The 56,525-nt window shown below is 64.8% G+C and carries 52 protein-coding genes (2 of these 52 cut by a window edge); 13 read left to right on the forward strand and 39 right to left on the reverse strand.

Annotated elements, in window-relative coordinates; all coding sequences use genetic code 11:
• The 3 genes in view from pheT to pheS are tightly spaced (at most 2 nt apart) and all read right to left on the reverse strand, a layout consistent with a single transcriptional unit that may run on beyond the window.
• A protein-coding gene (gene pheT, locus ACN0YL_RS06280) for a phenylalanine--tRNA ligase subunit beta (RefSeq protein ID WP_417497377.1) crosses the window boundary here: on the reverse strand, positions 1–786 show its 5' end (the start). 1,614 nt of this gene lie to the left of the window's left edge; the window shows 786 of its 2,400 coding nt (coding positions 1–786); its start codon is at positions 784–786; its stop codon lies off the left edge, out of view.
• Positions 783–1,412, reverse strand: coding sequence for a hypothetical protein (locus ACN0YL_RS06285; protein ID WP_417490431.1), 630 nt, complete (start codon positions 1,410–1,412; stop codon positions 783–785). Before ACN0YL_RS06285 ends, pheT begins: the two co-directional genes overlap by 4 nt.
• Before the next feature lie 2 nt (positions 1,413–1,414).
• A complete protein-coding gene (gene pheS / locus ACN0YL_RS06290; RefSeq protein ID WP_417497378.1) occupies positions 1,415–2,497 on the reverse strand; it encodes a phenylalanine--tRNA ligase subunit alpha in 1,083 nt (360 codons plus the stop codon).
• Positions 2,498–2,719: 222 nt separating this feature from the next.
• Here pheS and ACN0YL_RS06295 point away from each other — a divergent pair, with 222 nt between their 5' ends.
• Positions 2,720–3,898 carry a Fic family protein gene (locus ACN0YL_RS06295; RefSeq protein ID WP_417490433.1) on the forward strand — a complete coding sequence of 393 codons (1,179 nt, stop codon included), beginning with the start codon at positions 2,720–2,722 and terminating at the stop codon, positions 3,896–3,898.
• A 199-nt stretch (positions 3,899–4,097) separates the two neighbouring features.
• Here the strand turns inward: ACN0YL_RS06295 and rplT are convergent, their stop codons facing one another.
• The 8 genes from rplT to ACN0YL_RS06335 all read right to left on the reverse strand — a co-directional run bounded on the left by rplT (position 4,098) and on the right by ACN0YL_RS06335 (position 10,706).
• A complete protein-coding gene (rplT, locus tag ACN0YL_RS06300; RefSeq protein WP_417467656.1) occupies positions 4,098–4,454 on the reverse strand; it encodes a 50S ribosomal protein L20 in 357 nt (118 codons plus the stop codon).
• Positions 4,455–4,481: 27 nt separating this feature from the next.
• Positions 4,482–4,682 (reverse strand): 50S ribosomal protein L35, encoded by a 201-nt coding sequence (gene rpmI / locus ACN0YL_RS06305; RefSeq protein ID WP_091769909.1) that lies wholly within the window; start codon positions 4,680–4,682, stop codon positions 4,482–4,484.
• Between the two features lie 145 nt (positions 4,683–4,827).
• Positions 4,828–5,283: a MerC domain-containing protein gene (locus ACN0YL_RS06310; RefSeq protein WP_417497379.1), complete on the reverse strand. Its 456-nt coding sequence runs from the start codon at positions 5,281–5,283 to the stop codon at positions 4,828–4,830.
• Positions 5,284–5,473: 190 nt separating this feature from the next.
• A complete protein-coding gene (locus ACN0YL_RS06315) occupies positions 5,474–7,225 on the reverse strand; it encodes a hypothetical protein (protein WP_417497380.1) in 1,752 nt (583 codons plus the stop codon).
• 25 nt (positions 7,226–7,250) lie between these two features.
• Complete coding sequence (locus ACN0YL_RS06320; protein WP_417467650.1) at positions 7,251–7,715, reverse strand: peptidase S1; 465 nt, start codon at positions 7,713–7,715, stop codon at positions 7,251–7,253.
• Between the two features lie 172 nt (positions 7,716–7,887).
• A complete protein-coding gene (gene infC / locus ACN0YL_RS06325) occupies positions 7,888–8,376 on the reverse strand; it encodes a translation initiation factor IF-3 (protein ID WP_417497381.1) in 489 nt (162 codons plus the stop codon).
• Positions 8,377–8,580: 204 nt separating this feature from the next.
• Positions 8,581–9,564, reverse strand: coding sequence for a glycosyltransferase family 9 protein (locus ACN0YL_RS06330; RefSeq protein ID WP_417490438.1), 984 nt, complete (start codon positions 9,562–9,564; stop codon positions 8,581–8,583).
• Positions 9,561–10,706, reverse strand: coding sequence for a glycosyltransferase family 4 protein (locus tag ACN0YL_RS06335; protein ID WP_417497382.1), 1,146 nt, complete (start codon positions 10,704–10,706; stop codon positions 9,561–9,563). The genes ACN0YL_RS06330 and ACN0YL_RS06335 overlap by 4 nt, the downstream gene beginning before the upstream one ends.
• A 189-nt stretch (positions 10,707–10,895) precedes the next feature.
• Here ACN0YL_RS06335 and ACN0YL_RS06340 point away from each other — a divergent pair, with 189 nt between their 5' ends.
• Entirely contained in the window at positions 10,896–11,396 is a 501-nt protein-coding gene (locus ACN0YL_RS06340) for a GNAT family N-acetyltransferase (protein WP_417490440.1), read from the forward strand.
• 41 nt (positions 11,397–11,437) lie between these two features.
• The gene (locus tag ACN0YL_RS06345) at positions 11,438–12,118 is read left to right on the forward strand and encodes a hypothetical protein (protein WP_417497383.1); all 681 of its coding nucleotides are present in this window, start codon (positions 11,438–11,440) and stop codon (positions 12,116–12,118) included.
• On the opposite strand, the gene ACN0YL_RS06350 is transcribed toward ACN0YL_RS06345, so the two are convergent.
• The 7 genes from ACN0YL_RS06350 to ACN0YL_RS06380 all read right to left on the reverse strand — a co-directional run bounded on the left by ACN0YL_RS06350 (position 12,115) and on the right by ACN0YL_RS06380 (position 17,715).
• The gene (locus tag ACN0YL_RS06350) at positions 12,115–13,086 is read right to left on the reverse strand and encodes a GGDEF domain-containing protein (RefSeq protein ID WP_417497384.1); all 972 of its coding nucleotides are present in this window, start codon (positions 13,084–13,086) and stop codon (positions 12,115–12,117) included. The genes ACN0YL_RS06345 and ACN0YL_RS06350 overlap by 4 nt on opposite strands.
• Before the next feature lie 110 nt (positions 13,087–13,196).
• Positions 13,197–14,321: a tRNA epoxyqueuosine(34) reductase QueG gene (gene queG / locus ACN0YL_RS06355; protein ID WP_417497385.1), complete on the reverse strand. Its 1,125-nt coding sequence runs from the start codon at positions 14,319–14,321 to the stop codon at positions 13,197–13,199.
• Between the two features lie 70 nt (positions 14,322–14,391).
• Positions 14,392–14,712: a type II toxin-antitoxin system RelE/ParE family toxin gene (locus tag ACN0YL_RS06360; protein WP_417497386.1), complete on the reverse strand. Its 321-nt coding sequence runs from the start codon at positions 14,710–14,712 to the stop codon at positions 14,392–14,394.
• The gene (locus ACN0YL_RS06365) at positions 14,709–14,963 is read right to left on the reverse strand and encodes an antitoxin (protein WP_417497387.1); all 255 of its coding nucleotides are present in this window, start codon (positions 14,961–14,963) and stop codon (positions 14,709–14,711) included. The genes ACN0YL_RS06360 and ACN0YL_RS06365 overlap by 4 nt, the downstream gene beginning before the upstream one ends.
• A gap of 74 nt (positions 14,964–15,037) precedes the next feature.
• Positions 15,038–15,715 (reverse strand): glutathione S-transferase family protein, encoded by a 678-nt coding sequence (locus ACN0YL_RS06370; protein ID WP_417490446.1) that lies wholly within the window; start codon positions 15,713–15,715, stop codon positions 15,038–15,040.
• 31 nt (positions 15,716–15,746) lie between these two features.
• Positions 15,747–16,724 carry a cation diffusion facilitator family transporter gene (locus tag ACN0YL_RS06375; protein WP_417497388.1) on the reverse strand — a complete coding sequence of 326 codons (978 nt, stop codon included), beginning with the start codon at positions 16,722–16,724 and terminating at the stop codon, positions 15,747–15,749.
• A gap of 46 nt (positions 16,725–16,770) precedes the next feature.
• Positions 16,771–17,715 (reverse strand): nucleoside hydrolase, encoded by a 945-nt coding sequence (locus ACN0YL_RS06380; protein ID WP_417497389.1) that lies wholly within the window; start codon positions 17,713–17,715, stop codon positions 16,771–16,773.
• A gap of 98 nt (positions 17,716–17,813) precedes the next feature.
• Between ACN0YL_RS06380 and ACN0YL_RS06385 the strand changes: the two genes are divergently transcribed.
• Positions 17,814–18,617, forward strand: a complete 804-nt coding sequence (locus ACN0YL_RS06385; protein WP_417497390.1) for an undecaprenyl-diphosphate phosphatase — start codon at positions 17,814–17,816, stop codon at positions 18,615–18,617.
• A 10-nt stretch (positions 18,618–18,627) separates the two neighbouring features.
• Here ACN0YL_RS06385 and leuB read toward each other — a convergent pair whose 3' ends face one another.
• The 10 genes from leuB to ACN0YL_RS06435 form a co-directional block, all read right to left on the reverse strand.
• Positions 18,628–19,698 (reverse strand): 3-isopropylmalate dehydrogenase, encoded by a 1,071-nt coding sequence (leuB, locus tag ACN0YL_RS06390; protein WP_417497391.1) that lies wholly within the window; start codon positions 19,696–19,698, stop codon positions 18,628–18,630.
• Positions 19,695–20,282, reverse strand: coding sequence for a 3-isopropylmalate dehydratase small subunit (leuD, locus tag ACN0YL_RS06395; protein WP_417497392.1), 588 nt, complete (start codon positions 20,280–20,282; stop codon positions 19,695–19,697). Before leuD ends, leuB begins: the two co-directional genes overlap by 4 nt.
• On the reverse strand, positions 20,275–21,702 hold the full coding sequence (gene leuC / locus ACN0YL_RS06400) for a 3-isopropylmalate dehydratase large subunit (protein ID WP_417497393.1): 1,428 nt from the start codon (positions 21,700–21,702) through the stop codon (positions 20,275–20,277). The genes leuD and leuC overlap by 8 nt, the downstream gene beginning before the upstream one ends.
• Positions 21,692–22,648, reverse strand: coding sequence for a branched-chain amino acid transaminase (locus ACN0YL_RS06405; protein ID WP_417497394.1), 957 nt, complete (start codon positions 22,646–22,648; stop codon positions 21,692–21,694). Before ACN0YL_RS06405 ends, leuC begins: the two co-directional genes overlap by 11 nt.
• A 14-nt stretch (positions 22,649–22,662) precedes the next feature.
• Positions 22,663–24,249, reverse strand: a complete 1,587-nt coding sequence (locus ACN0YL_RS06410; protein ID WP_417497395.1) for a 2-isopropylmalate synthase — start codon at positions 24,247–24,249, stop codon at positions 22,663–22,665.
• Complete coding sequence (locus tag ACN0YL_RS06415) at positions 24,231–24,548, reverse strand: ACT domain-containing protein (RefSeq protein ID WP_417497396.1); 318 nt, start codon at positions 24,546–24,548, stop codon at positions 24,231–24,233. The genes ACN0YL_RS06410 and ACN0YL_RS06415 overlap by 19 nt, the downstream gene beginning before the upstream one ends.
• A 2-nt stretch (positions 24,549–24,550) precedes the next feature.
• Positions 24,551–26,257 (reverse strand): acetolactate synthase 2 catalytic subunit, encoded by a 1,707-nt coding sequence (gene ilvG / locus ACN0YL_RS06420; RefSeq protein WP_417490456.1) that lies wholly within the window; start codon positions 26,255–26,257, stop codon positions 24,551–24,553.
• Positions 26,258–26,279: 22 nt separating this feature from the next.
• A complete protein-coding gene (gene ilvC, locus ACN0YL_RS06425) occupies positions 26,280–27,305 on the reverse strand; it encodes a ketol-acid reductoisomerase (RefSeq protein WP_417467615.1) in 1,026 nt (341 codons plus the stop codon).
• The gene (locus tag ACN0YL_RS06430) at positions 27,302–29,020 is read right to left on the reverse strand and encodes a dihydroxy-acid dehydratase (RefSeq protein WP_417497397.1); all 1,719 of its coding nucleotides are present in this window, start codon (positions 29,018–29,020) and stop codon (positions 27,302–27,304) included. The genes ilvC and ACN0YL_RS06430 overlap by 4 nt, the downstream gene beginning before the upstream one ends.
• A gap of 83 nt (positions 29,021–29,103) precedes the next feature.
• Positions 29,104–29,241 carry a hypothetical protein gene (locus ACN0YL_RS06435; RefSeq protein ID WP_417497398.1) on the reverse strand — a complete coding sequence of 46 codons (138 nt, stop codon included), beginning with the start codon at positions 29,239–29,241 and terminating at the stop codon, positions 29,104–29,106.
• Positions 29,242–29,945: 704 nt separating this feature from the next.
• Here ACN0YL_RS06435 and ACN0YL_RS06440 point away from each other — a divergent pair.
• Entirely contained in the window at positions 29,946–31,295 is a 1,350-nt protein-coding gene (locus ACN0YL_RS06440; RefSeq protein WP_417467612.1) for an ammonium transporter, read from the forward strand.
• Between the two features lie 236 nt (positions 31,296–31,531).
• Positions 31,532–32,224, forward strand: a complete 693-nt coding sequence (locus ACN0YL_RS06445) for a TorF family putative porin (protein ID WP_417467611.1) — start codon at positions 31,532–31,534, stop codon at positions 32,222–32,224.
• 49 nt (positions 32,225–32,273) lie between these two features.
• Here the strand turns inward: ACN0YL_RS06445 and ACN0YL_RS06450 are convergent, their stop codons facing one another.
• From ACN0YL_RS06450 to ACN0YL_RS06460, 3 genes are read right to left on the reverse strand one after another with little or no spacing between them, the layout of a single operon-like run.
• Positions 32,274–33,335, reverse strand: a complete 1,062-nt coding sequence (locus ACN0YL_RS06450) for a WD40/YVTN/BNR-like repeat-containing protein (RefSeq protein ID WP_417497399.1) — start codon at positions 33,333–33,335, stop codon at positions 32,274–32,276.
• Positions 33,332–35,842, reverse strand: a complete 2,511-nt coding sequence (locus ACN0YL_RS06455; RefSeq protein ID WP_417497400.1) for a zinc-dependent metalloprotease — start codon at positions 35,840–35,842, stop codon at positions 33,332–33,334. The genes ACN0YL_RS06450 and ACN0YL_RS06455 overlap by 4 nt, the downstream gene beginning before the upstream one ends.
• A gap of 55 nt (positions 35,843–35,897) precedes the next feature.
• On the reverse strand, positions 35,898–36,146 hold the full coding sequence (locus tag ACN0YL_RS06460; protein ID WP_417497401.1) for a GntR family transcriptional regulator: 249 nt from the start codon (positions 36,144–36,146) through the stop codon (positions 35,898–35,900).
• 25 nt (positions 36,147–36,171) lie between these two features.
• On the opposite strand from ACN0YL_RS06460, the gene ACN0YL_RS06465 reads away from it, so the two are divergent.
• From ACN0YL_RS06465 to ppa, 4 genes are all read left to right on the forward strand, one after another.
• Positions 36,172–36,378: a hypothetical protein gene (locus ACN0YL_RS06465; RefSeq protein ID WP_417497402.1), complete on the forward strand. Its 207-nt coding sequence runs from the start codon at positions 36,172–36,174 to the stop codon at positions 36,376–36,378.
• 56 nt (positions 36,379–36,434) lie between these two features.
• The gene (locus tag ACN0YL_RS06470; protein ID WP_417497403.1) at positions 36,435–37,874 is read left to right on the forward strand and encodes an NAD(P)-dependent oxidoreductase; all 1,440 of its coding nucleotides are present in this window, start codon (positions 36,435–36,437) and stop codon (positions 37,872–37,874) included.
• Complete coding sequence (gene gltB / locus ACN0YL_RS06475) at positions 37,871–42,400, forward strand: glutamate synthase large subunit (protein WP_417497404.1); 4,530 nt, start codon at positions 37,871–37,873, stop codon at positions 42,398–42,400. The genes ACN0YL_RS06470 and gltB overlap by 4 nt, the downstream gene beginning before the upstream one ends.
• 93 nt (positions 42,401–42,493) lie before the next feature.
• Positions 42,494–43,030, forward strand: a complete 537-nt coding sequence (ppa, locus tag ACN0YL_RS06480) for an inorganic diphosphatase (protein ID WP_417490463.1) — start codon at positions 42,494–42,496, stop codon at positions 43,028–43,030.
• Positions 43,031–43,037: 7 nt separating this feature from the next.
• On the opposite strand, the gene ACN0YL_RS06485 is transcribed toward ppa, so the two are convergent.
• Genes ACN0YL_RS06485 through ACN0YL_RS06510 form a run of 6 tightly spaced genes read right to left on the reverse strand, consistent with a single transcriptional unit; the run spans position 43,038 to position 48,385 of the window.
• On the reverse strand, positions 43,038–44,663 hold the full coding sequence (locus ACN0YL_RS06485) for a phytoene desaturase family protein (protein WP_417497405.1): 1,626 nt from the start codon (positions 44,661–44,663) through the stop codon (positions 43,038–43,040).
• Positions 44,664–44,720: 57 nt separating this feature from the next.
• Complete coding sequence (locus ACN0YL_RS06490; protein ID WP_417497406.1) at positions 44,721–45,113, reverse strand: phosphate acetyltransferase; 393 nt, start codon at positions 45,111–45,113, stop codon at positions 44,721–44,723.
• Entirely contained in the window at positions 45,110–45,481 is a 372-nt protein-coding gene (locus ACN0YL_RS06495) for a MaoC/PaaZ C-terminal domain-containing protein (protein ID WP_417497407.1), read from the reverse strand. The genes ACN0YL_RS06490 and ACN0YL_RS06495 overlap by 4 nt, the downstream gene beginning before the upstream one ends.
• On the reverse strand, positions 45,478–46,980 hold the full coding sequence (locus ACN0YL_RS06500; RefSeq protein ID WP_417497408.1) for an AMP-binding protein: 1,503 nt from the start codon (positions 46,978–46,980) through the stop codon (positions 45,478–45,480). Before ACN0YL_RS06500 ends, ACN0YL_RS06495 begins: the two co-directional genes overlap by 4 nt.
• Complete coding sequence (locus ACN0YL_RS06505; RefSeq protein ID WP_417497409.1) at positions 46,977–47,780, reverse strand: enoyl-CoA hydratase/isomerase family protein; 804 nt, start codon at positions 47,778–47,780, stop codon at positions 46,977–46,979. Before ACN0YL_RS06505 ends, ACN0YL_RS06500 begins: the two co-directional genes overlap by 4 nt.
• Positions 47,777–48,385 carry a TetR/AcrR family transcriptional regulator gene (locus tag ACN0YL_RS06510; protein ID WP_417497410.1) on the reverse strand — a complete coding sequence of 203 codons (609 nt, stop codon included), beginning with the start codon at positions 48,383–48,385 and terminating at the stop codon, positions 47,777–47,779. The genes ACN0YL_RS06505 and ACN0YL_RS06510 overlap by 4 nt, the downstream gene beginning before the upstream one ends.
• A gap of 144 nt (positions 48,386–48,529) precedes the next feature.
• On the opposite strand from ACN0YL_RS06510, the gene ACN0YL_RS06515 reads away from it, so the two are divergent.
• The 3 genes from ACN0YL_RS06515 (at position 48,530) to ACN0YL_RS06525 (ending at position 52,747) form a co-directional block, all read left to right on the forward strand.
• Positions 48,530–49,381 carry an alpha/beta fold hydrolase gene (locus tag ACN0YL_RS06515; RefSeq protein ID WP_417497411.1) on the forward strand — a complete coding sequence of 284 codons (852 nt, stop codon included), beginning with the start codon at positions 48,530–48,532 and terminating at the stop codon, positions 49,379–49,381.
• A complete protein-coding gene (locus ACN0YL_RS06520; protein ID WP_417497412.1) occupies positions 49,378–51,684 on the forward strand; it encodes a TonB-dependent receptor in 2,307 nt (768 codons plus the stop codon). The genes ACN0YL_RS06515 and ACN0YL_RS06520 overlap by 4 nt, the downstream gene beginning before the upstream one ends.
• A gap of 118 nt (positions 51,685–51,802) precedes the next feature.
• On the forward strand, positions 51,803–52,747 hold the full coding sequence (locus ACN0YL_RS06525; protein WP_417497413.1) for an alpha/beta fold hydrolase: 945 nt from the start codon (positions 51,803–51,805) through the stop codon (positions 52,745–52,747).
• A 6-nt stretch (positions 52,748–52,753) separates the two neighbouring features.
• Here the strand turns inward: ACN0YL_RS06525 and ACN0YL_RS06530 are convergent, their stop codons facing one another.
• Positions 52,754–53,131: a BlaI/MecI/CopY family transcriptional regulator gene (locus ACN0YL_RS06530; RefSeq protein ID WP_417497414.1), complete on the reverse strand. Its 378-nt coding sequence runs from the start codon at positions 53,129–53,131 to the stop codon at positions 52,754–52,756.
• Between the two features lie 299 nt (positions 53,132–53,430).
• Positions 53,431–56,525, reverse strand: partial view of an error-prone DNA polymerase gene (locus ACN0YL_RS06535; protein ID WP_417497415.1) — the 3' portion only. Its footprint extends 133 nt past the window's final position; only the last 3,095 of its 3,228 coding nucleotides appear in the window; its start codon lies off the right edge, out of view; the stop codon is at positions 53,431–53,433.

Raw genomic sequence — 56,525 nt, forward strand, 5'->3', positions numbered from 1 at the left:
GCAGCGATCATAGGAGATCAGATTGGTGATGTCGGCGAGCGCATTGATCGGGCGCAGGCCGATCGATTTGAGCAGGGTCTGGATCCAGTCCGGCGAGGCGACATTCCTGACGCCGCGGATCAGCCGGCCGGCAAACACCGGACAGGCTTCCGGCCAGTCGAGCTCGACCTTGATGGGACAAGGGAATGTGCCCGGAACCGGCTCGATCGGGACATCCTTGAGCGTGCCGATGCCGGTGGCGGCGAGATCGCGGGCGATGCCGCGCACGCCGAGCCAGTCGGGCCGGTTGGGGGTGACCTCGAAATCGATGACGATATCGTCCTGGCCGAGCGCCACGACAGCCGGCGTACCGACCGCCCAGTCGCCGTCGAGATCGATAATCCCGTCATGATCCTCGCCGAGTTCCAGCTCCTTGGCCGAACACATCATGCCCGAGCTTTCGACGCCGCGGATCTTGCGCGGCTTCTTGTCGAGGGCGAAATCCAGGCCCGGAATATAGGCACCAAGCGGTGCATAGACAGCGCGCATGCCGGTCCGGGCATTGGGGGCGCCGCAGACGATCTGTTTGATGCCGTCAATCGTCTCGACGGTGCAGACGCGCAGCTTGTCGGCATCGGGGTGGGCGACGGCCTCCTGGACATAGGCGACCGTGAAGGCGCCGAATTTCTCGGCCGGATTGTCGATCTCTTCGATCTCGAGCCCGGCCATGGTCATGGCTTCGGCAATCTCGTCGAGCGAGGCGTCGGTCTCGAGATGGTATTTCAGCCAGGAAAGCGGGAATTTCATTGCTCGTCCTCCGGCCGGGATAGGGCCGTTTCAGGTGATGTCGGGGCCGGGTTGGCGGCGCCCAATTGTTCAAACGCGTCGTCGGCGCCGACTTCGCACTGGTTCACGCGCCGGGCGAGCGCACCGCCGGCGGGCACAGTCTCCCAGCAGCGGTCGAACACAGAGCAATAGCAAACGCGCACTTCCCAGGCGTTCCAGCTCGACGCGGCAGCGTTGAGCTCGGACGGGGTGATATCCGCGCGCGACCACCGGATATTGATCGGGGTCACGCTTTCATTGGGGGCCAGGGCACGGCCGGTCAGCCCGGCCCATGACAGGTTATAGCCATCGGGCAACTGGGCGCGATAGCCCTCAAGCCCGGACTGCAACTCGCCATCGCGATACAGCGAAACGCGGCGGATCAGCGCCGGTCCGACGCCATTATTCGCGACGGTAATTCCCATACTGGCTTCGGTCGGCATGGTCGAGACAAAGCCATCGACCTGGAGCACGGGATAGACCGCGCCATGCTGCTGCGCCCGCATCACCCGGCCCTGGTCCCAGGCGACAAACAGCGCCGCGATGCCCACAAGCATGGCGCCGATCCCGGTCAGGGTCTGGTGGTTATGGGTGAACCAGCGCCACATGACTAGCTCAGCCCTGTCGCCATATTCGCCTGCAGCAGCGGCGAGAAGCCGTAATGGCCGAGCCAGCGCTGGTCGGAATTGAAGAAATCGCGCAGATCCGGGGCGCCGTATTTGAGCATGGCGAGGCGATCAACGCCCATGCCGAAGGCGAAGCCCTGGTATTCGTCCGGATCGAGGCCGCAATTGCGGATCACATTCGGATGCACCATGCCGCAGCCGAGGATCTCCATCCATTGCTCGCCGGAGCCCACCTTCACCGCTTGGCCGACACGCTCATAGCGCACATCCATCTCCGCCGACGGCTCGGTGAAGGGGAAGTGATGCGGGCGGAAACGGGTTTCCACCTGGTCGGTCTCGAAGAAGGCGGCGAGGAAATCCTCCAGCACGCCCTTGAGGTGACCCATATGGGTCTCCCTGTCGATCACCAGGCCTTCGACCTGGTGGAACATCGGCGTATGGGTCTGGTCCCAGTCACAGCGATAGACCCGGCCCGGCGCAATGATGCGGATCGGCGGCGTCTGGCTCATCATGGTGCGGATCTGGACCGGCGAGGTATGGGTGCGCAAGACCTTGCGCTGGCCTTCCGCGTCCGGCTGCATGAAGAAGGTGTCCTGGGTATCGCGCGCAGGATGACCCTCGGGGAAATTGAGGGCGGTGAAATTGTGGAAGTCATCCTCCACGTCCGAGCCTTCGGCGACGGCAAAACCCATATCGGCGAAGATCACGGCGAGCTCTTCCATCACCTGGGTGATCGGATGGATCGAGCCTTGCGGTTCCGGCCGCACCGGCAGGGTGACATCGATGGTTTCCGAGGCCAGCGCCGCATCGAGGGCGGCTGCTTCCAGCATCGCCTTGCGTGCATCGACCGCCGCGCCGAGCCGGTCCTTGAGACCATTCAGCGCCGGGCCCATCACCTGGCGCTCTTCCGGGGTCATTTTGCCAAGGCCCCGCATCATCAGCGAGACAGACCCCTTCTTGCCCAACGCCCCGACGCGCACGGCATCAAGGGCCGCCGCATCGGTCGCGGCGGCGATCTGTGCGAGCACATCGGCTTCGAGTGCGTCGAGAGCAGCGGTATCGGTCATGTCTTCGTCCCTGGCCAGTCGTGCACGGGTTTAGCGCCTGGCATTTCAGGTGTCGACAGGGCTTGTCGGTGGAGGGGGATGCCGGGTGGGGGATGGGCGTATGATACGCGGCCCCGGCGGAGCGTCTTGGTGTCGCCTGATTAAGGGGACTTACATTAGCACTCCTCTTATTTAAGCAAAACGCCTATTGCTTAAATAAGGGTGCCGCTCCATATTCGGCGCATGGGCGATTTCGACGTCAATCTGCGGCTGGGCCGCTTCATCGAAACCTCCGTCGCGGGCGAGCCGGTGCGCGCCTTCGTGCCGCCATCGCTACCACCCGTGCCGCCGATCGACGTGCTGACGCTGCTGGAGTCACTGAGCCGGGCGGAGCGGGCCCTCGGGCGGCTGGACGGTATCACCATGTTGCTCCCCCGTCAGGAACTCTTCCTCTACATGTATGTGCGGAAGGAAGCCGTTCTTTCCTCGCAGATCGAAGGCACGCAATCGACGCTTTCCGACCTGCTGCGCTTCGAAGCGGAAGCGCAAGCCGGTCAACCTATCGACGACGTCCGCGAAGTCTCGAACTATGTCGATGCCATGATGTACGGTCTAGAACGTCTGGAAGATCTGCCACTTTCCTTGCGTCTGATCCGCGAAATGCATGCCCGACTGCTACAGAGCGGACGAGGGGGCAAAAAAAATCCTGGCGAGTTCCGGCGTTCGCAAAACTGGATTGGTGGTACACGCCCTGGCGACGCGCTCTTCGTGCCGCCCCCAGTCGAGGAACTGGACGGTTGCCTTGATGCCCTGGAGCGATTCATACACGAGGACGAGTCGCGGCTACCTGCCTTGATCAAAGCCGGCCTGCTCCACGTTCAGTTCGAGACCATCCACCCGTTTCTCGATGGCAATGGCCGGATCGGCCGCTTGCTGGTGACACTCTATCTTTGTGCCAATGGAGTATTGCGCAATCCGCTGCTCTATCTGAGCCTCTACCTCAAAACGCATCGCTCCGAATATTACCGGCTGCTTCAGGACGTGCGTGAACATGGCGCGTGGGAAGCCTGGCTTGAGTTCTTCCTGATTGGTGTCGCGGACACCGCCAATCAGGCTTTCGATGCCGGCAGCCGGATCGTCGAATTGTTCAAGGAAGATCGGGACCGTATCACGGTGGAAAGCGATCGCGCAGGCTCGGCGCTTCGGGTCCATGACTTGTTTCAGCAGAACCCATATCTGACGGCCAAGTTGCTCGTGGAGAAAACCGGCCTTACGGCACCAACGGTGAATGCGGCGTTGGCCGATCTGGTGCGTCTCGGCGTGGCTGAAGAAGTCACAGGTCGCAAGCGTGGTCGCGTATTCAGCTACTCGCGCTATCTCGCTATCCTCAGCGAAGGCGCTGACCCCCTCTCCGACAAGTGAAGCCGGCAGCGGTCTCGCCAGCAAATGATTCGCAATCCGTCGAAGTCTCGGCATGAGGTTTGTGGTGGGCCTGGCGCCGAGGCGTCTGGCACTCACACAACAGCAGGATATGATCCCCGACTTGGATGGCACCCCCAAAAACGAAAAAAGCCCGCCGGCATCGCGCCAGCGGGCTTTTCCGTAACTTCAGTCGTCCAGCCTAGGCCAGCGCAGCTTGCGCCTGGTCAACCAGGGCCTTGAAGGCGTCCGGCTCATGGATGGCGATGTCGGAGAGGACCTTGCGGTCGACTTCGATGCCGGCCTTGTTCAGGCCGTTCATCATCGTCGAATAGGTCATGCCGTGCAGTCGGGCGCCGGCATTGATGCGCTGGATCCAGAGGGCGCGGAAGGTGCGCTTCTTGGCACGGCGGTCGCGATAGGCGTACTGGCCGGCCTTCTCCACAGCCTGGACGGCAGCGCGGAAGGTGTTCTTGCGACGGCCGTAATAGCCTTTCGCTTTCTTGATAACTTTTTTGTGGCGGATGGCCGTAGCCGGGCCGGATGTCACTCGTGACATGGTATGCTCCTACTCAATGCCGGGGGCTTAAAGGCCGTACGGGAGATATTTCTTGATGATCTTCGTATCCTGAGCGGACAGGACGACCTGTCCCCGCTTGTCGCGGATCTGCTTGGGGGTACGCTTGATCATGCCGTGACGCTTGCCGGTCTGACCGGCTTTGATCTTGCCCGTGGCAGTGAGCTTGAAGCGCTTTTTGGCGCCGCTCTTGGTCTTCATCTTCGACATTTCCATCTCCTTTGCTGGACCGGCGAACCGGTCCGAGGGTGTGAACAGTCAGCGGGCATGTCGATTTGGCCCGGTAGACTGGTGATAAGAGAGCGGGGTTTATACGCGTCTGGCAGGGGATTGCAACAGCGCGAGGGAGTCTGAATCAGGCCGCGTGCTCATGCTCACACAGGCCGCAATCCTTGATGTGGTCATGGCCGGCGCGGGCCTGGCTGCGCCAGTTGACCAGATGGGCGGCGGCCAGGACGCTGACGCCGGTCAGCGTCAGGGCGGTTTCGACCAGCGGGCTGGACAGGTGCAGGGCGCCGACGGTCATCAGGGCGAGGCCCAGCAGGCCGATGGCCAGAACCGGCCAGCGCGCATGGCTGGCGCGAACGCTCCAGCCCAGGGCCAGCAGCGAGATTGGCGCGGCGATGGCCAGCAGGCCCAGATGCCAGGCATGGCTGGCACCGAACACTTCGCCAAGACCCGGAGCCAGCATCGGTGCGGCGGCGGCCGCGACCGGAAACAGCAGGCAGTGGGCGACACAGACAGCCGACAGGCTGACGCCTGTGAGGTCGAGCGTTCCGTTGTGCAGATTGATCCGGGGCATCCAGCGCATGGTTGTTTCGTCCGTCTTCGTCCAAATGATATAGTATAACATTCGGCGCGATGGAAGGGCCGTGACGGTCTATTCGCAGTCCTGCCTCGATCCTGAAGACGGACACATGAAAACGGGCACATGAAAACGGGTGGCCCCCTGGAGAGCCGCCCGCCTGCATGTGTCAGACTGGGGGCCGCAGCCCCGCCCGTCAGTCGGCAAAGCCAAGTTCGGAGATTTCCAGTCGTGCCGGCGCGTCCATGCCCTCACGATAGGTGCCGACCCAGATATCATAGGTGCCGCTCTGCGGCCCCTCGAAATGGATGCCGGGGTTCAGGCCGTTATTGTCATCATTGCAGACCCAGTTGCCGTCCGGATCATTGATGATGAGGGTCGTGTCCGCGTCCGACATCACCGAGATGAACAGATCGAGCGCGCCGGGCGTGAAGGTCAGCTCGAAATCCGGTGCTGCGGTCGCATAACCGCGGCACATGGAGCCGGCTGCCGATTCCGCGGCGATCGGGCCGCCGGCCATCACCTCGACCACATAGGGATCGGGTGAGAAACCGCCGGTGAGGGAGGCCGAGCCGGAATTGGCGTCCAGCATGTAGTCGAATTCGCCGCTGCCCTGATACTCATCGCCGAAGGCCAGTTCGGAAATGTGCAGGACCGCGTCTTCCGGCTGGAAGTCGGAATAGGTGCCGACCCAGATATCATAGCGGCCCGACTGGGGCTCGTCGAAGCGGATGCCCGGATTGAGGCTGCCCGCGCTGTCATCATCGCAGACCCAGCTGCCATCCGGTGCGTTCACGACCAGGGTCGTATCGCCCGACGAGGTCGCCGAAAGGTAGAGGTCGAGGCTGCCGGCCGTGTAGTTGAGGTTGAAGTCAGGCGCGGTGGTCGCGAAGCCGCGGCAATTCTGCCCGACCGCTTCGAAGACGTCGACATCGCCGCCGGCCTGCAGCGAGACATTGTACGGATCCGGGATGAAGCCGGCGTTCAGGGACACCGAGCCGTAATTCGATGGCAGGGCGTAATCGAGCACCGCCGGCACGTCAATTTCGCCACGGAAGCCGGTTTCGGACACAAACAGCGTTGCGTCGGCAATGGCTCCCCCGGAGTAACGGCCAGCCCAGATCGCATAGCGGCCAGCGGCCGGGTCGGTGAGGCGGATGCCCGGATTGAGCTCCTCGGCGGAATCATCATCGCAAATCCAGTTTCCGTCCGGGCCCTGGACGATCAGGGTGGTGTCGGCATCGGACTCCATCGACAGATAGAGATCGTGCTGGTCATTGGCGGAATAGTTCAGCCAGACATCGGGTGCCTCGCTGATCTGGCCCCAGCAATAATCGCCGGTGCCGCGGCTGCCATCGAGATCGCCGCCGGCGCGCACGGCAACACGGCGCGGGTCATCGGAGAAGCCGGCACGCAGGTTGAGCGTGCCCGAATTGGGCTGCAGCGCCGGATTGGGTGCTCGCGAATAGGCATTGTCGCTGGAAAAACCGACCTCGGAGATATGCAGCATGGATGGCTCATAGCCATTGCCGGCCGAGAGCGTGCCGACCCAGATATTATAGACGCCCGATTGCGGCGTGTCGAAGGAGATGCCGGGGTTGAGGCCCTGGCCCGGCGCATCATCATTGCAGTGCCAGCTGCCGTCCGGTGCATTGACCATCAGCGTCGTGTCGGCATCCGAGGCGGCGGAGATGTAGAGAGGATAACCGCCTGCATTGTACTGCAGATTATAGGATGGCTGGTAGGAAATATAACCATAGCAGCGGTCGTCGACATTGCCGCCAAAAATGGCGCCGCCAGCCTGGATACCGACCGAAACCGGATCCGGCGCGAAGCCGGCATTCAGCGAACTCGATCCATAGGCCGGGGCCGCATTCGCGTCCTGTGCCTGTGCCGAGGCTGCCAGCAGTACCACTGCCGCTGCGCTCGTCGCCAATCTGTAGATCATGGTCATTCTCCCCTGGTGCGCGATGTTACTCGCTGAAAAGTTCCGAAATCGACACGGTCGCCTCCTCGCGGGAGGCGTCCGCATAGGTGCCGATCCAGATGTCGTAGAGGCCCGATTGCGGGCCGGTGAAGCGGATCGACGGATTGAGACCCTCGCCGCTGTCATCATCGCAGTGCCACCCCCCATCGGGCGCCTGGATGACGAGCGTGGTATCGACGGCCGCGTCCACCGAGATAATCAGTGGCGAGGCGCCGGCATTGTAGAAAAGCGCCAGGTCAGGCGCATCGGCGATAAAGCCGCTGCACTCCGCCCCGCGTGACTGGCTGGCATCGATCGAGCCGCCGGTCGCAAGGCGCAGGCGATAGGGATCGGGTGTGAAACCGGCCGAGAGCGAGACATCGCCGGAGCTCGGCAGGGCCGAGGCGTTCTGGGCCGCAGCCGTGCCGCAGCCGGTGATGAGCGCGATGGTGAAAGCGGTCAGCCTGAGCATTCAATTCCCCGAAACCCCAGCCAGCCGGATCAAGACCCGGCCAGGCGCCCACAATTGAGCATGCTTTGCAGAGAATTTCATCTGAAAACAAACGGGCTGAACCGCGACTGAACGCCGCCGCCTTCAATGCGGCCGCATTCAGTCACAATCCGGAAATCGCGGGCAGGCGCGTCTAGCGCGGCGCCATCACCATCACCATCAGCCGGCCTTCGAGCTTGGGCTCGAACTCGACCTTGGCGATCTCGCCGAAGTCTTCCTTGACGCGGCGCATGATGTCCATGCCGCGGTCCTGGTGAGCCATTTCACGGCCACGGAAACGCAGGGTGATCTTCACCTTGTCGCCGGCTTCAAAGAAGCGCGTCATGGCCTTGGTTTTCACCTGGTAGTCATGGATGTCGATGTTCGGACGCATCTTGATCTCTTTGATCTCGACCGTCTTCTGCTTCTTGCGAGCTTCGGCTTTTTTCTTCTGTTCCTGGTATTTCAGCTTGCCATAATCAATGATTTTGCAAACGGGCGGATCGGCGTTGGGGGAGACTTCGACAAGGTCGAGTCCGGCTTGAGCGGCAGCCTCGAGAGCGGCCTCGGTCGGCACAATCCCCTGCTTCTCTCCATTTTCGTCGATAAGAAGCACCCGCGGTACGCGGATGTCTAAATTCATACGCGGTCCGTCTTTTTTCGGCGGTTGCGCAGATTGTGGTCTACGGGCTATGGCCGCTTCTCCCTTGTGGCCTGCGAGCAATACTTAGTAATCGTCCGGCGGCGCAGCTGGATCAAGCCCAAATTGGCCTGAATAGGCCGCAACCCTGCCGGAGAGCCGCGCACTATGGTGAAATGATCACATTAAGCAAGCCTGCCGCGCGGTTCACGCCGCAGCCGTGCTGTCGGAGAAGCCGCCGGCAAAGCGCATCGCGGCCATGGCTTCGGACGGTGCGACCTGCGCCAGGACGGGTGCGTGCATCAAAATCACCGGCGCATCGCCGCGCGGCGCATTGAGTGCCGGGTCCTCGACGCCGGCATAGAGCGCCAGCGCCGGAGCGCCGGCCGCGACCAGCAGGTGCAGCAGCGGAGTGTCCTCGCCGAACACGAAGCGGGTTCGCCGTGCCAGTCCGGCAAGTTGCGGCAGTTTCGCCTTGCCGGTGATGTCACGCGCGCCCGGGGCGACCTGCGAGACATAGCGGCCGATCTCGCGGGTATCCGGTCCGCCGACCAGGGCCGGTGTGATTCCGGCCTGCAATAATTCGTGCGCCAGATTGGCCCATTTTTCCTTGGGCCAGCGCAGGGCCGGTTTGACGTCATCGCCGGCCGGGGCGAGCAGGGCGAAGGGCCCGTTGAGCCCGAAATATTCCGGATCGAGCATGCGCGACTTGCGGGCGAGGAAATCGACCCAGCTCGCGTCCGGCGAGGGTGCGCCGCCGAGCGGAAAGTGCGCGGGGCCCAGGCCGATGGTGGCATTGAGCCGGCCGGCGATTTCGTCAACCGGGTGCTCGCCGGATTTGCGCGAGGGCAGGATTTCCAGCCAGTCGCATTTGGAAAAGCGGAACAGGCCCTTGAGTTTGCGTGAGGCATTGTCCCCGACCAGATCATAGACCCGGGTCGGATGTGCTGCCTTCAGGCGCTTGTCGCGCGCCACCGTTTGTGGCCGGCCGTCGGGCCGCGCATCGATCTCGATCGCGTTGAAAAACGGGCTGTGCTTGAGGAAGGACTCAAACTCCGGCGTCGTCAGCAATACGATCCGGTCACGCTTGTGCACCTGGCGCAGCGTTTTCGCCGAGGCGAGCATGCGTACGGTCGATGTCAGATCCCCCCAATGCAGGACGTAGACGGTATCGCGTTCCGGTTCGATCATGGCTGCGAGCTTAAAACCTCTTCGTAGACGCGCAAAGTCGCAGCTTGCAGGGCGCGTGTCGAGAACTGTGTCCTGACATGCTGCGCCGCGCGCTCGCCCATTTCGCTGCGCCGGGCCGGTGTCATTGTCATCGCCTCGCGGATCGCGGCGGCGAGGGCGGCGGGGTTGCCCGGCTCGACCCGCCAGCCGGTTTCGCCCGGCACCACAACCTCGCGCGCGCCGCCATGATCGGCCGCGATCACCGGGATGTGCATGGCGCCGGCCTCGGCCGCCGTGCGGCCAAACGCCTCCGGCTCCACCGAGGGGGTGAGGGCGAGATCGGCCATGGCGAAGGCGGCCGGCATGTCGCTGCAATGGCCGACAATGCGCACATCGGCATCCAGCCCGTGCCGGGCAATCAGCGCGTTGAGCTCGGCCAGATAGGTCTCACGGCCTTGGGCATCGCCGGCCATCAGGGTCAGCGGCACTTCCAGCCCCTCTGCCTTGAGCTGTCCGAGCGCGGTCAGGGTCTCGCGCTGCCCCTTCCAGCCGGTCAGCCGGGCCGGGTAGAGCGCGATCATGCGATCCGTTGGCCAGTCCAGCCCCCAGCCGGCCGCCAGTGCGGCGACGCGTTGCGGTTCGACCTGCTGCGGGTCGAAGCTGTCGAGATCGACACCGCGGGGGATCACCCGGATCCGCCCGGCGGCGAACGGGTGCCGGGTGCGGATATGGTCGGCGATGAATTGCGAATTGGCGATCACCAGCTCACCGCGTGCCATGACGGCATTATACCAGCGTTTCAGCCCGGTCTTGCCATTATAGGTGCCGTGATAGGTGGTGATGAAATGCGCGCCACTCTGGCCGGCAGCCCATCTGGCGCTCCAGGCGGGTGCGCGCGAGCGGGCATGGATGATCTCGATTGCATCGGCCTTGCCGATCGCCGCGATGCGCCGGGCATTGCGCCAGACAGTCCAGGGGTTCTTGCTCGCGACCGGCAGGCGCACCAGTTCGCCGCCCACCGCTTCCAGCTCCGCCTCGAGCCGTCCGCCCTCGCTCACGACCAGCGCCCGGCCGCCCGCCGCCACGACCGCCTCGGCGACTTCGAGCGTGGTGCGTTCGGCACCGCCAGCATCAAGCTGGGGAATGACCTGGAGAACATTCATGGCGTGACAGCGCACCGGGTTGGCAAAGCAGGGTTCAGGCGCGGTTTTTTCACAAGCGGCGCCCTGTGACAAACGAATCCGCAGTATCGCCCCCGCCGCAGCGGGTCACACTGTGACGGAAAACTTGAATGGACGCTGCGCCCCCTGATGCTACCGCTTTGCCTTCGAATGCCGGCAGGAGGTGCGGATATGCAGGAGAATGAATTCGAGCGGAATGGCTATCGCCTCACCGACCGGCGCGAGGCCTTTGACCCCGTCCAGGCCCATCGCCTGCTCAGCACGTCCTACTGGTCGCCGGGAATCCCGGCGGAGACGGTTATCCGGGCGGCTGCCAATTCCTGGACCTTCTGCCTGTTGGCGCCCGATGGCCAATTCGCCGGCATGGCGCGCTTCATCACCGATCGGGCCACTTTCGCCTATCTTGCCGATGTCATCATCGATCCGGCCCATCGCGGCCACGGTCTCGGCAAATGGATGGTCGCATGTCTGCATGACCTGCCGGAAATCCGGGCCTGCCGGCGTTTGATGCTGATGACCGCCGATGCCCAGCCCCTCTATGCCGGGGTCGGCTATACGCCGCTGAAATCCCCCGAGCGGGCGATGGAGGTGGCGCGTCCCGATATCTATCGCCAGTCCGCATCCAGCGCCCCGGCTGATGCGGCGATGGACCGAGCTGCGGCCGCTGACTAACCTGACCGCCAGCCCTTCAACGTCTTGTCCCGGATGCCCTGATGCGTTTTCTCCCCCTTGCCCATCTCCTTCCGGCCGGTTTGCTGGCCATTGCGGGCGCCACCGCCCATGCCCAGGGCTCGGCGATCTTGGCCGAAACTGACCGCTATTTTGCCTGTCTGGAGCGGGTCGAGAGCGATCAGGATGCCGCGTTCGAGGATGCCCTGGCCTGGCGGATGGAAGGCGGCGGCTGGCCGGCGGCGCATTGCGAGGCCCGGGCGATTATCGCGCTGGGTGATCGCGCCCGCGGCGCGGCCCTGCTCGACGAGCTGGCGATGTCCGAGGTGTCCGACCAGGACCAGCCGGCCCGCATCACCATGCTGGTGGAAGCCGGTCAGACCTGGCTGGGCCTGGAGGAGGCGGACGCGGCGCAGGCCAGTTTCGCCGCCGCACTGGAACTTGACGCGCTCGACGGCGCCGCGCTGTTGGGCCGGGCCGGGGCGAGTGTGGCGCTGGGCGATTGGGATGCGGCGGAGGCTGCGGCGACGGCTGTCATTGATCAGACGCCCGGTCTCGTGGACGGCTGGCGCCTGCGTGCGCAGGCGCGGCTGGAAAATGGCGCGCTCGATGCGGCCTGGCAGGATATGGAAACCGGGCGGGAGATCGAGCCGGCCAATATCGATTTGCTGGTGCTGCGTGGCCGGATCAATGAGGCCCGTCGTCTGGCGGCGCTGGAGAACTAGCCTGCCGCGCGGCGTGCTGCGGGCATGATGGTGCCAGCGAAAATCACGCGATTCCGGCCGGTTTCCTTGGCTTCGTACAGCGCATCATCGGCTGCGAGCAGCAGGGAATCCGGGCTGTCGTGATGGCCTTCGGGCGCCGAGATGGACACACCGATACTGGCGGTGATCGGGATCAACTCACCCGGATCGTTGACGATCTGCAGCGCTTCGACAGCCTGGCGGACGCGCTCGGCCATCAGCGCCGCGTATTCCGGTGCCACATCGGGCAGCACAATGATGAATTCCTCACCCCCCAGCCGGCCCAGCCGCTCGCGTCCTGACAGGCAGGCCTGTACGGCCTTCACCGTCTCCACCAGGACCCGGTCGCCGATGGCATGGCCATGGGTGTCATTGACGCGTTTGAAGTGATCGAGATCGAGCATCACGACCGCGACCCGAGTGCCAAGGCTGCGGGCCTGTGCGGTTTCCGCTTCCAGGCACTGCATCAGGGCCCGGCGATTGGCGACGCCGGTGAGGGAATCGGTTTCGGCCAGCTGGCGGAATTGTTTCTGCATCCGGACCAGGCGCGAGGCGGCGCGCAGGCGCGCGCGCAGCTCGGTCATATTGACCGGCTTGCGGATGAAATCATAGGCACCGGCATCAAGGGATTCCTCCAGCCGGCTTTCCTGGCCCGAGGCCGTGATGACGATGGTGTGCACGGATTCAGTCCGGGGATTGGCCTTCAGGGCCCAGCAGGCTTCCAGCCCGGTCATTGCCCCGACTTCAATTCCGGTCAGAAGGATATCGGCCGGCATGGCCTGCATCTGCTCGAGCACGGCCTCGGCGCTGCGCGCGGTCTGGACGCGGTAGCCCGCCTCCTCGACGGCCTTGCTCAGGATTCGAAGCTGCACCTGGCTGCTCTCACAGATCATCACGGAGATCTGGTCTCCGGGGCCGGGCGCTTCGATCATGATGTCGACTTCCCTCATCAGACGTCGCCACCCATCATTTCTGTCAACATTGACCGCCCTCCCCAGCGTGGTCTGCCATGATTTTTATTCCGGCGCGCCCCGTATAGGGGAGAAAGGATAACAGCGTCTCAACCTGTCCGTGCCGAATCGAAAATTCGCTGCCATTCGATCATCACTTCAGGATCTGTTTCCGCTTCCAGACCCGCGCGGGCGTGCGCCTTGGCCTCATCCGGGGACAGCTGTGACAGGGCCCAGATTGCGGCGCCACGCACCAGGGCATCGGAATCGCGGATGCGACCAAAGACCACAGGTAGCAGCGACAAATCCCGTGAATTTCCGATGGCGATCATCACGTTGCGGACGAACTTGCCGCGCCCGATTCGCTTCACGGGCGAGGCGGTGAAGACCTGGCGGAAGCTTGCGTCATCGAGCGCCGCCAGTTCGCTGAGCAGCGGTCCCTTGAGCTCCGGACGCGGGTGGAAGGCCATTTCCGCGGTCACCGCGGCGAACTTGTTCCAGGGGCACACCGCCAGACAGTCATCACAGCCATAGATGCGATTGCCCATCGCGGCGCGGAATTCGACCGGGATCGGGCCCTTGTGCTCAATGGTGAGGTAGGAAATGCAACGCCGGGCATCGAGCTTATAGGGACCGGGAAAGGCCTTGGTCGGGCAGATATCGAGACAGGATGTGCACGAGCCGCAATGATCGGTTTCCGGCGCATCGGGCTCCAGTTCGGCCGCCGTCAGCATCACGCCGAGAAACAGCCAGGAGCCGTGTTCGCGGCTGACCAGATTGGTGTGCTTGCCCTGCCAGCCCATCCCGGACTTTGCCGCCAGCGGTTTTTCCATCAGCGGCGCGGTATCGACAAACACCTTCACCTCGGCGCCGGTCCTGTCGACAAAGGCGCGGGCGAAATGCTTCAGCCGCTTCTTCATCAGGTCGTGATAATCGGTGTTCTGCGCATAGACCGAGATCACGCCCTCGGACGTGCGTTCCAGCGCTGCGAGCGGATCGATATCCGGCCCGTAATTGAGCCCGACCACCACGGCCGATTTCGCGTCGGGCCACATCGCCGTGGGATGCTGGCGCCGCGCCAGCGTATCCGCCATCCAGGCCATCGAGCCGTGCTGACCGCCAGCCACAAATTCCGCCAGACGCTCGCCGGCCTCCCACGCCTCATCGGCCCGGCAGATGCGGACGGTGGTGAAGCCGGCGGCGAGGGCTTCGGCTTTCAGCGCGGCGGTGTGCATGGGGTGAATATTAGCGGGAAGAGGCCGGGGGTGATAGCTGGCAGGGCATGGGGTGGGACTGAATGCAGGGCTATCGCGGCGCCAGCCGGTCGGCCAGGCGCGTCATCAGGTCCATGCGTTCGTGGAAGATCGCGACGATCAGCGCAGGAGCAGTCTCCCGCGGTAGGCAGAAGACGAAATGATGCTCGCAGCGCGCCATGCGCAGCGCCGGGTAGAGCGCGCTCATGTCCTTGAAACTCCCCTGGCCCGCCGCCAGTCGGGCAATGCCGCTCTCCAGCCCGGCCATATATCGGCGCAGCTGCGCGTCGCCCCATTGCTGGCGTGTGTAGTGGATGATTCCGCGTATATCGGCTTCCGCCGCATCCGTCAGAACATAATTGTGCCGGGTCATGCGCGGCGGTCTGCCGCCAGTTCTTCATCGAGAATCTCGCCGATGCTCCGGGCGGACACCTTCCCCGCCTGAGCCTCTTCGATGCGCGTTTCCAGCAGGGTCTTCAGCTCCTGCCATGCCCGCTCGGCATCCGTATCGCCGGGGAATAGCCGTTCGAGCGCATACTGCTTGATCGTCTTGCCCTGCAGGGCAGCCAGCGCCTTCAGGCTCTGGTGCTGCTGGTCGGTCATGTCGATGGTCAGGCGGCTCATGTGACAAACTCCGTCATTTCCCACAAACCCACATTAGCACATCTGCCGGGACACCGTTAGCCGCCCCTTCCCCCTCAGAAATCCAGGTCCGCATAATGCGCTGAAGGCTGGGTTCCGGGAAGCTTGTCGGCGAGGAGGCCGCGGAAGGCGGGGCGGCATTTGACCCGCAGATACCATTGCTTGACCGGTTCGAACTCGTCCCAGGGGACATCGCCGAGATAGTCGACGCAGGACAGATGCGCCGCCGCCGCGATATCGGCCAGCGTGTATCGAGGGCCGGCGAGGCCATCGCGGCTCTCCAGCAGCCAGGCCATATGATCGAGATGCCAGCGCAGATGCTCGCGCCCCTGGCGGATCGCGGCCGGGTCGGGCGAGCCGAGGCCCTGGACCCGTTTCTCCAGCTTTTCGTGCAGGAGGTAGGCATTGACCTCGCCGTCGAACTTGCGGTCGAACCAGTCCATCAGCCGCCGGGCCTCGGCGCGGTCGGCGGGTCCGCCGGGCAGGAGGCAGGGGCTGGGCGAGGTCTCCTCAAGATATTCCAGGATGGCGCGGCACTCGATGATAACGCGGCGGCCGCCACCGGATTCGTCCACCAGCACAGGCGTCGTGCCGGCCGGATTGAGCGATTGCAGATGGTCGGCCTGCTCCCACGGCGTCTCGAGCTGAAGCTGGTGCTTCAGGGATTTCTCGTCGAGGGCCACACGGACCTGGCGCGAGAAGGGATCGAGGGGCCAGAAATGGAGAACGCGCATGGCGTCAGATTAATCCGGTTTCGCTTAACGACTAATGTTCATGATTGGGCGCAACGCCAGCGCGGAAGAAGGCCGTGCCGTGCGCCTCCGCAGCGCCGTGCGGGTCGGCATGGATCATGATGTCGGCGGCCGGGTAGACCGCCATCAGGCGCCGCTCGCAACCGACTTCGATCTCGTGCGCCTCGCGCAGGCTGAGATCGGCCGGCAGGCCCAGATGGAACTGGATATGCACCAGCGGGCCGGAGGCGCGGGTGCGCAATTGATGCACGTCGACAATGCGCGGGTCATCGCCGAGGGCGAGATGCCGGATGCGCTCGCGCTCCTCATCGGGCAGTTCGCGGTCCATCAGCTGGTCCAGCGCCCCCTTGGCGACACCCCAGGCGGTGATGCCCAGCCAGACCGCGACGGCGAGCGCAACGGCGGCGTCCAGCCAGAGCCAGCCGAGCCAGACCGAACCGGCAATGCCCGCCATCACGGCCAGGTTGGCACCAAGATCGGAGAAATAATGCGCCCGGTCGCCCTCAACCGCGATCGAGCCGGTCTGGTCGACGGCGCGGGTCTGGATGATGACCAGGCCGATGGTCAGCACCAGCGACAACACCATCACCGCCAGCGCCCAGCCGGAAGCGCGGATCGCGACCGGTTCGATCAGGTGCTGCACACCTTCGCGCAGCAGCAGGGCCGCCGAGGCGGCGACGAAAATCGCCTGCATCACCCCGGCAAAGGCCTCCGCCTTGCCATGTCCGAAACGGTGTTCGGCATCGGCCGGTTCAGCCGCATAGCGCACGGCGAACAGGACGGTCAGCGAGGCGGTCAGATCGAGCGCGCTGTCGGCCAGTGAGGCCAGCAGGGCGACCGAGCCCGACAGATACCAGACGATCGCCTTGGTCACGACCAGGATCACCGCGACGGCAACCGAGGCGGATGTCGCGATCCCGGTGACGCGGCGCGCCTCGGCCGGTGCGAGACGGCCCGGGCCGCCGGCGTCATGATGATGGTCGTGGGGCATGGTCGAAAACCTCTCTGCCAGCTTTATGGCGCACTCGCGAGGCGCGTCAATGCGGGGCGGGGCGGCAAATGCACGCCTCGATCCAGTTGAGGGCGGCGCGCTGGTCGATATCCACCGCCACCCGCACCGGACGCCCGTCATCACTGCGGCGCAGCAGCCCGGCAAATCCGCCGGAAGGATCGTGCTCGAGCTGCCGGGTCTCGAAGCGGAATATTTCCGGCCGGGACAGCGCCGCGATTGCCAGGGCGTCATGGGGAAAACAGCCATCAATGCCGTCGCTGGCCCGGTAGGCATCCATATAATGATTGTGGGCCCGTTGCAGGAAGCGCGCGAGCGGTGTTTCGCTCGCCTCGGCGATGCGCGCCAGCCGGGCCCGGCGCAGCACGACCTTGCGGCAGGTATCGAGCGGCACGATGGTGAGGTTGGGGGCCACCGTCAGCAGGCCGCGCAAGGCCGCCAGGTCGGAGCCAAAATTGAACTCGCCTGCCGTGTGGCGCCGCGACACCGGGATGGAGAAGGCGCCGCCCATGCAGATCACCTGTCCCAGCGCGACGAAGGCCCCGGGATGGTCGCGAAGGGCGATCGCCAGATTGGTCACAGGGCCGATACAGATAATCGTGCCGCCGGCGCCTGCCTCGCGGGCAAAACCGGCCAGGCGTGCGGCACTGCGTTCCGGACCGTCCTCCTGCACAAGACCGGCCTCATAGCCCAGCACATGATCCGAACTCGCGCCGCCCAGCCCGTCCTCGCCATGGATGATGCGCGCATCGCGCCAATTGCCGATCAGCGGTGCGACCGCGCCGACGCTTATGCTGACATGCGGCGGCTCGAAGAAGGATTGGACCAGCGCTGCATTGCGTGCCGCCTTGCGCGGCGCGACATTGCCGAACACGGTCGTGATGCCAGCCAGCTCGATCGCGGGATCGGCACAGGCGCAAGCGAGCGCCAGCGCATCGTCGACGCCGCCATCCGTATCGATCCAGGCTTTCATGGCGTCTCCGTCACGCGGCCGCGGCTACAGCTGACAAGGTGCTGGCCAAGCGAATGCAACTGTTCGAAGATGCCGCCAAACCAAACAAAACGGCAATCATGACCCTGATCCACCTCGTCGTCCTGGCCCTGATTCAGGGTATCACCGAATTTCTCCCGATCAGCTCTTCTGCGCACCTGATCCTGACCCCGACCTTTCTCGGTGAGGCCGATCAGGGCCCGTTGATCGACGTCATGGCCCATGCCGGCACGCTGATGGCGGTGCTGGTGTATTTCTGGCGCGATATCCGCGATGTCGTGATCGGAAAATTTGCCCTGCTCGGTGGCCGTATCACGCCGGGTGGACGCCTGGCGCTGCTGGTTGCTGCCTCGCTGCCACCGGTGCTGATCTTCGGCGGTGCCCTGTTCGCGCTCGATCTGGTCGAGCAATTGCGCTCGCCGCTGGTGATCGCGATCTCAACCCTGGTGTTTGCGGTCCCGCTCTGGCTGGCCGACAAATACGCACCCAGCGTCAAGTCGATCGAGACCATGACCTTCAAGGACGCGGTCCTGATCGGCATCGCCCAGGCCCTGGCCCTGATCCCCGGCGCCTCGCGCTCGGGCACGACCATGACCGCCGGCCGCGCACTCGGTCTCGGCCGCAGCGAGAGCGCGCGCTTCTCGATGCTGATGTCGATCCCGGTGATCGTCGCCTTCGCCATCATCTCGGTCATTCGACTGATGAGCGAGACCGAAGCCACCACCCAGCTTCATGACGGCCTCATCGTCGCCGGCCTGTCCTTCATCTCGGCCCTCGCCGCGATCGCCGTGCTGATGCGCCTGGTCGACCGCGTCGGCTTCCTGCCCTTCGTGATCTACCGCGTGGCGCTGGGGGTCGGGCTGCTGGTCTGGCTGGCGCTGTAGGGGGCTGCCCCTAACCTGCCGCCATCGCCGGCTGGCGTTCGAGATGTTTGATCAGGCGGATGCCGGCTTTCGAGCAGGTCAGCGTGCCGCCGAGATCGCCGGTCCATTCGCCGGCCTCGTGCATGGCGCTGACAGCGCTGCGCAGGCGCGCCGCGGCCTTGACCTCGCCGAGACCGGCCTCCAGCAATTGCGCCACGCTCTCAATGGCGCCGAACGGGTTGGCCTTGTCCTGGCCGGCAATGTCGGGCGCCGAGCCGTGGATCGGTTCGAACACGCCGGGGCGCTTGTCGCCGAGCGAGGCCGAGCCGAGCAGGCCGATCGAGCCGGGCAGCATCGAGGCCTCGTCGGAGAGGATGTCGCCGAACATGTTCTCGGTCAGCACGACGTCGAATGAGGCCGGATCGCGCAGCATGTGCATGGCGGCGGCGTCGACATACATGTGGTCGAGCTCGATATCGGGATAGGTATTGGCGCCCATCTCGCTGACCACCTGGCGCCAAAGCCGGCTGGTCTCGAGCACATTGGCCTTGTCGACCGACATCAGCTTGCCGCGGCGCAGGCGCGCCTGTTTGAAGGCGATATCGGCGACGCGCTCGATCTCGGCGCGGCTATAGGCGCACTCGTCGCTGGCATAGTCCTGGCGCTTCTGGCGGGCGCCGAAATAGATGCCGCCGGTCAGTTCGCGCACGATCAGCATGTCGACACCGGCGACCAGCTCGGCGCGCAGGGGCGACTTGCCGGCCAGCGCCGGATGCACGCTGACAGGGCGAAGATTGGCATAGACCTGCAGTGCCTTGCGCAGGCCGAGCAGGCCGGCTTCCGGCCGCGACGGCGCCTGGTCCCATTTCGGCCCGCCGACAGCACCGAGGAAGATGGCATCGCTGGCCTGGCAGGCTTTCAGCGTTTCCGCCGTCAGCGGCTCGCCATACCGGTCGATCGAGGCGCCGCCAAAGGCGTGTTCGGAGAATTTGACGCCAAAGCCCGACAGGGCCGCAACGCTTTCGATCGCGGCGCGGGCGACGGCGGTGACTTCCGGGCCGATCCCGTCACCGGGCAGGAGGACGATTGAATAGGTTTTCATGCGCTGCGGGCCTCGTAAGCTGTGATGTCATCGCCGTGCGAGAGCAGGAAACCGAGCGGGTCGGTGCCCTCGATCAGGCAGTGTTTGGCGAAGGATTCGATCTCGAAATGAAAGCCGGGGCCATTACCGAGATCAACATATTGCCGCTCCAGATCGATTTTCACTTCCACCCCCTCATGCGCCAGTAGCCAGGCGTGGGAGTCCGGCGGCGCGACGATGGGCAGGATATTGTTCTTCGCCGCATTGGAGCGGAAAATGTCGGCGATCTCGCTGGAGATCACGGCCCGGACGCCGAACTCATGCAGCGCCCAGGGCGCATGCTCGCGCGAGGAGCCGCAGCCGAAATTGCGCCCGGCGACCAGCACCGCGAATTCGCCGGTATCGAGCGTGTTGAGGGCGCAATCCTCGCGCTCCTGGCCATCCTTGTCATAGCGCCAGTCATGGAAGGCGAGCTTGCCGAGACCGTCCTGCGTCGTTGTGGTCAGGAAGCGGGCGGGGATGATCTGGTCGGTATCGATGTCTTCCTGCGGCAGCGAGAAGGTGCGGCTGTGCAGATGCGCCAGACCGTCGGGATTATCAGACATGGGCGCTCTCCATCAGGCTGCGTGGATCGGTGATGCGTCCGGTCACGGCGGCCGCGGCGGCCGTCGCCGGGCTGGCGAGCACGGTGCGGGCCCCGGGGCCCTGGCGGCCTTCGAAATTGCGGTTGGAGGTGGAGACCACCAGCTCGCCGGCCTCGCCGCGATCACCATTCATGGCGATACACATCGAACAGCCCGGCTGGCGCCATTGCGCGCCGGCGGCGATGAAGACCTGGTCCAGCCCCTCGGCCTCGGCCTGGCGGCGTACCTGTACCGAGCCGGGCACGATCAGCGCCCGCACACCCGGCGCGACCTGGCGGCCGCGCATGATTTCGGCGGCGTCGCGCAGATCGGTGATGCGCGAATTGGTGCACGAGCCGATGAAGACCTGGTTGACCGCAGTGCCGGCAATCGGCTGGCCGGCCTTGAGCTGCATATAGTCGAGCGATTTCTGGTGCGAGGCCGAGCGCGCCTCGGGCACGGCGGCGCCGACGGCGATGCCGGTATCCGGAGCGGTACCCCAGGTGACCATCGGGGTGATGTCGGCGGCGTCGAGCTCGATCTCGCGATCGAAGTGGGCGCCCGGATCGCTGGCGAGCTGCGACCAGCGCTCAACGGCTTCGTCCCAGGCGGCGCCTTGGGGCACCAGCTTGCGGCCTTTCAGCCAGGCAAAGGTCGTGGCGTCTGGCGCGATCATGCCGGCGCGGGCACCGGCCTCGATCGACATGTTGCAGACCGTCATCCGGCCTTCCATGTCGAGCGCCTCGATCGCCTCGCCGGCGTATTCGATGACGCTGCCGGTGCCGCCATCAATCCCGAGCCGGGCGATGATCGCCAGCACGATGTCCTTGGCCGACACGCCCGGGCCGGTGCGGCCATTGACGGTAACGCGCAGGGATTTCGGCTTGCGTTGCAACAGGCACTGGCTGGCGAGCACATGGCCCACTTCCGTGGTGCCGATGCCGAAGGCGAGGGCGCCGAACGCGCCATGGGTGGCGGTGTGGCTGTCACCGCACACCACCGTCATGCCCGGCTGGGTCGCGCCCAGTTCCGGGCCCATCACATGTACGACGCCGCGATGATCACTACCCCAGCCATGCAGCGGAATGGCATGGGCGGCGGCATTGGCCTCGAGCATCTCGACCTGCAGCTGCGCCGCCTTGGTGGCATAGGGCGGTTGATCGCCGGGCTTGAAGTCCAGCGTCGGCGTTGAATGGTCGATCGTCGCAAGGGTGCGGTCGGGACGGCGCACCTTGAGGCCCCGCGCCGCCAGGGCCGAGAAGGCCTGGGGCGAGGTGACTTCATGGATCAGATGCAGATCGATATAGAGCACGCCCGGTGTCTCGGCGGTTTCGGCCGTGACCTGGTGGCTGTCCCAGACCTTGTCGAACAGGGAACGCGGCGCGCCGTCGTCAGGCGACATGCTGTACCTCCATGCCATTGCCATGGGCCGGGTGCAGCCAGCCATGACGATCAGGCGTTTCCCCGCTGAACAGGCCGAAGAAGCGTTTCTGCATCAGCTCGGCAACCGGACCGCGGCCTTCGCAGCGCACGACATGGCCGTCGACGGAACGCACCGGGGTGATCTCCGCAGCGGTGCCGGTGAAGAAGATCTCGTCGGCGACATAGAGGCTTTCGCGCGACAGGGTCTGTTCGCGCACATCATAGCCTTCGGCCTCGGCCAGCTTGATCACCGCATCGCGGGTCAGGCCGGACAGGATCGAGGCCGAGGTCGGCGGTGTGCGGATGACGCCGTCGGAAACGACGAAGATATTCTCGCCGGCGCCTTCGGAGACCAGTCCATTGACGTCGAGGCCAATGCCTTCATCGAAGCCGCGTGAATGCGCTTCATGGCTGATCAGCACCGAGGAGAGATAATTGCCGCCGGCCTTGGCGCCGGTCGGAATCGTGTTCGGCGCCGGTCGGTTCCAGCTCGAGATGCAGCAATTGACGCCCTGGCTCAGCGCGTCCTCGCCGAGATAGGCGCCCCAGGGGAAGGCGGCGATGCAGACTTCGATCCTGGTGTCCTTGCCGGGCAGCACGCCGATGCCGCCATAGCCGAAGAAGGCGATCGGGCGGATATAGGCGTCCTTGAGCCGGTTGGAGCGGATGACCTGTTTGCAGGCCTCCTCGAGCTCGGCCTCGGTATAGGGCAGCGGCATGTGATAGACGCGCGCCGAATCGAACAGGCGGCGGACATGTTCCTTGAGCCGGAAGATCTGCGGGCCATTGGGCGTGTCATAGCAGCGAATGCCTTCGAACACCGAGGTGCCGTAATGCAGGGCGTGGCTGAGAACATGCGTCTGGGCGTCCTGCCAGTCGATCAGTTCGCCATTGCGCCAGATGAAGTCGGTTTCCTGAATTGCCATTGTCGTGTTCCTGATTAGACGGCGATCGCCGTTGGAGGATGGGCGGCACCGGTCTGGTCAAAGGCCTGACCGCGGTCGAGGGTAAACAAGAAGGCGTCGATCGCTGCGGTTACCACATCCGGGCCGCGCGCGCGGCCACTGACCTGGTTTCCATCGAGATTGAGCCGGATCTCGGCCACGAAATCCCGGCCTGCCGGTGAATTCACCAGCCGGGTTTCCAGGCCGATCACTTCGGCGGTGGTTCCGGTGATCCGTTGCACCGCGGCGAAGGCCGAGGCCATGGGACCGTCACCCGAGGCGATATCGGAGATGCGCCCGCGTTCGGGATGTTCCAGCTCGACGCGCGCGAATTGTTGCGGTTTCGGGCCGGTCGTGGTGCGCAATTCGGTGCGCAACACCGTCCATTTCGACCCGCTTTGCGAGCGATGCTCCATCAGCGCGACCAGATCGGCATCGGTGGCTTCGCCGTATTCATCGGCATAGGCCTTGAACGCCTTGAAGGCGGCACTGAGCGTGTCGGCATCGGGCTGATATCCCAGCTGCGCCAGGCGCTGGGTCAGGGCGTGTTTGCCCGAATGCTTGCCCAGCACCAGGGCGCTGCCCGGCGAGCCGACGCTCTCCGGTGTCATGATCTCATAGGTGCGCCGGTCCGACAGCATGCCGTGCTGGTGAATGCCGGCCTCATGCGAGAAGGCATTCTTGCCGACAATCGCCTTGTTCGGCGACAGCGCCGCACCGGTGACGCGTGTCAGTTTCTGGCTCGCCGGCCACAGGCCGGTAGTGTCGAGATGGGTGGCCACACCGAAAATGTCGGCGCGGACCCGCAGGGCCATCACCACTTCCTCGAGCGAGCAATTGCCGGCGCGTTCGCCGATCCCGTTGATCGAGCACTCGATCTGGCGCGCACCGCCCTGGACGGCGGCGAGGCTGTTGGCGACGGCCAGGCCGAGATCATTATGGCAATGGGTCGAGAAGATCACATGTTCGGGCCGCTCGACCTTTGCCGACAGCATGGCGAACAGCTCGCGGATCTCGCCGGGCTCACTGACACCGACCGTGTCGGGCACATTGAGGACATCGGCGCCGAAGCTGGCGGCGCAACTCATTGCCTCGACCAGGAAATCCGGCTCGGTGCGCAGGGCATCCTCGGCGGAAAACTCGATCTCGTCGAAGCGGCCGCGCGCATGCAGCAGGGCTTTCTCGATCGCCCGCAGGACTTCCAGCCGTGACATTTTCAGCTTGGCTTCGCGGTGGATCGGGCTGGTGGCGAGGAAAACGTGCAGGCGTTTGCGCTGCGCCGGCTCCAGCGCCCGGGCGGCGGCATCGACATCGGCCTCATTGGCGCGGGCCAGCGAGCAGATGGTCGGACCGGCGATCTCCGAGGCGATCAGGCTGATCGCATCGGCATCACCCTGGGAGGCGGCGGCAAAACCGGCCTCGATCGTGTCGACCTTCACCTGTTCGAGCATCCGGGCCACGGCCAGCTTGTCGGCCGGCGACATCGAGAAGCCGGGCGCCTGCTCGCCATCGCGCAGCGTGGTGTCGAAAATATACAGCCGGTCATCGCCGGCCGGCGTGTTGTCTACTGTGGGTGTGGACATCCGTCCCTCCATTCGCCGGTGGTTGCCGGTGCAATCGCGGCGGTATCGGGCATCGCCGCGGCCGTGCCGGGACGAGTGACCGCGTGGACGTCGAACAGGCGCTCGATCTGACGGGCCAGGATATCGATCTGGCGGCCGCCATTGCGGGCGGTCAGGTCGAGCGTGACGCGGGCGCTGCCATTGCTGGGCGCCGACATCGCCATGCTGGCAATGGTGAAGCCGCGGCGCTCGATCAGACCGACGAGCCGCACAAGTGCACCTTCAGTCTCGAATATTTCGACGTGCAGGGTGTTGCTCATGGTCAATTCTCCATCATGTCAGCATTGGATGCGCCGGGCGGCACGAGCGGCCAGACGTTTTCGCGCGGATCGATCAGCACATGCGCCAGGATCGGTCCGCGTGACCGCAACAGGCGGTCAATGGCACCGGGAACCTCGTCGCGCGCATGCACGGTGAAGGACTCGATGCCGAAGGCTCGGGCGACTTCGGCGAAATCGGGATTGTCGTAGAGGTCGATCTCGGAGAAGTTCTGCTCGAAGAAATATTCCTGCCACTGGCGCACCAGGCCCAGCGTGCCATTGTCGAGCAGCAGGATTTTGATCGGCACGCCATAGCGGCGCGCCGTCGCCAGTTCCTGGATATTCATCATGATCGAGCCATCGCCGGTGATGGTGATCACCTTGGCGTCGGGCCGTTCCATCGCCGCACCGATACCGGCCGGCAGGCCATAGCCCATCGCGCCCAGACCGGCGCTGGTCAGGTGCGAGGACGGGCGGGCGAAGCGGCAGTGCTGCGCCACCCACATCTGGTGCTGGCCGACATCGCAGGCGGCGATGAAATCATCGCCGGCAGCCTCGGACAATTGCTTCAGCAGCGCCGGGGCAAAAATGCCCGAACCGGGTGCGTTGTAGTCGAAAGCGAAGGCTTTCAGCCGTTCGGCACAGGTCTGGCGCCAGTCTTCGATATCCAGATAACCGGGATCGAAGCGGGTCAGCGCATCGGCGATGTCGCAACTGATCGCGACGTCGGCCCAGCGCAGCTTGCCGAGTTCCGCCGGATCGCCATCGATGTGAATGATGCGGGCGTCCGGCGCGAATGTGTCGGGCTTGCCGGTCGCACGATCATCGAATCGCGCCCCGACGCACAGCAGCAGATCGCTTTCCTGGACCGCCAGATTGGCCGTTCGGGTGCCGTGCATGCCCAGCATGCCGAGGAAGTTCAGGGCGTCGGGATGCGGCGTGCCCAGGCCTTTCAGGGTCGCAACAGCGGGAATGCCGGTGCGGGCCATGAAGTCGCGCAGATGCTCGACCGCATTCCCCAGCCCGACGCCGCCGCCGATATACAGCACGGGGCGTTTGGCCCTGGATAGCAGGGCCGTTGCTGCCTCTAAAAGGGGGGGAGAGGCGAGCAACGGCGCTGCCGCAGGACGAGGCGCGCCTGGGGGGGGCGGTGATGCCTCGGCCTGTAACACGTCCTTGGGCAGATCGATCAGAACCGGGCCGGGACGGCCCTCTTCCGCGATCCGGAAGGCTTCGGCAATCATCTCCGGGATCCGGTCGGGGTCCCGAATGATGATCGAATGCTTCACGACCGGCATGGTCATACCGAAAACATCGACTTCCTGAAAGGCATCTGTACCCATCAGACCGGACGGGACCTGTCCCGTCAGGATGATCATCGGCACGGAGTCCATGTAGGCATTGGCGATTCCGGTCAGCAGATTGGTGGCACCCGGTCCCGAGGTGGCCAGGCAGACACCGGCCTTGCCGGTGACGCGCGCCTGGGCGTCGGCGGCAAAGGCGGCCGCCTGTTCATGACGCACCAGGACGTGTTGCAGGCTTGACCCGGTCAGGGCGTCATAAACCGGCATGATCGCACCGCCCGGATAGCCGAATATCCGGGTGACGCCGAGATCTTCCAGTGTGCGCACCACCATGTGCGCGCCCGTATTGCGGGCGCGTGTTTCGGGCGGGGCTTGGGTCTCGGGCTGGGTCGACAACAGGGTCATGATCAGGTCCAAGTCAGCGCGTTCAGGTGTTGGAACCGGCTTGCAGCCACGGCATTTCAGCCCGCAGCGCAGCACCGGTCTTTTCGATCGGGTGTTCGAGATCCTGGCGCAGCAGGGCACTGTATTGCGGCTTGCCGGCCTTGTTCTCGAGGATCCAGTCACGGGCGAATGTGCCGTCCTGGATATCGGTCAGGACTTCTTTCATCCGCGCCTTGGTCTCCGAATTGATGACGCGCGGACCCGAGCGCAGATCGCCATAGATCGCGGTCTCGGAGATGAATTCATGCATTTTGGCGAGCCCGCCCTCATAGAGCAGGTCAACGATCAGCTTGAGCTCATGCATGCATTCGAAATAGGCGACCTCCGGCTGGTAGCCCGCCTCGGTCAGGGTCTCGTAGCCGGCCAGGACCAGCTCGGTCGCGCCGCCACACAGAACGGCCTGTTCACCGAACAGATCGGTCTCGGTTTCTTCGGCGAAAGTGGTCTCGATGACGCCGGCTGTGGAGCCGCCAATGCAGGCCGTATAGCTCAGCGCCCGGTCGCGCGCGGTGCCGGTGGCGTCCTGGTGGACGGCAAACAGGCAGGGCACGCCGCGGCCACGCTCGAATTCACGCCGCACCAGATCGCCCGGACCTTTCGGGGCAACGAGGATGATGTCGACATCATCGGGCGCGACGATGCGGCCGTAATGGACGGTGAAGCCATGGGCGAACAGCACCGCATCACCCGGGTTCAGATTGGGGGCAATCTGGTCGCGGAAAATATCCTCGTGCGACATGTCCGGGGTCAGGATGGCGATCAGCGAGGCTTCGCGCGCCGCATCCGGGATTGGCGCCGTGCGCAGGCCATCAGCCTTGGCGCGCTGGTCGCCCTTGCCGCCGGGACGGACGCCGACGATCACGTCGCAACCGCTTTCCTTCATGTTCAGCGCATGGGCCCGGCCCTGGCTGCCATAGCCGATGACGGCGACAGGCTTGGCCTTGAAGGCGGCGGTGTCGATCTCGAAGGCCATGCGGCGGGGCGTGGCAGGGGTTTGTGGCGTGGTCATGCGGAAGTCTCCTGGGTGGTCTCGGATGATTGTGAGCTCGGGGTGGTGTTGAGTTCGATTGTCACGGCGCCTTGCGAGGCCGGTGCAACGAGGCGGGAATATTTGGTGAAGACGCCGCCCATCGGATTGGGCAGAGGCGGGGTCCAGCCCTTGCGGCGGGCATTGAGGTCGGCATCGCAATCGATCCGGCGCGCGGCGACATCAATGCGGATGGTGTCGCCTTCATGGATCAGGCCGATGGCACCGCCCGCGACGCTTTCCGGGCAGACATGGCCGATCACGAAGCCCTTGGAGGCACCGGAGAAACGGCCGTCGGTGATCAGGGCGACATGCTCGCTCAGACCCTGGCCGACCAGGGCGCCGGTGATGCCGAGCATTTCGCGCATGCCGGGACCGCCGCGCGGCCCCTCATTGCGGATGATGATGACATCGCCGCGCCGGATGCGGTTGTCCTCGACGGCGGCGAAGGCGTCTTCCTCGCGCTCGAACACGCGGGCCGGGCCCTCGAAATGGGTGTGGGAATGGCCGGACAGTTTCAGCACGGCGCCATCGGTGGCCAGATCGCCATAGAGGATGCGGAAACCGCCATCGGGTTTGACCGGATCGGCGACGGTGCGCACGACGCGCTGGCCGGGCGATTCAACGGCGCTGGCGAATTCCTCGAACAGGGACTTGCCGGTCACGGTCGGGGTATCGGCCAGACAGCCCGCCTGCATCAGGCGTTGGCCGAACAGGCGTGTGCCGCCGGCCAGGAAGAGGTGGTGGGCGAAGAAGCGTCCGCCCGGCTTGAGATCGGTGATCACCGGTGCGGTGGCGGAGACCTCGTCGAAGATATCGATCGAAAAGGGCACGCCGGCTTCCGCCGCGATGGCCGCCAGGTGCAGGACGGCATTGGTCGAGCCGCCACTGGCCGAGGCGGCGATGGCACCATTGCGCAGCGAGGCCTCTGTGATGAAGCTGCGCGGGCGGGTTCCCGACTTGACCAGATCGACCACCAGCCGGCCGCAGCGCGCCGCTGCCTCCGCCTTGTCGGGATGCGGTGCCGGGATGTCATTGGCGCCCATCGGCGACAGGCCCATCATCGACAGGATCATCGCCATTGTGTTGGCGGTGAACTGGCCGCCACAGGCGCCGGCACCGGGGCAGGCGGCCTTCTCGACCTCGGCCAGGCCGGCATCATCCAGCGTGCCGCATGCATGGGCGCCGACGGCCTCGAACACATCCTGGATCGACAAATCCTTGTCGCCCTGGCGGCCCGGCATGATGGTGCCGCCATAGAGGACACAGCCGGGGATATCCATCCGCGCCAGCGCCATGGCGGCGGCCGGGATGGTCTTGTCGCAACCGACCAGCACGATCAGCCCGTCCAGCGAATGGCCCCGCACGGCCAGCTCGATCGAATCGGCGATGACCTCACGCGAAATCAGCGAGGCGCGCATGCCCTGCGTGCCCATCGAGATGCCATCGGAGACGACGATGGTGTTGAAGTCGACCGGCACACCGCCCGCCTCACGGATCGCGTCGCGGACCGGAGCGGCCAGATCGGCCAGGTGCATGTTGCACGGCGTCACCGTGGTCCAGGTATTGACCACCGCGATCATCGGTTTGTCGAAGTCCGCATCCGACATGCCCGTCGCGCGCAGCATGGCGCGTGCCGGCGCGCGTGCGGCGCCGAGCGTGATGGTATCGGAAGTCTTCGGTTTTTCAGTCGACATCAGAATTTCCCGTGTCGCAGACACGAAAAACCCCGCTCCAGGTTCCGGAAGCGGGGTTTTTCGTGTCTGCCAAGTTGCGTTCGCTAGATGGCAGGCGCGGAGACCGCTCCCGTTATGGAGGTGAGAATAAGTACAAGAAGGAGGAGGCCGCTGGACAGCACCCGCACGTCCGGCAGGACGGCGGCCGAGATAATCGGCTCTTGGGTGACGCGGTTACGCATGACGCGGTGGCTTTCTCACTTGTGTTGCAGTGCAAGGTGACGTGGCCTTGCGGCGATGGCAAGCAAAAATGTGCACTAAATGTGCGTTCCGGCTCTGGCCGGCGTTAAATGTCGCAATAATTTGCCCGGAACGACACACCTATAGTGGCTTGATTGTGGCCTGAGCCTGGCCCGGGCTGCTGCAAAAGCAGGCATGCCTGCCCGATTCCGGGCGCTGGTGCGCCAGTCTCAGCGAATGCGGTGAATCGGGTTGACCTTCTTTTGAGCAGCTGCAGCAATTTCCGGGCGGCATTCCTGTTGTCGCGACTCTGTGGATTGACTCGCTGGCGGCGGCCGACGCCAGCGCTTTCTTTCGCAGCAGAAAATTGCGTCACAGGAGTCTATCTGAGCAACAAGTGGGAAAAATTTCGATATTTCGTGAATACGGATAAATTTGTTGCGTCGCAGCATTTCCCGATCTAGCCTTCAAATATCAAGAGGCGCACCAACGCGTCCGACCACAGATCGCACATATGGGATCCGTCATCGCCGAGCGGCGATGCGGATCATGGGTAGCTGCCCGGCACATGCCGGGCCCGGGCCGGCAAGGGCCCAGGACCACCCGGGATCCAAGAGAAATTTTCGTTCTGCCATGGGGCAGGCCGGTCACCGGCGTGAATCCGTCACGCCTGATCGGGAATTTCACACCTGAAAAGGGGATCGCCATGCGTGGCAAGAAACTGAAATATGGAGCGATGGCCGCCATCGGCTGCGCGGCGCTTGGCGCGAGCCTGGCCATCACGGGCCCGGCCGCAGCGGAGGTCAGTGAAGAGACCGCCTTTGTCTTCAACACCCTGTTATTCCTGATTGGCGGCTTCCTTGTGATGCTGATGGCGGCCGGTTTCGCCATGCTTGAGGTCGGTTTTGTCCGCACCAAGCACGCCGCCGCGATCTGCCTCAAGAATATCGCGCTCTACGCCATTGCCGGGGTGATGTTCTACCTCGCCGGCTACCAGGTCATGTATGGCGGCGAGACCGCCTATTTCGGCTTTCCGGCCATCTGGTCGCCGTCCGAACTGACCGGTGATGCGGAAATCGATCTCTCGACCGGTTATGCCTCGGCCTCCGACTGGTTCTTCCAGATGGTGTTCGTCGCCACCACCGCGTCGATCGTGTCCGGCGCCGTCGCCGAGCGCGTCAAGATCGGGCCCTTCTTCCTGTTCGTCGTCGTGCTGACGGCCGCGATCTACCCGATCCAGGGTTCCTGGGAATGGGGCGGTGGCTGGCTCGATGCCCAGTTCGGCTTCTCCGACTTTGCCGGTTCGACGCTGGTTCACTCCACCGGTGGCTGGGCCGCCCTGGCCGGCGCCATCCTGCTGGGTGCCCGTTCGGGCCGCTTCGGCCCCAATGCCAGCCCGATGCAGCCCTCGTCGCTGCCGCTGGCAACCCTGGGCACATTCCTGCTCTGGTTCGGCTGGTTCGGCTTTAACGGGGCTTCCCAGCTGGCGCTCGGTTCGGCGGCTGATGCGGTCGCCATCTCCCAGGTCTTCGCCAATACCAATATGGCAGCAGCCGGCGGTGTGGTGACGGCCTACGTCCTCTCCCTGATCCTCGGACGCGGCAAGGCCAATCTCGCCTACTGCCTCAATGGTGCCCTGGCCGGCCTGGTCTCGATCACAGCCGAGCCGCTCACCCCGACCATCATGGATGCGATCCTGATCGGTGCGGTCGGTGCCGTCATCGCCACCTTCGGTGCCAAACTGCTCGAACTGATCCGGATCGACGACGTCGTCGGTGCCATCCCGGTCCACCTGTTCGCCGGTATCTGGGGCACGATGGCCGTGCCGCTGACCAATAGCGATGCCAGCTTCTACGGCCAGGCCGTCGGTGTCGGCGCCATCGGTGCCTTCGTCTTCACCGCCAGCTTCGTTGTCTGGCTGATCCTGAAGATCACTGTCGGCATCCGCCTCTCACCCGATGAAGAGATTGTCGGTGGCGACCTGTCCGAGCTCGGACACGCTGCAGGCAGCATCTTCAGCGCTCCGGAGGGAAAGGATTCGGTCCCGGCTCAATAACGGGGTTGGCGAGCGTGTCCGGCACCTCTGCGGTGCCGGCCGCGGCTCGCGAGCCCGGGACCGCTCAGGCCGATCCACCCCCATGCCGACCCGTACCGGCGCGACGGTCCGGACCGACCGTTCGCCAAAGTCTGAAATCCTCGCCGGTGGCACTGCGCGCACCGGAGATACCCCGATCGCGACCGCCCCGGCGGCAGTCTCGAGACACCAGTAAAAACCTTTGAGGAGTACGCGTTATGAAAACAGTGACACCAAAACTCGCCAGCCTGGCCCTCGCCGCTCTGCTCGGCAGCACCGCCGCAGCCACCGCTTCGGCCCAGGATATCGAGGGCAATGTTGCCCTGACCAGCAACTACATCTTCCGCGGTGTGACCCAGACCGACAACGGCCCGGCCATCTCCGGCGGGTTCGATTTCTCTGACGAGAGCGGCCTTTATGCCGGTGTCTGGGGCTCGAGCGTCGACTTCGGCGACGACACCACCATGGAACTCGACCTCTATGGCGGCTACGCCTTCACCGCCGGGACCTGGGATCTCGATTTTGGCGCCATCTATTACGGCTATCCTGACAGCCCGAGTGCTGGCGGCGATCAGAATTTCTGGGAATTCTACGGCGCTGTCGGGCATGCGCTCGGGCCGCTCGCCTGGGATGCCAAAGTGTCTTATTCGCCTGACTTCTACCTTGAGAGTGGCCCGGCCACCTATCTGGAAACCGGCCTGGCCTATGAATTCCCGGCCGGCGTGACGGTCGATGCCCGCATCGGTTCCAGCACATTCGACGACCTTTCCGGTGCCGATTACGAGGACTATCAGCTCGGTCTCTCCGGCACGGTGTTCGAGAATATCGGCTGGGATGTGCGCTATCACAAACTGTCCGATGACGGCGATGACAGCTTCGTCTTCTCCATCTCGCAATCGTTCGGCGGCTAGTTGAGCGAGCAGGCTGGCCCGGTGTTCTCCCCCACCGGGCCAGCCTGTCTTATTCCATGGCCTGATCGACGCGGATGCGCTGGATCTGGCCCCCGGCGCCAACGGCCCAGCCGTCCGCCGAACTCGGCGCAAAGGCAATGGCGTTCAAGCCTGACAGCGCAACAGTTTCCCAGGTCCGGCCTCCATCGCGGCTGAGATCCGCGCCATTCGGTCCGACCGCCAGGAAATGTCCGGGCTGGCCGGGAATGGCGGCCACACCCGAGCGATAGCCGGTCGGCGCATTCGCGGGTTCAAACCAGACCCGCCCCCGATCAAGTGAATAGGCGGCCACGCCCTCACCCGTATCGGCGCGGGTATAGTCGCCGCCAACGGCGACCAGATTATTGCCCGCCACCGCAATCGAGAATATCCCGGCTCCGGCCTCGCCATTGGCCAGCGGCGTATCCACCACGTCCCAGCTGGCACCGTAATCATCACTCATCAAGACCCGCGCACGCGCGCCGCCACCGGTCCCGATCCAGACGCGGCCTTCAGGGCCGACCGCCAGACTGGAATCCGAGGCGGCAAAGCCGGCCTCGCCCTCCAGCGGGGCGGGCAGCCCGTCCGCTTCGGTCCAGCTCAGGCCGCCATCTTCGCTCAGCAGGATGTGAAACACGCCGTCCACCGGATCGGAAAACGCGATGCCGCGACTGTCGTCCCAGAAGGCGAGGCCGTCGAAGAAGGCCGCGCTTGCGGCGTCCTCATACACCAGGGTGAAGGAGGCGCCGCCATCGCGGGTCTCGAACAGGCGCGCCGGGCTGCCGGCGGTGAAGAAGAGAGCGTGCTCGGCATCAAAACCGTGCGCCGAACGCAGATCCAGTCCCGCCGCCGCCTCGATCCGGCTTCGGGTCCAGCTCTGGCCGCCATCGATCGTTCGCAACACCACGCCATCGGGCGCGCCAACCCAGGCGGTCATCGCATCGACAACGGTCAGCCCGCGCAGGCTGGTCGCGACGCCGCTGTGCTGCGCTGTCGACTCGACGTTGACGGCCGGTGGCGGCGCTGCCGGCTGGCAGGCCGCCGTCAGGGCGGTGAGCACCAGGCCGAGCCCTGCGCCGATGGCCCGTTTCACTGCCCCAGACCCAGCAGGCCGGCACTGTCGCAATGCCAGCAGCTGGCGGCGCCGATCGGACTGCCGGGCGGCACGGCGGTCTCGATGCCGTCCAGCTCCTCGCCGCGATCCATCCGTCCGAGTCCGGCCTCGATCTGCCGTGCCAGCCACAGACGGGTCTCACGCGGCCCCGCACTGGCGGCGCGGCCCGATGGCAGGCTGGAGGCGAGGGCCTCAAGCCGGGCCCGCGCCAGTGCCGCCGGTGTGCGGGCATCACCCGCAGCCACGCTCAGCAGCTGGGCGATGTATTCGCCCTGTATGGCACTACGCAGCGGCGTCAGCCGCGCGGCCTCGTCGCGCGGCGCGGTGAACAGGGCGCCCTCGACCGCATCCAGCATCTCGGCCGGTGACAATTGTGCGGGATCACGCGCGCCCTGCTCGGCGATCCGCGCCAGCCGGGCCGGCGACAGCATGGCCTGCAATGTGATGCGCGCCGCGGCTGCGGCCGCATCCTCACGGCTGAAGGCGGGATATTGCGAGGAGGCGAAAATCTCCCGCGTCGCGGCCGCATCGTAATCGATATAGGGCGAGGGCATCAGCTGCGACACGGTGGCATCGCTGATGTCGAGCGCCGCCGGGTCGAGCGTCGCCAGCAGGGATGCCAGGGCGCGCCGCTGGTCCGCGGCCGGCGCCGGCGTGAGGCCGCGCAGCGGGCCGGCATTGAGCTGGTATTCGAAATACACCCCGCCCAGAGTCTTGGCCGCGGCCTCGGCCTGATAGCGATGGAACAGATAGATCGGCGAGAATACGGCGCGCAATTCGCTCGCCGGCAGACCATGTGCCAGGGCTTGCGGCCCGAAATTCGACAGCGCTGTCGCCCGCACCGCCATGATGTCATCGAGCGCCTGAACCGGATCGCTGCCATCATCCCAAAGATTGGCCAGCGGATGCCCGGAATTATTGCCACGCGCATGCCGGTCGCTGATGTAGAGCAGGCCGTCGGCGCGGGCCTGCTCGAGAATGGCTTCCTGGTTGGCGGCTTCCTCGGCCGGGTCGGCGTATTGGGCATAGAGCCAGCTGATCGCGACGCGATCCCAGGCGGCGATGCCGCTGGCATAGGCCTGGCTGACATCCATCGCGCCGGCGGCATCGAGCGAGACGCGCGGCACCGGATAATCCATCACCGAGGCCCGGTCATTGGCGCTGGCGGCGAAATTGTGCAGCAGGCCGATCGTGTGCCCGACCTCGTGGGCCGAGAGCTGGCGGATGCGTGCGAGAGCGAGTTCGAGCGGATCGTCGGCGGTGCCGGTGCCGGTATTGGCGGTGCCGAGCAGGCCTTCGAAGATCGTCCGGTCCTGGCGGATGCGCTGGCTGCCGAGAATGACATGGCCCTTGAGGATCTCGCCGGTGCGCGGATCAACCACGGCACCGCCATAGGACCAGCCGCGCGTCTGGCGGTGGACCCACTGGATGATGTTGTAGCGCAAGTCGAGCGGGTCGGCGCCTTCCGGCAGGAGCTCGACCCGGAAGGCATCCTCGAACCCGGCCGCCGCAAAGGCGTCCGACCACCAGCTGGCGCCCTCGATCAGGGCATCGCGGATCAGGGGCGGGGTGCCGCGCTCGACATAATAGACGATCGGCTCGACCACCGGACCGGAGGCCGCGGCCGGGTCAACGCGCTGCAGCCGGTGACGAATGGCGAAATAACGCCGCACCGGCGCATCGAGCGGTGCCGCCATGTCATAGATTTCCATGGCGATGGCGCCGGCACGGTCATCGGCCTCGCGGATCTGGTAACCGGCCTCGGGCAGGGCTGCGAAGGAATGGTGGATGGTCAGCGTCACCGAACCGGCATCCGGCGTCACGGCACGCACTTCCGAACCCGGCTCGCTCGAATCCAGGGTCAGCAGGGCATCGATTTCGACATTCAGCGGGAAGGCGCGGACGCTGCCCGTCAGGGCGGCGCTGCGATCGGCATCGATGGTGAAACTGCCCTGTTCCGCCGCGTCGAGCTGGCCGACGGCGCCGATCGGGTCGCGGGTGAGAAATCCGGACAGGTCGACCAGCACGTGGCCATCCTGCTCCGCGACAATCTCGCTGCTCCAGACGATGGAGCGGGCGAAGGACTGTTCTGTCGCCTGGCGCTCCGGCGCTTCGGCGCCGAGCGCCTGGTAGCGGCTGTTCTCGAATTCGGCGAAGACATGATCATTGACGCGGAAGAAGCGCAGGATTTGCGAATCCGCGCCGAGGCCGCGATCAAGACCGACCGGGTTTGAGCCGAGGCCCGAGGCGAGCCAGGCGGTGTAGATGACGCGTCCGAGCGAGCCGTCGTCCTGCGGTGTCAGTTCGGCGAGGATGCGGCCATCGCCTTCATCGACGTGCACGGTGAACAGGCCCTCGAGCCGGGACAGGTCAGCCGTTGTTTCCGCATAGCCCGGCGTCTGGACCCTCGACCAGGCCGCGGGGGCGCTTGCCACCATCAGCGCAATCGTCAGGCCGGCGGCCAGTCTGTTCAGATAACCCGTCATGATCCTGCTCCCCACAGCTGTGCAGACGGGACGCTAGCCTGCGTGCCCACCCCTGTCACCCCACACGCTTTTCGGGGACTTCAGCCTTGCCCTCGACGCCTGCCGGCTCCGCCTCGAGCTGGCGCAGGGCCTCGCGCACCGGCATGCGATTGACGCCATAGGCCGAGGCCAGCGCCTCCTGGCGCAGCAGCGCGCCCGGCTCGATGTCATTGTGCAGGATGCGCTGGCGAATCCGGTCGGCAAGCGTGTCGCCCACGGAGATTTTCTCGATCGGGTCAATATGTCGCTGCGTCTTTTCGGGCAAAGCCGACTCCCCTTGTGCTTGCTGCGTGAGTCTGGCGCCGTGGCGGGCCGGTGTCATTGTCGCTCTACCGGGCCTGACGGGCATCGAGCGGTGTGAGGTCTATGACGCGGTGCAGCAATTTCAACAGGTCGGCATGTTGGCTGAATTGTCCGCACTGACAGGAAATCTTTCTACGAAAAAGCAAAAAAATCTCCATCCGTCACAAAATTTGATACATTCTTCCCCCGCCTGACTCCGGCCCGCCCTTGAGTGCGAGGCCCGGGTGTGCTGCACTGCGAAAGAGTGTGAATGAACAGAGGAAAGCCTTTGCTGCGATTTGTGGACATCGATCAGGCCTATCCGGGCAAACGTCCGGAAGCGGAACGTCGAAACGACTTTCTCGAGATTTATCAACCTGTTGATGTTCTCGAAGTCGCGGCGCAGGCTTCGCGTTGTTCGCAATGCGGCATTCCGTTTTGCCAATCGGGTTGCCCCCTGCAGAACAATATCCCCGACTGGCTGATGCTGGCCGGCACCGGCCGTTTGCGCGAGGCCTATGAGGTTTCCGCGGCGACTTCGACCATGCCGGAGATCTGTGGCCGCATCTGTCCGCAGGACCGTCTTTGCGAAGGCAGCTGCGTTGTCGAGAAGTCCGGTCATGGCGCGGTGACGATCGGCAGTGTCGAGCAATACATCACCGATACGGCCTGGGAAGAAGGCTGGGTGCCGCCGATCCGTCCCGGTGCGCCGCGCGGTCAAAGCGTGGGTGTGATCGGCTCGGGACCGGCCGGACTGGCCGCTGCGGAACGGCTGCGCGAAGCGGGCTGCGAAGTCACGGTCTATGAGCGCGCCGATCGCGCCGGCGGCCTGTTGATGTATGGCATTCCCGGCTTCAAGCTCGACAAGAGCGTGGTCCAGCGCCGGCTCGACCGTCTCGCCCAGGGCGGGGTGCAGTTCCGGCTCAATTTCGAAATCGGCCGCGACGCTTCGCTGGATGTCCTGCGGGCGCAGCATGATGCCGTGCTGATCGCCACCGGCGTCTATGCCGCGCGCAAGCTGGTCTGCCCGGGTGCCGGGGATGATGTCGTCCAGGCGCTGGATTATCTGATCCGGTCCAATCGCGACGGCCTCGGCGATCCGCAGGCCGCCAATGAGCGCCTGTCGGCCGAGGGCAAGGACGTCATCGTGATCGGCGGCGGCGATACGGCGATGGACTGCGTCCGCACCGCCATCCGCCAGAAGGCGCGCTCGGTGACCTGTCTCTATCGCCGTGACCGCGCCAACATGCCCGGTTCGGCCCGCGAAGTGCGCCATGCCGAGGAAGAGGGCGTGGTGTTTGAATGGCTGTCGGCGCCGCTGGCCATCCTCACCCAGGGCGAAGATGTCACAGGTGTGCGGGTGCAGCGCATGCGGCTGGGCGATCCCGATCCATCCGGACGGCGCCTGCCCGAGGCGGAGCCCGGCAAGACCGTTGATCTGCCGGCTGACATGGTGATTTCCGCGCTCGGCTTTCAGCCGGAAGATTTGCGCCAGGCGTTCGAGGCCCCGGAACTCAACCTCACCGAATGGGGCACGGTCGAGTCCGATCCCGATTCCAGCATGACCAGCCTGAATGGTGTCTTCGTGGCCGGTGATATCCAGCGGGGCGCCTCACTGGTCGTCTGGGCCATTCGTGACGGCATCGATGCGGCCCGCTCGATCGAAAGCTATCTGGACAATCGCCTTTGCGTGCTCGGAGCCGCCGAATGACACACAGCAACTGGTCTGAACTCCGGCACCGCGAGGGGCTGGAACTGCTCGAATCCTCCGGTCTCTACCGGTCCGAAGATGAACGCGATGCCTGTGGTGTCGGCCTGATCGCCGACATGAAGGGCAAGCCGCGGCGCGAGATTGTCGAGCTGGCGATCGACGCGCTCAAATCCGTCTGGCACCGCGGCGCTGTCGATGCCGATGGCCGCACCGGCGACGGCGCCGGCCTGCGTCTTGGTGTGCCGCAGGACTTCTTCAAGGCCGCCGTCGCGCGCACCGGTCACGAGCCGGAACGCGGCGATGTCATTGTCGGCATGGTGTTTTTGCCGCGGACCGATTTTGCCGCCCGCGAGCGTGCCCGCGCCATTATCGAGGCCGAGATTCTCGGCCAGGGCTTCAGCTTTTACGGCTGGCGCCAGACCCCGACCAATACCGCCGTGCTTGGCACCAAGGCACGCTCGACCCTGCCGGAGATCGAGCAGGTCCTGTTTCGTGACCCCCGCGGCCGTGATGCGGCCACCGTGGCGCACACGCTCTACATCATCCGCCGCCGTATCGAGCGGCGTGCGCGCGAGGAAAACCTGCGCGAGCTCTATATCTGTTCGCTGTCGCCGCATGACATCATCTACAAGGGCCTGTTCCGCGCCGAGGATATCGACGCCTTCTATCTCGATCTGAAGGATGAGCGTTTCGTCTCGCCCTTCGCGATCTTCCACCAGCGCTATTCGACCAATACTTTCCCCGAATGGCGCCTGGCCCAGCCCTTCCGCATGCTCGCCCATAATGGCGAGATCAATACCATTCGCGGCAATACCAACTGGATGAAGAGCCATGAGGCTCACATCGCCGAGACCGCCTTTGCCGAGGCGCAGCGGGATGTGAAACCGGTGATCCAGCCCGGCGCCTCGGATTCGGCGGCGCTGGACCAGGTGTTCGAGATCCTGGTTCGTGCCGGCCGCAATGCACCGATGACCAAGACCTTGCTGATCCCGGAAGCTTGGTCGAAGCGTGCCGACGTCATGCCCGATGGCTGGAGCGCGATGTATGAGTATTTCAATTCGGTGATGGAGCCCTGGGACGGGCCGGCAGCGATCGCGGCCTTCGATGGCCGCTGGGCCATCGCCGGGCTCGACCGCAATGGCCTGCGTCCGATGCGTTATGCCATCACCGATGACGGTCTTCTGGTCGCCGGCTCGGAAACCGGCATGGCCCCGATTGCGCCGGAACGTGTCGCCGAGCGCGGCGGCATCACGCCGGGCCGGCTGATTGCGCTCGATCTCGAAGAGGGGCGTTTCTATCGCGAGCACGAAATTCTCGACACGCTCAGCGAGACCCACCCCTATCAGCGCTGGCTCGGCGAGGTCGAGGATATCGAACCGGCAATCGGGATCGGGCCGGAGCCGGTCAAATTCACCGATGACGAGCGTTTGCGGCGCCAGGCCGCTGCCGGCTTCAGCTTCGAGGCGATCGAACTGGTGCTCGCGGCGATGGCCGAGGATGGCAAGGAAGCGGTCGGCTCGATGGGCGATGACACGCCGCTGGCCGTGCTCTCGGAAACCTATCGTCCGCTGTCCCACTTCTTCCGCCAGACCTTTGCCCAGGTGACCAATCCGCCGATCGATTCCCTGCGCGAAGGCCGGGTGATGGGTCTGAAGACCCGCTTCCGCAATCTCGGCAATATCCTCGCCCAGGGCGAGGCCCGGGCCAGCGTGCTGGTGCTCGACAGCCCGATTCTGACCAATGGGGCCTATTGGCGCTGGCGTGAGATGATGGGCGGGGCGGTGAAGGAAATCGATTGCCTCCTGCCCGTTGCCGAGGCGACCGGTGATGGCCACGCCCTCGGTGCAGCCATCGACCGGGTGATCGAGCAGGCGGCCGCTGCCGTGCGCGACGGCGCCGCGCATCTGGTGCTGACCGATCACAAGTCGGACGAGAATCATTGCGCCCTGCCGATGATCCTCGTCGCCGGTGCGGTGCATTCACGCCTGACGCGCGATGGGCTGCGCAATGCCTGTTCGCTCAATGTCCGTTCGGCCGAATGTTTCGATCCGCATTACGCAGCCGTGCTGATCGGGCTCGGCGCCACGACGGTCAATCCCTATCTGGCCTTCGAGACCGTCACCGCCAATCGTGACCGGGCCGGTGAGGACAGTGAGGCCCGCAGCCGCGCCAAACATCTCAAGCTGGCGCTCGATGGCGGCCTGTTGAAGATCATCTCCAAAATGGGGATTTCGATCATCTCCTCCTATCGCGGCGGCTGCAATTTCGAAGTGCTCGGCCTGTCGCGAGCCCTGGTCGAAGCCTATCTGCCCGGCGTGGTGAGCCGGATTTCCGGCCTTGGCCTGCCCGGACTGGAAGCCCGCACGGTTGATTTGCATCGCCATGCCTGGCGCGGCGATGCCCGCCTGCCGGTCGGCGGCTTCTTCCGCCAGCGCGCCAGCGGCGATCGTCACGCGGTCACGGCGAGCTCGATCAGCGAGTTGCAGAGCGCCGTCAAACACAATGATCCCGCCGCCTGGGCGCGCTATCGCGACGCGGTGGCCGGACAGGGCGCGATCCAGTTGCGCGATCTGCTCGATATCCGCCCGCTTGGTCCGAAACTCCCGGTCGGCACGGTCGAGTCGATCAATGGCATTCGTCGCCGTTTCGTCACGCCGGGCATGTCGCTGGGGGCGCTGTCGCCCGAGGCGCACGGGGCGCTGAACGTCGCCATGAACCGTATCGGCGCCAAGTCGGTGTCCGGTGAAGGCGGTGAGGATCCGCGTCGCTACAAGGCGATGCCCAATGGCGACAACATGAATTCGGCGATCAAACAGATCGCCTCCGGCCGTTTCGGCGTCACGGCGGAATATCTCAACCAGTGCCGCGAAATCGAGATCAAGGTCGCCCAGGGCGCCAAGCCCGGCGAGGGCGGGCAATTGCCCGGTTTCAAGGTCACCGACTTCATCGCCAAAATGCGTCTGGCGACGCCGGGCGTGTCGCTGATCTCGCCGCCGCCGCACCATGATATCTATTCGATCGAGGACCTGGCGCAGCTGATCTATGATCTCAAGCAGATCAATCCGCGCGCCCGGGTCGGGGTCAAGCTGGTGGCCTCTGCCGGGGTTGGCGCGGTCGCGGCCGGTGTGGCCAAGGCCAATGCCGACATCATCAATATTTCCGGCAGTGTCGGCGGCACTGGTGCGGCCTCGCTGTCATCGATCAAGTTTGCCGGTGGCCCGCTTGAGCTCGGTCTTGCCGAGGCGCACCAGATGCTCTCGCTCAACGGTCTGCGCGAACGCATCACCCTGCGCGCCGATGGCGGCATGCGCACCGGCCGCGATGTGGTGATCGCGGCGATGCTCGGGGCCGAGGAATTCGGCATCGGCACCGCCTCATTGCTGGCGCTGGGCTGTCTGATGGTGCGGCAATGCCACTCCAACACCTGCCCGGTCGGCATCTGTACCCAGGACGATGACTTGCGGCTTCGCTTTGGCGGTGCCCCGGATCATGTCGTCAATCTGATGACCTTCCTGGCCCAGGATGTGCGCGAAATTCTCGCCGGGCTCGGCGCCAGGGACCTGGAAGAGGTGATCGGGCGCACCGATCTGCTCGACCAGGTGTCGCGCGGTTCCGAAGCGCTCGATGATCTCGATCTCAGCGCCATCATGGCCCGCGCCGATGCGGCGGAACGGCCAGCCCGCTCGACCCGCGAGCAGCGCAATCCGGTGGCGCCAAGCCTCGACGAGCAGATCATCAAGGATGCGGCACCGGTCTTCGCCCGCGCCGAGAAGATGCAGCTCGACTATGCGGTCCGCAATACCGATCGCGCGGTCGGCACGCGGACCTCCTCGGAAATCATCAGCGTGTTCGGCGGCACCGGTCTGGCCGAGGATTATCTGACCCTGAAACTGCGCGGCTCGGCCGGTCAGTCGCTCGGCGCCTTTGCGACCAGTGGCTTGCGTATCGAGCTCGATGGCGACGCCAATGACTATGTCGGCAAGGGCCTGTCGGGCGCGACGATCATCGTGCGCCCGTTCGGCGGATCGCGCGACCAGACCACCGGCAGTGCGATTGTCGGCAATACCTGTCTGTATGGCGCCACCTCCGGGCGGCTGTTTGCCGCCGGGCAGGCCGGCCAGCGTTTCGCCGTGCGCAATTCCGGCGCCGAGACGGTGATCGAGGGCTGCGGCGCCAATGGCTGCGAATACATGACGGGCGGTGTTGCCGTGATCATTGGTCCGGTCGGCGATAATTTCGCCGCCGGCATGACGGGCGGCGATGTCTTTGTGCATGATCCGGAACGCCGGCTCGACGCCCGCCTCAACACCGATACGGTGGTGTCGCTGGCACTGTCGGCCAGTGCCGAAGACCGTTGCCGCGAGCTGATCGAGACGCATGCCCGGCTCACCGGCTCGGCGCGGGCGAAGCGCCTGCTGGCCGACTGGGCGGTTGAACGCGAGCATTTCGTCCATATCCGGGGCGAGGAAGTCGTCCGGCGCGAAGCCCCTGTGGAAACCGATGAGCCGGCGACGCGCCTGGCGTGATGCGAAATCCCGTGTTGCGGTGCAGCACGGGATTGGTTCGCGGCCCATATCAGCGTAAGAGATCGCCAAATCCCTGCCGACCGGAGCACGAATATGCGGATCGAAAAGATCGCCGCGGGTGTGAACCCGCCAGAAGATATCAATGTCATCATCGAGGTCCCGGTTGGCGGCCAGCCGGTGAAGTATGAAATGGACAAGCAGGCGGGCACCGTCTTCGTCGACCGTTTCCTGCACACGCCGATGAGCTATCCGTGCAATTACGGCTTCATGCCGCACACCCTGTCGGAAGACGGCGACCCGATCGATGTCATGGTGCTCGGCCAGACGACGCTGATGCCCGGCTGTGTGGTTCGCGCCCGTCCGATCGGCGTTCTGCTGATGGAAGACGAGAGTGGGCTGGACGAGAAAATCCTCTGCGCCCCGCACCACAAGCTGACGCCTTTCTATGACGACGTGCTCGACTATACCGATGTCCAGAAGCCGTTGATCATGCGCATCACGCACTTCTTCGAGCACTACAAGGATCTCGAGCCGCACAAATGGGTCAAGGTCGAGGGCTGGGGCGATGCCGCCCGCGCGCGCGAACTGATCCTCGAGGCGATCGAGCGCGAGCAAGCCGGCAAGGCCTGATTCCGGGTCAGTGCCGCTTGAAGTCCTTCAGGATTTCACGTGCCGCATTATGTCCGGGCGCGCCGGTCACCCCGCCGCCCGGATGCGTGCCCGATCCGCATTGATACAGGCCCCGGATCGGGCTGCGATGATCGGCATGGCCCAGCACCGGCCGCGCCGAGAACAGCTGGTCCAGGCTCAGTGCCCCGTGGAAGATGTCACCGCCGGTGAGGCCGAATATCCGCTCGAGATCGAGCGGCGACAGCACTTGCCGGCCGAGCACCGAGGCCTTGAAGCCCGGCGCCCATTTATCCACCGCCGCGATCATCAGGTCGGCGACCTCATCGCGGTGGTCATCCCAGCTGCGTCCGCCTGAAAGCACCGGCGCGACGTGCTGGCAGAACAGGCTGGCCACATGCTGGCCCGGCGGGGCGAGGGTGTCGTCCTGGGTCGAGGGGATCAGCATTTCGATGATCGGCTCGCGCGACCAGCCATCGCGGCGGGCATCGCTCCAGGCCCGGTCCATATAGTCGAGCGAGGGCGCCATGATGATGCCGGCCGACAAATGATCGCCCGGCCCGGGCAGGCAGGTGAAACTGGGCAGTTCTGACAGCGCGACATTCATCCGGAAGGTGCCCGAGCCGCATTTGTAATGGCTGATGCGTTCGTGGAAATCGGGCGGCAGCACGGCCGCGTCGATCATCGAGCCGAACAGGAGTTTCGGGTTGAGATTGGAGACCACGGCACGGGCCTCAAGCACCTCACCGGACTCAAGCCGCACGCCGCGGGCGGCCTGGCCGTCGGTGAGAATTTCCTTCACACTTGCGTCAGTGCGCAGCGTGACGCCGTGTTCGCGGCATGAGGCCGCCATGGCCTGGGTGATCGCGCCCATGCCGCCGATCGCGTGGCCCCACACCCCCTTCTTGCCATTCACATCACCGAACAGATGATGCAGCAGCACATAGGCGCTGCCGGGCGTGTAGGGGCTGGCATAATTGCCGACAATGCTGTCGAAGCCGAACAGCGCCTTGACCGGCTCGCTCTCGAACCAGCCATCGAGCCAGTCGCCGGCGGATTTCGAGAACAGATCGAGCAGATCGCGCTTGGCGGTGAGATCGAGATTGCCGAGCCGGCCGCTGAGATTGAGCGCCTTGAACACTTCCGGCATCGCGCCGGCCCAGCCGCCTTCGCGCAGATTGGGCGGGGTTTGCAGAACCAGGGCGCGCAGCGTGTCGGCGATGACTTCCAGCCGCGCCTCATAGTCCTGCAGCCGCTCGGCGTCGCGCGCGGAGAATTTGGCGACCTGCGCCTTGGTCACGCCTTCGCCGGCCAGAAGATAACCGTCCTCGCGCGGCAGGAAATTGCCCAGCTTGCGCTCGATGATTCTCAGCCCGTGGCGATGCAGCTCGAGGTCGGCGATCACTTTCGGGTTGAGCAGGGAGACGGTGTAGGCGGCGACGGAATTGCGGAAGCCGGGGTGAAATTCCTCGGTGACAGCGGCGCCGCCGAGCACGTGCCGGCGTTCCAGCACCGTCACCTTCAGCCCGGCCCTGGCGAGATAGGCGGCGCAGACGAGCCCGTTATGGCCGCCGCCGACAATGATGATGTCCTGGCCGGGGAAGGGCATGGAGGCCGATCTGTGCAGAGCTGACATGACCGGCAGTTTCCACAGGAAACTGCAAAGGTAAATGCAAATCGAAGGTTGTGGGGCTCAGGGGAAGGCGCCGGCGACATCGCGCGCCAGCACCAGGGCGCGGCCGCGCGCGATCAGCGTGCCATCGCTGGCCCGGCATGTGGTGGCGAGGTCGACCAGGTGTTTGTCCGGCCGCAGCCGTGTGATTTCCACGCGCGCCGTCAGGGCGTCACTGATCGGGGCCGGCTCAAGGAATTCGGTCTCCTGCTTGAGATAATTCGTGCCCTGGCCGGGCAGTTCAACGCCGAGAAGATAGGAAAACAGCCCGTTGACCAGGGCTTCCGGCACGGCCGTCCCGCTCGCTGGCGCGCCGGAAACACTGTGCAGCGCGTCGATGTCGGCGGCCGTGAAGTTGCGCGTGGTCTCGGCGAACATGCCGAGGGTCAGAGCTGGCCCGGGGCTGGTCGTCATGACGCGACCTCGGTCTGGCCGGTGCAGGTGACCACCATGTCCGACAGACGCATCACCTGCAGCCGGATGGTGCTGACGCCGTTGTCGACCGCAATCGTCTCGGCGTCGAAACGCAGCGGTACGCCGGCTGGTGAGGGCGCCGGATATTGCGTCGACTGGCTGATTTGGCGTCCACCGGGCACCAGGTCCTCGATCAGGCCGCGCAGGACGGCGCAGAGCAGGGCGCCATGGGCGACCGTCTGGCCAAAGCGGGTGCGGGCGGCAAACTCCGGATCGACATGGATCGGATTGTCGTCGCCGGACAGCGCCGCGAAGGCGTTGAAATCGGCCTGGGAGAAGGTCCGGTTGAGTGAGGCGGTCTGGCTCATGGCGTTCGCACCGGATCCGGCAGGAGGTGTTTTTGCACCTTTCCGGCGGCGGTGCGCGGGAAGTCGCGGGCAAACACCACATGGCGTGGCACCTTGTAGGCGGCAAGGCGTTCGCGGCACCAGATCGTCAGGGCGGCTGCATCGCAACTCGAGCCCGGGCGCAGGATGATGTGGGCACAGCCGACCTCGCCCCATTTCTCGTCGGGCACACCGGTCACAGAGGCGTCCTGGACCTCGGGATGATCGGCCAGCACATTCTCGACCTCGGCCGGATAGACGTTCTCGCCGCCGGAAATATACATCTCCTTGATCCGCCCGGCGACGAAGCAATAGCCCTCATCGTCAAAGCGCCCGAGATCGCCGCTCTTCAGCCAGCCATCGGGGGTAAAGAGTTCGGCCGTCTCACGGGGACGTTCCCAATAGCCTGGCGTCAGGCCGGGGCCGTGAAACTGAATCTCACCGGTTTCGCCCGCCGCCAGCACTTGGCCATCGGGGCCGGCGATGCGCGCCTCGACCAGGATCTGGGTCTTGCCGACCGAGCCGATCTTCTCCAGCGCATGCGCCTCATCGACGAGGAAGGCCGTCGGGCCGGTCTCCGTCATGCCGAAGCCATTGCAGACCACGGCGCCGCGCGCGGCGAAGGTTTCGACCAGGATGTCGGGCAGCGGCGCACCGCCGCAGGCCCAATGGCGCAACCGCGTCAGATCGGTGCGCTCGAAGTGGGGGTGCAGGGTCAGTTCGCGATAGATGGCGGGGACGCCGATGAAAACATCGAGCGCGCCGGCATTGATCAGTTCGAGCATCCGGCCGGCCTCGAAGCCGGGCAGGATGTGGACCGTGCCGCCATTGAACAGCACCGGCAGCGTATGCAGATTGATACCGGCGGTGTGGAAGAGCGGCAGGAAGTTCAGCGTGGAATCGGTGCCGCGCAGACCGATGGCCTGGCCGATATTGATCGCATTGACCACGGCCATGCCATAGGTCTGGATCACGCCTTTCGGCTTGCCGGTCGTGCCGGAGGTGTAGATCAGATACCAGCATTCCTGCGACGGCCACTCGGCACGGCCCGGATGCAGGGCGGCGCCGTCGCGCAGCGCGTCATAACCGTCGTCGAAATCGAGCACTCGCAGCTGCATCGCCCGCGCCGCGGCGTGGGCGTTGTCGCGGTCTTCCGCGCCCGTGATCATCAGCGCAGGCCGGCAATCCTCGATCAGCTGCACCAGTTCGCTCACCGGCATGCGCCAGTTGAGGGGCACCAGGATCGCGCCGACCTTGGCGCAGGCAAACAGGATCTCGAAAAATTCGACCCGGTTGCGGCACAGGATGGCGACCCGGTCACCCGCAGAGACGCCGCGGGATTCGAGCAGGCTGGCGGCGCGGGAACTGCGGCCGTCCAGGGCGCGATAGCTGATGGCTTCGCCGGTCTGTACGACCCGGAAGGCGATCGCCTCCGGTGCAATCCGGGCGCGCCGGGCGGTGATGTCGAGGAGGGCGTTCATCGGCGCCCCCCGGCGGCTTGCGCCGCGCGCGATGCACCCAGAAACCGGTCCATGCGCTCACGTGTTTCGGGGCGGGCGATTTGCGTCATGAAGGCCAGGCGCTCGGCATCGAGACGGTCGGCGAGGCCGGTCTGGCGGTCGAGCAGGCGGCGGCTGGTGGCGATCACGCTCGCATCATGTTGCTCAAGCGTCGCGAGCATGTCCGAGATTGCCGCTTCGAATGCGCCGGCATCGGCGAGGCGGTCGGTGACACCCATCTCCAGCGCCTGTTCCGCGCTGACGCGCGTATCGAGCGCGAGCCAGCTTGCGGTGCGGGCGCGGCCGATCCGGTCGGGCAGCATTGCCGTCCAGCCGCCATCGGGGGCGAAGCCCATCTTGGCGTAATAGGGCTGGATGAAGGCCGTTCGCGCCATCACTGACAGGTCGGCGGCCAGCATCAGTCCCAGCGATCCGCCGGTGACGGGGCCGTTGACTGCGGCAATCACCGGGCAGGGCAGGGCACGGATCTGCAGCAGAACCCGGTTGAGGCCGGACAGCAATGCTTCGCAATAGGACTGCAGCCGTTCGGGGCTGTCGCTATTGAGCCGGATCGCCGCGACATCGCCGCCGCTGGAGAAGCTGGCGCCGGCCCCGGTAATGACCACGGCCCGGGCATTTTCGACCCCGTTCAGGGCAGCGCCCAGCGCATCGAGCAGGTCGGGCGTCAGGCTGTTGCCCCGGCCGGGCCGGTTGAGCGTCAGCGACAACACGTCATCCTCGCGCCCGATCAGGACTTCGGAGGGTCCGGCCGCGGCGGTCATGGTGCCAGGCCCCGGGTGATCAGGGCAGAGGCCGCGCGGGCGATGTCGTCAGCGCTGCGGTCCGGCCCCCAGATGCCAAAGCGCAGGCCGAGGAAAACACTCATCCCGATCAGGGCCCAGGCGCGGGTTTCGTGATCGCCATCGCTGATCTCGCCGCGCTCGGCCGCCTCTTCGAGATTGCGGCGGTAGCGGTCGGCGAAACTGTCATAGTGTGCCTTGTATGCATCAGGGGCGACGAATTGTGCCTCCTCAATGATGCGGTAGAGATTGGGGTGGGAGCGGGCAAATTCGATGTAGGCAACCAGGCCTTTGTGTTCGGCATCGAGACGGTCGGTCGCCCCCTTGACGCGCTCCGCGATCCAGCTTCGCGTCATATCGCCCATATGTGCGACAAGCGCCCGGAATATCTCATCTTTTGAGTCAAAATAGACGTAAAATGTCCCGAGCGCGACCGAAGCGCGGCGTGTGATATCGCCGATCGAGGAGGAGTGAAATCCGTTCTCGCCGAAGGATTCCTCGGCGGCGTCCAGAAGTCGGTTTCGCGTGCGTTCGCCGCGTGCGGTCTTGGGACTTTTCGAAGGCGTGGAAGAAAGTGAAGTTGACATATGATTCAGTTTTCACAAAATTGCCGATAACGCAACATGGCACAAATGCCAGGGCGAGAGATACATCCGGGAGAGATCTGCACAGTGCTTGATGTCAGGTCAAATAGTGTCGAAGGCGAAGGGCCGGACATGCAGTCGTGCTGCATGAGCGACGGTTCTGTTATGTACTATCGCGACCTCGGCACCGGCCCTGTTCTTCTGCTGGTGCACGGATGGGCCGCATCCGGCGATTTCTTCGACTCCCTTGCCGCGCATCTCGGCCATCAATTTCGCATCGTCATCCCGGACCTGCGTGCGCACGGCGCCACGCCGGCGGGGCAGGCCGCGCTCAATATCGACTTGCTGGCCGGTGATCTGCAGACCCTGGTCGAGACGCTCGATCTGAAAGACATCGTCGCGCTGGGCTGGTCGATGGGCGCCACGGTGCTGTGGCAGATGTTTGTACGTTATGGCCATGCCCGCTTCGCCGGCCTGGTCATCGAGGACATGAGTCCGCGCATTCTCAACACCGAGAGCTGGGCCCTGGGCATGGCGACCGGAATGGATATCGCCGGCAGCAGCCGCGCCATCGAAGCGATGCGCAGCGACTGGCCGGCTTATGCGGCTGCCTTTGCCCCGCGCATGTTCGCGCGTGGCCGGGCGGCCCGCGAACCGGAAATGGTTGAAGACATCGTGCTCCGGCTCAGCCGGCGCGATGGCGATGCCATGGCAGATCTCTGGCTCTCAATGGCCAGCCAGGATCTGCGCGAGGCCCTGCCCGCAATGAACTTGCCGACGCTCGTCACATCAGGCGCGCGCAGTGAAGCCTACGGCCCGGAGACGAGCCGGTATCTCGTCGAAACCCTGCCCGATGCGCAAACCATCGCCTTCGCGAAATCGGGACATGCTCCGCATCTGGAAGAACCGGAAGAGTTCGCAAGAGCGGTCGCACAATTCGCCAGTCGCATCCAGGCGCCGGCGGTCAACAACCATAATATCGAGGGAATCCAATCATGAAATCCAACCAGAAACTAACGCGGGCGGCGCTTCTGCTCAGCACTATTGCCTCAACCGTGCTGATTGCGGCACCGGTCCAGGCTCAGCAGGCCGGCGAGACCGCCAGCCAGGACGTGATCACCGTCACCGCCCGCCGCCGCGAGGAATCGCTGCAGGACGTGCCATTGGCCGTGACCGCCTATTCCGGCGAGCAACTCGAAGCCATGGGCGCTGTCGACATTCTGGCCGTTGCCGAAACGACGCCAAATGTGACGCTTGAAGCCTCGCGCGGCACCAACTCGACCCTCACCGCCTTCATCCGCGGTGTTGGCCAGCAGGATCCGGTTGCCGGTTTTGAAGCCGGTGTGGGCATCTATGTCGATGACGTCTATCTCAACCGTCCGCAGGCTGCGGTTCTCGACATCTACGATGTCGAGCGCATCGAAGTGCTGCGTGGCCCGCAGGGCACGCTCTATGGCCGCAACACCATCGGTGGCGCGATCAAATACGTCACCCGCCGCCTCGACCCCGATGCGCCAAGCCTGACGGCCCGCATCAATGTCGGTTCCTACGGCCAGTTCGACCAGATCGTGTCCGGCAGCCTGCCGATGGGCGACACCTTCCGCGTCGGTGCAGCTGTTGCCAATCTCCAGCGCGACGGTTTCGGGACCAACCTGTACAATGGCGACGAAAATTATAACAAGGACGTGCTTGGCTATCGTGTCAGCGCCGAGTGGGAGCCGACACCTGATCTGTTCTTCCGTCTCGCCTATGACAATGTCGAGGACACCTCCAATGCACGTGGCGGTCACCGTCTGATCCCGAGTGCGGCCGGCTACCCGGCCTTCTACGGCGTTCTGGACAATGTGTTCGACACCCGCGCCGGTCTCGATGTCGTCGCCCAGAGCGTCGAGAGCGATGGCCTTGCCCTGACCACCGAGTGGAACATCAATGACAGCTGGACCGTGCGGAATATCCTGTCCCAGCGTCAGGACGATTCCACGACCCCGATCGACTTCGACAATCTTCCGGAAGGCGATCTCGACGTTCCTGCGATCTACACCAATGAGCAGATCTCCGAGGAATTCCAGGTTCTGTATGAAGGTGACCGCCTCGCCGGTGTGATGGGTTACTATTACCTTGATGCCAACGCCACGACCGTGTTCGACGTTCTGCTCGACACCGTGCTGACCGGCCTCAACGCCCAGACCTTCGGTGATGTCGACACCACGACCTGGTCGGTCTTCGCCAACTTCACCTATGACCTCACCGATACGATCAGCCTGACCCTGGGTGGTCGCTATACTGAAGACGAGCGGACCTCGCGCGTGCTGCGCCGTACCTATCTCGGCGGCTTCTCGGAGTATTTCGGCGGCACCGGCTTTGCGATTGCCACCACCTCCGACTTCCTCGGCACCAATTCCTGGGATGATTTCAGCCCGACGGTTTCGGTCGCCTGGCAGCCAAGCAGCTCGAACAATTTCTACTTCACCTACACCCAGGGCTTCAAAGGCGGCGGCTTCGATCCGCGTGCCCAGACCACCGGCGCCCCGGATTTCGATCTCAGCGGCACGGTTACGGCTGACGAAGTCTTCGAATTCATGGCCTTCGATCCTGAAACGGTCGACAGCTTCGAACTCGGCTGGAAATACCAGGGCGGCAGCTACAGCCACGCCGTCGCACTGTTCCACATGGACTATACCGACATCCAGGTTCCGGGTTCGGTGGGTATTGATACCGATAATGACGGCGTCAACGATACCTTCACGGGCGTGACGACCAATGCCGGTGCCGCGACGATCACGGGCATCGAATATGAAGGTAATGTGGACCTCGGCAGCGACGTCTTCACCGGCGGCGACCAGCTGACCTTCGCCTGGGCCCTGGGCATCCTCGACGGCAGCTATGACGAGTTCATCAACGCCTTTGGTGTCGATATCTCCAATGACGTCGTGATCCAGAATACGCCGGAAGCCAACCTCAGCGCGACCATGAGCTATATGGCTCCCTTCGCTGGTGGTGATCTGAACGCCTCGGCCACGGTTTCCTACCGCGGCGATTCGAGCCAGTTCGAGATTCCGTTCCCGGCGCTGGACCAGGAAGCCTATTCGCTCTGGAACGCCTCGGTGGTCTGGGACAGCGAAGACGGCGCCTGGCAGCTCGGCCTGCACGGCCGCAACCTGACCGACGAGGAATACCGGGTTTCCGGCTATGACTTCGTCAACAACACGACCTACGCACCAGAGCTCGGCACGTCGGGCACCCTGGTCGGCTACTACGGTAACCCGCGCACCATCACGGCGACGCTGGCCTACCGCTACTAGGCACGAGGATGAGAACGGACGGGAACCTCCCCCGTCCGTTCACGTCGAACTTGACCGGCCGGCGCTTCCTGAGCATCAGGGATCGTCGGCCGTTTTGTCTTCAACCGAAGGAAATTCCATGTCCCGTTCCGTGCTTGCGCTTCTCGCCCTGGCCGCCCTTGTTGTTATCGGCGCGCTGGTCTGGATGTTGACCCGGCCCGGGGCCGAAGAAGTACCGCTCGATAGCGAGGCGCGTCTCGACTCGCCCTATTGGAGCGATGCCGACCGCCTGGTCGATGTCGATGGTGTCATGGCGCGCGTGCGCAGCGAGGGACCGGCCGATGCGCCGGTGATCGTCATGGTGCACGGGTTTTCCTATTCGCTGGAAAGCTGGGACGCCTGGGCGGCCGATCTCAGCGCGGACTATCATGTCATCCGTATGGATCTGCCCGGTCATGGCCTGACCGGTCCCGATCCGCAGCAACGCTATTCCGTTCCCGAGACCGTCGAATTTCTCGGCAATCTGCTCGATGAGCTCGATCTCGAACATGTCACCCTGGCGGGCAATTCCCTTGGCGGTCTGGTCTCCTGGCGCCTTGCCGCCGAGCGCCCCGAACTGGTCGACCACCTCGTGCTGGTCGCGCCGGGCGCCTATTCGATCAATGGCGTCACTGAAGAACCCGTCGCCGTGCCAATGGGCGTGAGCTTCTATCTCACCAGTGCGCCGGAAGCGATGGTCGCAGCGGCTTCAGCGGGCCTGTTCGGCGATGTCAGCCGCATGGATCCGGCGCTGCCCGCCCGCGTGCACGCCCTGATGAACACGCCCGGCGTCGGCCAGGCCCTGGTCGAGCGGCTCGAGGTCTTCACCCTGCCCGACCCGACGGCCGATCTGGCGCGGGTGCAGGCACCAACGCTGGTTATGTGGGGCGGACGCGATGTGATGATCCCGGTCGAGCAGGCCAGCCGCATCGCCGGCGATCTGCCGCAAGCCGAACTGGTCATCTATGATGATCTCGGGCATGTCCTGCATGAAGAGGATTCGGCGCGCACCGTCGCCGATGTCCGGGCCTTCCTGGCGCAATAACGCGGATCAGCGGGTGGATTCTCCGGCCGCTCTCGCGGCGATTTCCGCCTGCAGATCGGCCCAGTCCTTTGGGTCGATATCGCCTTCGCGCAGCACCACGACACCGAGACCGGTGCGATCATCGCCGGCGGGTTCGGCCAGCAGCCGGCCGAGCGTATGGGTCGGGGCGGTCTGGCGGTTGAGGCGCGGCAGATAGCGGATATCGCGGCCGCGCTGCTGGCGCTCGACGGCACCCTTGCGGCGCAGGCGCTGCAGGATGGACAGCGTCGCACTGGCCGGCTGCCGGCTCGCCTGCGCCAGCTCGCTCACCGAGGCACCGCCACGATCCCATAGCAGGCGCATGGCGTGGGCTTCGTCTTCGCTCAGGCTTTGTGGCTCGCTCATGACCGCTCCCAATCTGCATTCGACTGACCCGCTTCGCAACAGGTCCGGCGTGTTAAGCTCTCTTTTGCAAATGGTGCGCCGGAGGGGCGGGCATGGTGCCTCCGGCTGCCTGAAGTACCCCAATGTTCCGTCACCCTGACGACGGTCAGGGCCCAGTTCATAGGGCTCCGCCGGTACGCAAGTGGGCACTATCCTGAATTTGCGCGGAGTTTGAAACTGGGTCCTGACCGTCGTCAGGATGACGCTCTTTGATGGCGGTGGAGGAGCTATTGATCGTTGCTGCATTCCCCCCCCCCCCCTCAATGAAAATCCCGGCTCTTCGGCAGCACATCCTCCAGCCTTTCCCCCTGCATGACGCGGCGATAGATCGCGATCAGGCGGGGGTCGTCTTGCGGGCGGGCGATTTCGTCGGCGTGGGCGAGGGCTTCCGAAAACTCCTCGCCATCGGCCAGCGCCGCCAGGCGCCAGGACTGGTCGGTGATGCGGCTGGCGATGATGTGGATGACCTCGCCCTCCTTCTGTAGCCGGCCGGTGACGGCCATCAGCTTGGAGCGCATCACGATCTTGCGGTGGCGTTCGAAGCATTTCGGCCAGACGATGATATTGGCGACGCCGGTCTCGTCCTCCAGCGTCGCGAAGATGACGCCCGAGGCCGAGCCGGGGCGCTGGCGTACCAGAACCAGGCCGGCCAGGCTGACCCAGCGGCCATCGCGCATCTCGCCCAGCTGGTCAGCGCGGACATGGCCGCTCTCCTCCAGTTCGGCGCGGAAGAAGCTCATCGGATGGGCTTTCAGCGACAGCCGCAGTGTCTTGTAATCCTGGGCGACTTCCTCGCCGGCGCTCATCTGCGGCAGGGCGGTGGCGGCCTCATGGCCGTATTCATCGGCGTGCTCGAAAAGGGGCAAAGGCTTGCCGGCCTGGGCCAGTGCTGTCCAGCCGGCCTGGCGGCGGTCGAGGGCGATGGAGCCGAAGGCATCGGCATTGGCGAGCCGGTCCATGGTGCCGCGATCGAGGCGCGAACGGCGGGCGAGATCGGGCACGCTGGTGAAGGCACCGCCGTCATTTCGCGCCGCGATCAGGCGCGCAGCGGCGGGCTCGCGCAATCCCTTGATCTGGCGCAGGCCGAGACGCAGGGCGAAGTGGGGGCCGGATCTGGCCGGCTCCAGCGTGCAGTCCCAGTCGGAATGATTGATGTCGGGCGGCCTGACCTCGACGCCATGCTGGCGCGCATCGCGGACCAGTTGTGCCGGAGCGTAAAAACCCATCGGCTGGGCATTGAGGATCGCGGCGGCGAAGGCGTCCGGATAGTAATGCTTCAGCCAGCAGGAAACATAGACGATCAGGGCGAAACTGGCGGCATGGCTTTCCGGGAAGCCGTATTCGCCAAAGCCCTCGAGCTGTTTGAAACAGCGCTGCGCGAAATCGGGTTCATAGCCCTTGGCGATCATGCCGGTCATCAGTTTCTCGCCCATTTCATGGATCGAGCCGGAGCGCCGGAAGGCGGCCATGGAACGGCGCAGCTGGTCGGATTCGGCCGGGGTGAAACCGGCGGCGACAATCGCGATCCGCATCGCCTGTTCCTGGAAGAGCGGCACACCGCGCGTCTTGCCGAGTACCTCCTCAAGCGCCCTTGACGGGTATTCGACGGGTTCGAGCCCCGAGCGGCGGCGCAGATAGGGATGCACCATATCGCCCTGGATCGGACCGGGCCGGACAATGGCGACCTCGATCACCAGATCATAGAATGTGCGCGGCCGCAGGCGCGGCAGCATCGTCATCTGGGCCCGGCTTTCGATCTGGAACACGCCGACCGTGTCGGCCCTGCAGATCATGTCATAGACGGCATCATCGGCCTGCGGGATCGAGGCCATGGTCAGGCCGCGGCCATAATGGCGCTCGATCAGATCGAAGGCGCGGGCGACGCAGCTCAGCATGCCGAGGCCCAGCACATCGACCTTCATCAGGCCGAGCGCGTCGATATCCTCCTTGTCCCATTCCAGCACCGTGCGGTCGGGCATGGCGGCATTGTGCAGCGGCACGATCTCGTCGAGCCGGCCCTGCATCATCACGAAACCGCCGGGATGCTGCGAGAGATGGCGCGGGAAGCCCATCAGCTCGCGGGCATAATGCAAGGTCATCGCGATATCAGGCGTATCGGGATCGAGGCCGAGCTCGGTGCGGATGCGGTTATCGGTGAGATCATCGGTCGACCAGCCCCACAGCGTTTTCGACAGGGCCGCGATGACATCGCCGGACAGGCCGAACACCTTGCCGACCTCGCGGATGGCGCCGCGCGGGCGGTAGCAATTGACCGTTGCCGTCATGGCGGCGCGGCGGCGGCCGTATTTCTCATAGACATACTGGATCACCTCCTCGCGCCGCTCATGCTCGAAATCGACATCGATATCAGGCGGCTCGCCGCGCTCCGTCGAGACGAAACGCTCGAACAGGAGATCGATCAGGGTCGGGTCGACCTCGGTGATACCGATGGCGAAACACACGGCCGAATTGGCCGCCGAGCCGCGGCCCTGGCACAGAATGCCCTGGCTGCGCGCGAAGCGGACGATGTCGTGGACGGTGAGGAAATAGGCCGGGAAATCGAGGCTTTCGATCAGTTCGAGCTCATGGGCAATAGCGGCGCGGATCTTGTCCGGTGCGCCCTCGGGCCAGCGCCGCTCCAGACCTTCCGTCGTCAGCCGGCGCAGGGTCTGGGCCGGGGTCTCATCATCGCCAACCACTTCGCTGGGATATTGATAGACCAGTTCCTCGAGGCTGAAATTGATGCTGTCGGCGAGCGCGACGGTATTGGCGACAGCCGCCTCATGGCCGCGAAACAGGCGCGCCATTTCGGCCGGTGGCTTGAGATGGCGTTCGGCATTGGCGGCGATGAGGAAGCCGGCCTGTTTGATCCGCACATGCTCACGGATACAGGCGACGACATCGGCCAGCGGCTTGCGCTCCGGGACATGATAGAGCGCGTCATTCGTGGCGATGCAGTTCAGCCCGAGCTCTGCGGCGCACCGGGCGAGCTGATGCAGGCGTTCGCCATCGCGGCCATCGAAGCGGCGGGTGAGGGCGAGGTGATGGCTGGCCTGCGAGCGGGCGCAGAAGTCCGCTGCCCTGGCCTGCCAATCCGCATCCAGGGGATCGGGCGGCAGCAGGATGAAGATCTGGTCCCTGGAGGCCTCGACAATCTGTTCCAGCCACAGCTCGCATGTGCCTTTCCTCGAGCGGAAATTGGCGTCCGTCAGCATGCGCGCCAGCGCACCATAGGCGTGGCGGTGTTTGGGATAGGCGACCAGTTCGAAACCGCATGTGGTGACCAGCCTCACCCCGACGAGGAATTTGATGCCCGCCTCCTTCGCCGCGAGATGGCCGCGCACGGCGCCGGCGA

The organism is Maricaulis sp. (genome assembly GCF_048269565.1).
Classification (GTDB): domain Bacteria; phylum Pseudomonadota; class Alphaproteobacteria; order Caulobacterales; family Maricaulaceae; genus Maricaulis.

Coding starts and splice junctions, on each gene's coding strand:
- gltB (WP_417497404.1), top strand. CDS start 37,871: ATGACACACAGCAACTGGTCTGAACTCCGGCACCGCGAGGGGCTGGAA.
- leuD (WP_417497392.1), bottom strand. CDS start 20,282: ATGTCTGATAATCCCGACGGTCTGGCGCATCTGCACAGCCGCACCTTC.
- ilvC (WP_417467615.1), bottom strand. CDS start 27,305: ATGACCACGCCACAAACCCCTGCCACGCCCCGCCGCATGGCCTTCGAG.
- ACN0YL_RS06470 (WP_417497403.1), top strand. CDS start 36,435: ATGAACAGAGGAAAGCCTTTGCTGCGATTTGTGGACATCGATCAGGCC.
- pheS (WP_417497378.1), bottom strand. CDS start 2,497: ATGACCGATACCGCTGCTCTCGACGCACTCGAAGCCGATGTGCTCGCA.
- ACN0YL_RS06385 (WP_417497390.1), top strand. CDS start 17,814: ATGACCCTGATCCACCTCGTCGTCCTGGCCCTGATTCAGGGTATCACC.
- ilvG (WP_417490456.1), bottom strand. CDS start 26,257: ATGACCCTGTTGTCGACCCAGCCCGAGACCCAAGCCCCGCCCGAAACA.
- ACN0YL_RS06490 (WP_417497406.1), bottom strand. CDS start 45,113: ATGACGACCAGCCCCGGGCCAGCTCTGACCCTCGGCATGTTCGCCGAG.
- queG (WP_417497385.1), bottom strand. CDS start 14,321: ATGCACACCGCCGCGCTGAAAGCCGAAGCCCTCGCCGCCGGCTTCACC.
- leuC (WP_417497393.1), bottom strand. CDS start 21,702: ATGTCGCCTGACGACGGCGCGCCGCGTTCCCTGTTCGACAAGGTCTGG.
- ACN0YL_RS06295 (WP_417490433.1), top strand. CDS start 2,720: ATGGGCGATTTCGACGTCAATCTGCGGCTGGGCCGCTTCATCGAAACC.
- ACN0YL_RS06440 (WP_417467612.1), top strand. CDS start 29,946: ATGCGTGGCAAGAAACTGAAATATGGAGCGATGGCCGCCATCGGCTGC.
- ACN0YL_RS06485 (WP_417497405.1), bottom strand. CDS start 44,663: ATGTCAGCTCTGCACAGATCGGCCTCCATGCCCTTCCCCGGCCAGGAC.
- ACN0YL_RS06380 (WP_417497389.1), bottom strand. CDS start 17,715: ATGAAAGCCTGGATCGATACGGATGGCGGCGTCGACGATGCGCTGGCG.
- ACN0YL_RS06320 (WP_417467650.1), bottom strand. CDS start 7,715: ATGCTCAGGCTGACCGCTTTCACCATCGCGCTCATCACCGGCTGCGGC.
- ACN0YL_RS06370 (WP_417490446.1), bottom strand. CDS start 15,715: ATGCGCGTTCTCCATTTCTGGCCCCTCGATCCCTTCTCGCGCCAGGTC.
- ACN0YL_RS06515 (WP_417497411.1), top strand. CDS start 48,530: ATGAGCGACGGTTCTGTTATGTACTATCGCGACCTCGGCACCGGCCCT.
- ACN0YL_RS06350 (WP_417497384.1), bottom strand. CDS start 13,086: ATGAGGGAAGTCGACATCATGATCGAAGCGCCCGGCCCCGGAGACCAG.
- ACN0YL_RS06375 (WP_417497388.1), bottom strand. CDS start 16,724: ATGCCCCACGACCATCATCATGACGCCGGCGGCCCGGGCCGTCTCGCA.
- ACN0YL_RS06330 (WP_417490438.1), bottom strand. CDS start 9,564: ATGATCGAACCGGAACGCGATACCGTCTACGTCCTGCATTGGGGGGAT.
- ACN0YL_RS06345 (WP_417497383.1), top strand. CDS start 11,438: ATGCGTTTTCTCCCCCTTGCCCATCTCCTTCCGGCCGGTTTGCTGGCC.
- leuB (WP_417497391.1), bottom strand. CDS start 19,698: ATGAAAACCTATTCAATCGTCCTCCTGCCCGGTGACGGGATCGGCCCG.
- ACN0YL_RS06500 (WP_417497408.1), bottom strand. CDS start 46,980: ATGAACGCCCTCCTCGACATCACCGCCCGGCGCGCCCGGATTGCACCG.
- ACN0YL_RS06310 (WP_417497379.1), bottom strand. CDS start 5,283: ATGCGCTGGATGCCCCGGATCAATCTGCACAACGGAACGCTCGACCTC.
- ACN0YL_RS06505 (WP_417497409.1), bottom strand. CDS start 47,780: ATGACCGCCGCGGCCGGACCCTCCGAAGTCCTGATCGGGCGCGAGGAT.
- infC (WP_417497381.1), bottom strand. CDS start 8,376: ATGAATTTAGACATCCGCGTACCGCGGGTGCTTCTTATCGACGAAAAT.
- ACN0YL_RS06495 (WP_417497407.1), bottom strand. CDS start 45,481: ATGAGCCAGACCGCCTCACTCAACCGGACCTTCTCCCAGGCCGATTTC.
- ppa (WP_417490463.1), top strand. CDS start 42,494: ATGCGGATCGAAAAGATCGCCGCGGGTGTGAACCCGCCAGAAGATATC.
- ACN0YL_RS06365 (WP_417497387.1), bottom strand. CDS start 14,963: ATGAGCCGCCTGACCATCGACATGACCGACCAGCAGCACCAGAGCCTG.
- ACN0YL_RS06525 (WP_417497413.1), top strand. CDS start 51,803: ATGTCCCGTTCCGTGCTTGCGCTTCTCGCCCTGGCCGCCCTTGTTGTT.
- ACN0YL_RS06435 (WP_417497398.1), bottom strand. CDS start 29,241: ATGCGTAACCGCGTCACCCAAGAGCCGATTATCTCGGCCGCCGTCCTG.
- ACN0YL_RS06530 (WP_417497414.1), bottom strand. CDS start 53,131: ATGAGCGAGCCACAAAGCCTGAGCGAAGACGAAGCCCACGCCATGCGC.
- ACN0YL_RS06405 (WP_417497394.1), bottom strand. CDS start 22,648: ATGGCAATTCAGGAAACCGACTTCATCTGGCGCAATGGCGAACTGATC.
- rpmI (WP_091769909.1), bottom strand. CDS start 4,682: ATGTCGAAGATGAAGACCAAGAGCGGCGCCAAAAAGCGCTTCAAGCTC.
- rplT (WP_417467656.1), bottom strand. CDS start 4,454: ATGTCACGAGTGACATCCGGCCCGGCTACGGCCATCCGCCACAAAAAA.
- ACN0YL_RS06360 (WP_417497386.1), bottom strand. CDS start 14,712: ATGACCCGGCACAATTATGTTCTGACGGATGCGGCGGAAGCCGATATA.
- ACN0YL_RS06445 (WP_417467611.1), top strand. CDS start 31,532: ATGAAAACAGTGACACCAAAACTCGCCAGCCTGGCCCTCGCCGCTCTG.
- ACN0YL_RS06430 (WP_417497397.1), bottom strand. CDS start 29,020: ATGTCGACTGAAAAACCGAAGACTTCCGATACCATCACGCTCGGCGCC.
- ACN0YL_RS06510 (WP_417497410.1), bottom strand. CDS start 48,385: ATGTCAACTTCACTTTCTTCCACGCCTTCGAAAAGTCCCAAGACCGCA.
- ACN0YL_RS06285 (WP_417490431.1), bottom strand. CDS start 1,412: ATGTGGCGCTGGTTCACCCATAACCACCAGACCCTGACCGGGATCGGC.
- ACN0YL_RS06410 (WP_417497395.1), bottom strand. CDS start 24,249: ATGTCCACACCCACAGTAGACAACACGCCGGCCGGCGATGACCGGCTG.
- ACN0YL_RS06415 (WP_417497396.1), bottom strand. CDS start 24,548: ATGAGCAACACCCTGCACGTCGAAATATTCGAGACTGAAGGTGCACTT.
- ACN0YL_RS06520 (WP_417497412.1), top strand. CDS start 49,378: ATGAAATCCAACCAGAAACTAACGCGGGCGGCGCTTCTGCTCAGCACT.
- ACN0YL_RS06315 (WP_417497380.1), bottom strand. CDS start 7,225: ATGATCTACAGATTGGCGACGAGCGCAGCGGCAGTGGTACTGCTGGCA.
- ACN0YL_RS06340 (WP_417490440.1), top strand. CDS start 10,896: ATGCAGGAGAATGAATTCGAGCGGAATGGCTATCGCCTCACCGACCGG.
- ACN0YL_RS06455 (WP_417497400.1), bottom strand. CDS start 35,842: ATGACGGGTTATCTGAACAGACTGGCCGCCGGCCTGACGATTGCGCTG.
- ACN0YL_RS06335 (WP_417497382.1), bottom strand. CDS start 10,706: ATGAATGTTCTCCAGGTCATTCCCCAGCTTGATGCTGGCGGTGCCGAA.